Origin of the sequence: Streptomyces acidicola (assembly GCF_009377235.1) — a bacterium.
Taxonomy (GTDB): Bacteria; Actinomycetota; Actinomycetes; order Streptomycetales; family Streptomycetaceae; genus Streptomyces; species Streptomyces acidicola.
Window position 1 is genome coordinate 55,758 of the sequence record NZ_VMNX01000004.1, and the last position, 56,172, is coordinate 111,929.

The window sequence follows — 56,172 nt, forward strand, 5'->3', positions numbered from 1 at the left end:
GCCCCCGGAGACGGCGAGGCCCCCGGAGACGGCGAGGCTCCCGCAGGGGGCGAGGCCGTCGGGCGCTCACCGGTCGACCGCCCACGGTGATCAGGGTTCCCCGTCCGGGGCCGGCTTGGGACCATGCGCTCCAGCCGACCCGAATCAGGAGGCGTCTGTGACGAGCCTTGATGAGCTGCTGCGGCAGGCGTGAAGCACGCCGTCAAGCAGCCATCGCAGTGAAACCCGCTCGACCTCGTTACCCCCGTGAAGAGATCCTTGGGTATGGAGTTCCTCTGCTACCACCGCGACCGGACCGACTCCCTGCCGCTGCGCTACGAGCTGCTCGCAGAGCATTGGGCCTACATGGACCGGTACGCGAAGGAGATGATCGCCCGGGGGCCGACCCTCGCCGCCGACAGCGAGACACCCACCGGAAGCGTGCACATCGTCGACCTGCCCGATCCCGCCGCGGCCCGCACCTTCGCCTTCGACGAGCCGAACTATCAGGCCGGCGTCTACCGGGACGTGCTGCTGTGACGGTGGCGCAACATGCTGGGGCACACCATGTGGGACTTCCCCGGCGGCCGGACCGGCGGCAACCGGTACCTGATGCTCGGCCTAGGCGCGGGGCAGGCAGCGGACCTTGAGGTGCCGCCCGACCGGGACGAGCTGATCGCCTACGGGCCGCTGCTGTCCGACGACGGCGCCATCTGGCTGGGCACGGCGGCGTTGGTACGGGCGCCGGACCCGGACACGGCACGCGCCATCCTCACCCCGGACGGGTACGCCGAACTTGAGGTGCACAACTGGCAGTTCGGCGGGCGGCCGTCATGACCGAGGACGTCTGGCCGACGTCACCGTCGAAACCGGCGGGCTGAGGCGTGCCGTCAGACGGCGGTGCGACCGCCGTCGACGGGCAGGACCGCGCCCTGCACGAAGCTCGCCTCGTCGTCGGCCAGGTACACGATCGCCGCCGCGACCTCGGCGACGGATGCCGGCCGTCCGGCAGGCGCCTTGGCGGCCAGGCTCTGCAGGTCCTCCTCGGCCTGAGCGGTGGTCTCGGTCAGCGTGGGACCGACCTGTACGGCGTTGACCCGTACTCCCCGCGGGCCGTACTCGGCTGCCCACGCCTTCGTCAGCAGGTTCAGTGCCGCCTTGCTCGACCCGTACAGCGCCATGCCGGGGAACCCGAGCGCGGCCGCGATGGTGCTCACGTTCACGATCACTCCGCTGCCGCGGTCGGCCATCCCCGGGGCGAGTTCGGCCACCAGGTAGAACGGGGCCTTGACGTTGAGCGCGTACACCGCGTCGAAAAGGCTCTCCTCCGTGTCGTCCGTCGGTCCGAAGGGGTAGATCCCGGCGTTGTTGACCACAACGTCGACGCGGCCGCCGCCCAGTTCCAGGGCGTCATGGGCGAGCCGTCGTACTGCCTGGACATCACCCAGCTCGGCGCCCACGAAGTCCGCCTCCCCACCGCGCTCCCTGATCGCCCCTACGACGGCGTCACCGCGAGCGGCGTCGCGGCCGGCCACCAGCACACGCGCGCCGCGCCTGCCCAGGGCCTCTGCCACGGCCGCGCCGATGCCGCTGGTTGCCCCGGTCACGAGCGCGACCTTTCCCTGCATGGAGGCAGATGCAGATGCGGGTGCAGGTGAAGATGTCATGACCGGATCCTTTCGTTACTGACGAGATCGACATCTCGAAGCCCAGGCTCGGCCTTGCTGCGCGGTCCCCATGATGTGCTCGCCATGACGGGGTCGCCGTCGTCGCCGCTCCGGCACGGCGGCTCGTCGAGTGATTGATACCGAGTTGCACGGTGCTTTGTATCAGCGTGCTCCAGGCGCTCCTGCCAAGCAGCTCGTGCGGTCGGCCGAACGGAGCAGTAGCCCCCGCACCCGGTGCGACCAGAGTCGGCCCCGCGCCTCCCCCCGGCGTCGGCGTGAATGGGGAAGAGCGGCGCGGGTAGTCGGTCAAATATGACAAAGATGGGCCTTCCGGACAGAGTCCGAGTGTGTCTGTTCGATCTCGACGGCGTACTGACCGAGACCGCAGTCGTGCATGCCGCCGCGTGGAAGGAAGCCTTCGACGGCTTCCTGCGGCGGCGGGAGGGGCCCGACTTCCGTCCCTTCGACGCGACGGCCGACTATGAGCGGTACGTCGACGGGCGTCCCCGCGTCGACGGGGTGCGTGTTTTCCTGGCCTCCCGCGGAATCGAGCTGCCGGAGGGAAAGGATGACGATCCACCGGAGGCGGAAACGGTGCGCGGGCTCGGCAACCGCAAGAACGCGTTGTTTCTGGAGAAGATCCGCACGCAAGGTGTCGAGCCGTATCCGGGGTCGGTCCGCTATGTCGATGCCGTACGGGCAGCCGGGCTCGGCACGGCCGTCGTCTCCTCCAGCGCCAACTGCCGTGAAATCCTGATCTCCGCCGGCATGGAAGACCGTTTCGACGTGCGGATCGACGGCCGAGTCGCGGTTGAGCGCGGGCTCCCTGGCAAGCCGCACCCGGACACCTTCCTGGAAGCCGCGCACGACCTGGGGGCCGAACCCGGGGCTGCGGCCGTGTTCGAGGACGCCCTGGCCGGTATGGACGCAGGACGGTCCGGTGGCTTCGGGGCCGTGGTGGGCGTCGACCGCGTCGGCCAGGCGGACGCGCTGCGCCGGCACGGCGCCGACATCGTGGTGTCGGACCTCTCCGAGCTGTTGGGGAGCGGGACGTGATCAGCCACCCCGCCTACGCCGTCGAGCCATGGTGCCTGCGCGAGACCGAACTGAACCTCGACGTGCTGGCCCAGAGCGAATCCGTCTTCTCCCTGTCCAACGGACATGTCGGCTGGCGCGGCAACCTCGACGAGGGCGAGCCGCACGGCCTGCCAGGCAGCTACCTCAACGGCGTGTACGAGCAGCATCCGATGCCGTACGCGGAAGCGGGCTATGGATTCCCGGAATCCGACCAGACGGTGATCAACGTGACCAACGGCAAGGTCATCCGGCTGCTGGTCGACGACGAACCGTTCGACCTGCGCTACGGACAGTTGCGTTCCCATGAGCGCGTGCTCGACCTGCGCAGCGGACTGCTCCACCGCGTCTGCGAGTGGACATCGCCGGTCGGCAGGACGGTACGTGTGCACTCCACCCGGCTGGTCTCCTTCACCCATCGGGCCATCGCGGCCATCGCGTACGAAGTGGAGCCACTGGACGCCCGGACGAACGTGGTGGTCCAGTCGGAACTCGTCGCCAACGAGCAACTGCCCCCGCTCACCGGCGATCCCCGGACGGCCGCTGCCCTGGAGTCGCCCCTGCGGCCCGAGGAGCACTACGCGCACGACACGCGGTTGCGCCTGGTGCACCACACGGAACGCAGTCATCAGCGTGTCGCGGCCGCGGCCGACCATGTGGTGCGTGGCCCCGGATCCACCCAGACGTCCGGTGAGAGCGCGCACGACGTGGGCCGTGTCACCGTCACCGCTGTCCTGGACCCCGGCGAGACACTGCGCATCGAGAAGTTCGTCTCTTACGGCTGGTCGGCGGAGCGATCGCTGCCGGCGGTCCGGGACCAGGTCGAGGCCGCGCTCGCCGGTGCCCGCAGCACCGGCTGGCAGGGCCTGGTCGACCAGCAGCGAGAGTTTCTCGACGGCTTCTGGCGGTACGCCGACATCGAGGTCGAAGGCGATGCCGAGATCCAGCAAGCCGTCCGCTTCGCCGTCTTCCACGTCCTGCAGGCCGGTGCCCGGGCCGAGCACCGGGCGATCCCGGCCAAGGGCCTCACCGGCTCCGGATACGACGGACACGCCTTCTGGGACACCGAGACGTTCGTCCTGCCGGTACTCACGTACACCTCGCCGAACTGCGTCGCCGAGGCTCTGGGCTGGCGGCAGACCACCCTGCCGGCGGCGCGTGACCGCGCCCGCCAGCTCGGACTGCGGGGCGCGGCCTTCCCGTGGCGGACGATCGAGGGAGCGGAATGCTCCGGGTACTGGCCGGCCGGCACCGCGGCGTTCCACATCAACGCCGACATCGCCGCAGCCGTCGTGCGCTACGTCCGGGTCACCGGCGACGAGGACTTCGAACGGCGGACCGGTCTGGAACTCCTGGTGGAGACCGCCCGGCTGTGGCACTCCCTCGGCCACCAAGACTCCGGGGGCCGCTTCCACATCGACGGCGTCACCGGCCCCGACGAGTACAGCGCGCTCGCCAACGACAACGCCTACACCAACCTCATGGCCCGGGTGAATCTGCGGGCCGCCGCCGACGCGGCCGGGCGCCACGCGGCGCAGGCCGCAGAACTCGGCGTCGACGAGGCGGAGACCGCGGCCTGGCGTGAAGCGGCCAAGGCGATGTCCGTGCCCTACAACCGCGCCCTGGGAGTCCACGAGCAGTCGGCGGGCTACACCCGTCTCGACATGTGGGATTTCAAGGGCACGCCGCCCGAGCGGTACCCCCTGATGCTGCACTTCCCCTATTTCGACCTGTACAGGAAGCAGGTGGTCAAACAAGCGGACCTGGTCCTGGCGATGCTCCTGTGCGGTGATGCCTTCGAAGAGGACCAGAAGGCGCGGAACTTCTCCTACTACGAACCGCTGACCGTCCGGGACTCCTCGCTGTCGGCCTGCGTCCAGTGTGTTCTGGCCGCCGACGTGGGCCACCTGCGTCTGGCCTACGACTATCTGGGGGAGGCCGCGCTGATGGACCTGGAGGACCTGGAGAGGAACACCCGCGACGGCCTGCACATCGCCTCCCTCGCAGGGACCTGGTTCGGTCTGGTCGCAGGCTTCGGCGGCATGCGCGACCACGGGGACATCCCGTACTTCGCCCCCAGGCTTCCCGAACAGCTCAGCCGGCTGGCGTTCTCCCTGCGGTTCCGGCAACGCTGCCTGCGGATCGACGTCACCCGTTCACACGTCACCTACACGGTGGTGGAGGGCGAACCCGTACAGATCAGCCACGGCGGTGAACTGATCGACCTCTCCAAAGGAGCCCCGCAGACCCGTCCCGTCGAGTGGCCGACCGCTCTCCCCGAGCCCGCACAACCGCCGGGCAGGCAACCCGTACCACGCCACTGAGCCACCGTCGGCTCAGTTGAACCCTGTGATCCACGTGGCCCGGCACGCGCCACAATGTCATCATGCCCACGCTCTTCACCAAGATCATAAACGGCGAGCTGCCCGGCCGGTTCGTCTGGACCGATGACCGAGCGGTCGCCTTCCTGACCATCGCTCCGGTCACCACGGGGCACACCCTCGTGGTTCCGCGCGAAGAGGTCGACGACTGGACAACGATCGACCCCGACCTGATGGGCCACCTGATGACCGTCGGCGCCAGGATCGGCGCCGCGGTCCGGCGCGCCTTCGACGCGCCTCGCGCCGGTCTGGTGGTGGCCGGTTTTGAAGTCCCGCACTGTCACTTGCATGTCTTTCCGGCGTGGGGACTGGACGACTTCGACTTCCGCCGTGCGCACAGCGACGTGCCGGCATCGGAGCTGGACGAAGCCCGGGCGCGCCTCGTTGCCGCCCTTGAGTGAGACCGGGACCGCCCCGGCTCCGCCACACCGCAATGCGCCAAGCCGTCGCCGGCCGTTGCGTGCGTATCAACTCGACTTCGCGGGGCAGCCGTCGACGTGGTCGTCGACAACTCCCACTGCTTGAAGGTACGCGTAGACGATCGAGGTGCCCACGAAGGTGAAACCGCGGCGCTTGAGGTCCTTGCTGATGCGGTCGGAGAGGTCGGTGCTCGCGGGCGGCGGATCACCGGGCGTCGGGTGATGCACGACTGGTTTCCCCTCCACCCAGTTCCACAGGTAGGTGTCGAAGGAACCGAAGGCTTCCTTTGCCTGAAGGAAGGCGTGGGCGTTTCTCACGGCTGATGCGATCTTCAGGCGATTGCGGATGATTCCGTCGTTCGCCAGGAGTTCGTCGAGCTTTGGCTGGTCGTAGGACGCGATTTTCCTGGGATCGAACCCGTCGAGGGCGCGCCGGTAGTTCTCGCGCTTGCTCAGCACGGTCGACCAGGACAGCCCCGCCTGCGCGCTTTCCAGGAGCAGCATCTCGAACAGGTACTGATCGTCGTGCGCGGGACGACCCCACTCCCTGTCGTGGTACGCCGCCATCAGGTCGGAGCCCAGTGCCCAGGGGCAGCGGGGGTCACCCATGAGGCGACCCACCGGCGGGCCGATCGATGGCATCCTCGCCAACGGCCGGCAGATACCACTGGTGGGGCTCGATGAGTTCGTTGACGGCCGGGTCGGGGCCCCACGTGCCGGGGGCGTACGGATGTAGCGGAGGTGGGTTCTCCAGGAGAGGGGTCGAGGCCTGCCAGATGCGCTCGATGCCGTCCGCCGCGGTGAACAGCGCCTGGTCGCCCAGCAGGGCGTCGAGAATCAGCCGTTCGTAGCCTTCGAGGCCGTTGTCCTGGCAGAAGGATCGGGCGTAGCGGAAGGTCATCGATGCCGGTGTGAGCTGCATGGCGGGGCCGGGCTCTTTCGCGAGGAACCGGGCGGCGATCCAACCGGGGTCCCCGAAGTCGATCACCAGCTTGTTGCCCTGGTCCTCCTCCTGCCGGCGCAGATCGGTACGGAACATCCTCAGGGGCGGCTCGCGCAGGCCGAGGGTGATGACCTCGCGCTGCTGTGCGAGGTTCTTGCCGGAGCGCAGGTAGAACGGCACTCCCGCCCACCGCCAGTTGTCCACCTCCAGCCGCAGCGCGATGAACGTCTCGGTCGGCGAATCGGGGGCGACATCCGGTTCGCCACGGTAGCCCTCGTACTGGCCGCGTACGACGTGCCCGGGTTCGATGGGGCGCAGTGCCTCGAAGACCTTGGTCTTCTCGTCGCGCAGCGGCTGGGCGGCGAGCGAGACCGGTGGTTCCATCGCCACGATGCCGAGTACTTGGATCAGATGCGTGACGATCATGTCCCGGAAGGCTCCGGTGCCTTCGTAGAAGTGGCCGCGGCCTTCGAGACCGAGTGTCTCGGGCACGTCGATCTGCACATGGCTGATGTGGTCCCGGTTCCAGATGGGTTCGAGCAAGCCGTTGGCGAAGCGGAGGGCGAGGATGTTGTCCACCGACTCCTTGCCGAGGAAGTGATCGATGCGGAAGATCCGGGACTCGTCGAAGACGGTGTGGATCGTCTCGTTGAGCGCTTGTGCTGAAGCGAGATCGGTGCCGAAGGGTTTCTCCACGATCACTTTCGAGTTCTCCGCCAGGCCCGTGTCGCCGAGCATTCCGATGAAGGATGCGAACGCCGAGGGCGGAATGGCCAGATGGAACAGTCTGCGTGGCCGCCCGCCGAGGGAGTCCTCGGCCGACCGTACGGCCGCGAGCAACGGGCCGGGATCCTGGGCGTCCGCCGCGCCGAAGGACAGGGATTCCTCGAAGGTCTGCCACGCCGGCCCGGACGGCTCGCACCGCCCGAAGGTGGCGACCGCGTCCTGTGCGTGTTTGCGGAACGCGTCGTCGCTCAGCGAGGGCCGACTGCGGGACGAGCCCACGATGCGGTAGCCGTCCGGGAGGAGGCCTGCCCTGGCGAGGTGGAACAGCCCAGGGAGCAGCTTGCGCTTGGCGAGGTCACCGGTGGCGCCGAAGAGCACGATCACATGGTTGTCCGGGCGTGTCACGGCCGACTCCTCTTCTCCGCGTGTCCGCCGAACTCACTGCGCATGGCGGACAGCACCCTGTCGGCGAACTCCCCAAGGCCCCGGGACTGGAACCGGTCGGTGAGCGCCGTGCTGATCACAGCGGCGGGTACGCCTTCCTCGACTGCCGCCAGTACCGTCCATCGGCCTTCGCCGGAGTCCGAGACGCGCCCGGTGAACTCCTCCAGCTTCGGTGACCGGGCCAGTGCGTCGGCGGTGAGGTCGACGAGCCAGGAGCCCACGACCGAGCCGCGGCGCCATACTTCGGCGACCTCGCCGGCATCGATCTCGTACTGGTAGGCCTCCGGCTCGCGCAGCGGGGCGGTCTCCGCGTCGGCGGTGCGCTTGCGAAGCCCGGCGTCCGCGTGCTCGATGATGCTGAGTCCCTCGGCGATCGCGGCCATCATCCCGTACTCGACCCCGTTGTGGACCATCTTCACGAAGTGCCCGGCCCCACTCGGACCGCAGTGCAGATAGCCGTCCGGCGCTGTCCCGTCGGCGTGTCTGCTCGGTGTCGGCTCGGCGGATCCGGCGCCGGGCGCGATGGTCCGGAAGAGGGGATCGAGCCGGGCGACGGACTCGGGCTCGCCGCCGATCATGAGGCAGTAGCCGCGCTCAAGTCCCCAGACACCGCCCGAAGTTCCGCAGTCCAGATAGTGAATGCGGCGAGGGGCGAGCTGCGCCGCACGCGTGATGTCGTCGCGGTAGTAGGAGTTGCCACCGTCGATGATCGCGTCGTCCGGGGCGAGGAGGTCGGTCAGCTGGTCGAGGGTGGGCTGTACGACGGCGGCGGGCAGCATCAGCCAGACGACCCGTGGCCGCTCCAGCTTCGCCACCAGGTCACGGAGTGAGCCGGCGGCGACGGCGCCCTCGGACTCCAGCTCCCTCACCGAGCTTTCGTTGACGTCGTAGACGACACAGCGGTGGCCGTCGCGCATGAGCCGGCGCACGAGGTTCGCGCCCATCCGGCCGAGCCCGATCATGCCGAGCTGCATGGGAGTGTCGGTGGCCATGGCTGCTCTCCTGGGGGACGGGGCCCTGGGGTCTCAGGGCCCGGTGACGGATGGGGGCGTTGGTCGGGGAGGCGTGCGCGAGGTCCGGTTCGGCGCCGTGGGCAGATCGCTTCGTACGCGAACACGCTGTGCTCGCAGAGCGGGTCCGGGTCGCTTTCATGTCGTCGCCCTCAGTCGGCGGCCACCAGTTCGTGTGCCACCTCCGAAACGCGTTCGGGAGTGAATCCGAACTTGGTGAGCAGCTGTCTGAGGGGTGCGGAAGCGCCGAAGGTGTGCATACCGACGACGGCCCCGCCGCCACCGACATACCGGTCCCAGCCGAACGTGGACGCCTCTTCCACCGCGACCCTGGCCGTCACCGCCGGCGGCAGCACCTGATCCCGGTACTCCCGCGGCTGGCGGTCGAACAGCTCCCAGCACGGCATGCTCACCACCCGTGACGCGATCCCCTCGGCGGTGAGCTCGTCATGCGCGGACAAGGCCAGCGATACTTCGGAGCCGGTGGCGAGCAGGATCACGTCGGGCTCGCCCGCGGGCGCGTCCGCCAGCACGTAGGCGCCTCGTGCGACTCCGCCGGCCGGCGCGAGCCGGCTGCGGTCGAGGGTGGGAAGCGCCTGGCGTGAGAGGACCAGTGCTGCGGGCTCCCGGCGGAGGGCGGTGACCACCCGCCACGTTTCGACGACCTCGTTCGCGTCGGCGGGGCGGAAGACCAGCAACCCGGGCGTGGCGCGTAGCCCTGCGAGCTGCTCGACGGGCTGGTGAGTGGGTCCGTCCTCGCCGACTCCGATGGAGTCGTGGGTGAAGATGTGCACGGTGGGGATCTCCATCAACGCCGAGAGGCGTATGGCCGCCTTGGCGTAGTCGGAGAAGATCAGGAACCCCGACCAGTACGGGCGGAGCTTCGTCAGCGCCAGTCCGTTGGCGACGGCGGCAGCCGCATGCTCCCGGATGCCGAGGTGCAGATTGCGCCCGGACCGGTCACCGGGCTGGAAGTCGCCCGCTCCGCCGAACGTGAGCCGGGTCCTGGTCGACGGTGCCAGGTCGGCGGACCCGCCGAGGACCCAGGGCACCGCCTTGGCCACGGCCTCCAGCACCTGGCCCGACGAATCGCGGGTCGCCAGGCCTTTCGGATCGGCGGGGAAGACGGGCAGCGCAGCGTCCCAGCCGTCCGGGAGCTCCCGCCGCTGGATCCGCTCCACCTCATCGGCGAGATCGGGGTGTGCGCCGCGGTAGGCGTCGAACGTCTTCTCCCAGTCGGTGCGCAACTCGGCGCCCCGCGCACCGATGCCCCGGGCGAACCAGTCGGGCACACCGTCGGGTATGTGGAAGTCGGCGTCCGGCGGAATACCGAGGACGCGCTTGGTGGCCCTGACCCCCTCCGGCCCGAACGGCGCTCCATGCGCTTGCGGTGAGTCCTCCAGCGGCGAGCCGTAGCCGATGTGGCTGTGGACGAGAACCAGGGTGGGACGCTCGGTCTCGGCCCGGAAGGTGTGGAACGCGCGGCTGACCTGGTCGAGGTCGTTGGCATCGGCAACGGTGGTCACGTTCCAGCCGTAAGCCAGGAAACGGGCGGCGGGGTCCTCGGTGAAGGTGATGTCGGTGTGGCCCTCGATGGTGACCCGGTTGGAGTCGTAGATCCAGCACAGGTTGGACAGCTGCAGATGCCCGGCAAGGGAAGCCGCCTCGGAGGAGATGCCCTCCATCATGTCGCCATCGCCGGCGACCGCGTACACGTCGAAGTCGAAGAGTGTGAAGTCGGGACGGTTGAACCTCGCCGCCAGCCACTGGCCGGCGATCGCCATACCGACGGAGGTGGCGACCCCCTGGCCGAGCGGGCCGGTGGTCGTCTCGACGCCACTCGTCCACCGGTACTCGGGGTGGCCGGGGCAGTGCGAATCGAGCTGCCGGAAGGACTTGAGATCGTCGAGGGTCACCGCCGGACGGCCCAGCACCTCGTACGCGGGGTCGACCGAGCGGACACCGGTCAGGTGCAGCAGCGACCACAGCAGGGTGGAGGCGTGGCCCTCGGAGAGCACGAAACGGTCGCGGTTCGGCCAGATGGGATTGGCGGGATCGAAGCGCAGGAACCGCTGCCACAGCGTGTACGCCACGGGCGCCATGCCCATGGGAGTTCCAGGGTGCCCCGAATTCGCCTTCTGGACCGCGTCCATGCAGAGCCCGCGAATCGTGTTCACCGACAGTGTGTCCAGGTCGGTCATCGCTACGCCGCCCTCCGTGCTCTCGATGTATGTCTGCACCGTGTGCTCGCTGCGTCGAGGAGCCTGGCCGAGAAGAGTGAAATGGAGCCGCGACTATGTGATGAGGCAGGTCACCGTGTCGGAAAGAGCCGCCTCGGCAGGCAAGGTGTGGGGCGCTCGGCCGAGCGTGTCATCCCACTCACCCACACTCACCAGCCTAGGTTCGCCCGTAATCCCCCTCAACTCGGCGAGCCCCGGAGCTGCGTGGGCGCCCGGTGAGCCATGACCAGGGCCGGCACTGCTCCGAGGCCGCTCGTGCGGGCTTCACGATCAGTGCTTGGAGGCGTCGTACGACATCGATGTGGTCTGCTGTCCAGATCGTCCTGACCGCCGTCGCGGCTCCGTGTCCGTCCGCCGCGGTGAGGTCGCGGCACACTGCTTCGACGAGGCTGCCGGCTGCGAGGGGCTTGTCGAGTGGGTCGGGAACCGCGCCTTTCCCCTCAAGCGCTCGCGCAGTCTTCTCGTACCACTCCAGCAGCGGCTCGTCGGCGTGGAGGATTTCCGCGCCCGCCGCGGTGTGATCTTCCGCGGGCACACGATCGGCACCCTTCCAGAGCCAGAGGACGGAGTCTGCGGTGAGCTGGACCACCACGACCGCGTTGATCAGTGCGGTCACGCCTGCCAGGGGGACCTGCTTCGTCCCGCGCTCGGCGAGGAAGCCGCGGAAGGCGTCGTCGAGGCGGCTGGCCGCCGAGGCCGCCCGTTGACGGTCGTCGCGCGGAGCGGGAGCCGGCCGCACGAGCGCGTCCCCGCGGGTCAGGACGGAGTCGATCGCGCTGTGCAGATAGCGGGCGCTGCAGCTGAAGGCCTCGGCCAGTGCCTCACCCAGTGCCGAGCTCGCCCCACGTGGCCAGAACAGAGCCCCGACCAGGACGCTCACCGCACAGCCGATGGCCACGTCCTCGACGCGGACGAGACCGATTTCCCAGCCTCCCGGGCTGTTGAGGTTGTAAAGGATCAGCAGCGCCGTGGTGAAACCGGCTTGGCCGACGGTGAACGAAACGGCGTCGGGCGCCAGGCCGGCACAGGCCACGGCCACCGGGAGCAGCAGCCAGTAGACAGTGGTGTCGGTGCCGAGAGCGAAGATGAGCCCGCCACCGATCAGGAACCCGATGCTGGTTCCCAAGAGTCCACGCACGGCGTTCTGGCCAGTGTTCAACGCGGTGGAGCGCAGTACGGCCAGGGCGCCGAAGACAACCCAGAAGGAATGCTGCACGCCGGTCAGGTGCGCGACGAGCACGGCCAGGCCCAATGCGGCCGCTCCACGCACACTGTTGTGGAGCCACACCGCATGCCGCTCCGCATGTGCGCCGAGGTCTTCCCACGCAGAGGAGAGCGGGGACCTCGTTCCGTCGGGGTGGTGGCCCAGAAGTTGCTGCCACCAACTGCGCCGACGGGCGGCGACAACGAGTCCGATATGGCGCGCTATGGCGGAGACCGCGCAGGCCATCTCCTGTGCGCGAAAGCCCGGTTCGAGCGAGCCCGCGAACTCCGTCACCACGTCGTCGGACACCCCTCGCGGTACCCGGGTGAGGCGCTTCGGAAGCCCGGAGGTGACTGCGTGCTCCATGTGCTCCCGTGCCTGGAGCAGCCGCACCAGATCGGAGTCCAGCAGGCGGGGATCGACGGCAGCGGGCTCCTCCAGCAGCGCGGCGCCGTGTTCGAGCAGCGTCGCGGCTTGCGTTTTGACGTCACAGACCGCTAGTGCGATCGATTTCGGCTGCGGCCTCAGCGGCGTTCGCCGCAGGATCGCGTCAAGCCATACCACCTGGTCGATCAGGCGGATGAGGGCGCGCGCAGCCGTGGTGAGCCCGGTGGGCCGGTAGGACGTGCCGAAGAACGACGCACGCAACGCCTTCACCGCCGCCGTGGCGTCGTCGGCCGATGCGTCGAGGGTTGTTCCGCTCGCCGATGCGAAGTCGGTGCGCACGCAGCCGACTTCCGCATGGAGGCGCCGTGCCTGCAGCGCGCAGGCCCGAGCCGCCGACAGCCGCAAGGGTTCTCGAACCGGCGCGGGCCACAGGACGCTGATCGCCGGAAGTGATGCCGCGCCGGCCAGCAGCCAGCCCCCCAGCCGTTCAGGGATCGAGCCCACCGAGCCGGGCATGGTGACCGGCAGGATGAAGCTGACGAGCAGCGCAGTGGTCGCGCTGGCCAGCATGGAGCTGACGACGCCGGCGAACAGCACGCAGAATGCGATGACGAAGGTGGCGGCCGTAGCGGCCCAGATGGTCCGGGACGCCAGGGTTCCCAGACAGATCAGGACGACTCCGGCCAGCACCAGGCCGACCTGCGCCGAGAGCCGTGCGCGCATGGGACCGGAGAAGTCGACGAGCAGCAGGGTCGCGATTCCGCCGAACGCCGCGAAGAGAGTGAGCTCGGGGTTCCCGATGAGCTCCAGGGCGATGGCGACCACTGCGGGCACGACGATTCCTGCCCGGCCCGCTCGTCGCAGTGCCGAGCGTTCGCCGTCGTGATCGCGGAGCCGCTGGAAGACACGCATCTTCGCGGGCCTCCAACTTTCCGGGGGCACGCCTGCGGTACGGCTGTACGCCGGCGGCCTTGTTACGTGTCGGCGTTACGTGTCGGCTCGGACGATCGTGGCGAGAACGTCGTTGAACGCTTCGGTGGAGGTGGGGTGGGTGTAGACGGCGTCGCGGAGTTCGGCCGCCCTGATGCCGTATCGCATGGCCAGCGCGACGGTGTTGATCAGTTCCTGCGCGTCGACGCTGAGCAGGGCGGCGCCGAGGATCTCGTCGGTCTCGGCGTCGATCACGAACTTCATCACCCCGCGGGTGTCCTCGACGATGTACGCACGCGGCATGGCGACGATCTCGGCGACCGGCTGGCTGGCGATCTTCATCCGGTACCCGGCGGCCCGGGCCTGGGCCTCGGTGAGCCCGACAGTCGCCAGTGGCGGGGTGATGAACACGGTGTGGGGGATGGCGACCCGGTCGGCGGTGGAGCGCTTGCCCTCGCCGATGAGCTGGTCGAGGACGATACGGCTGTCGTCGAGGGAGATGTAGGTGAACTGCGGCCCGCCGTTGACGTCGCCGAGGGCGAAGATGTGCGGCTGGCTGGATCGCAGGTGCTCATCGACCTCGACCGCCCCGCGCTCAGTGGTGCGTACTCCGGCCGCCTCCAGCGCCAGGCCGCCGGTGGCCGGTGCGCGGCCGGTGGCGGCCAGGATCGCGTCGGCTTCCAGGGTGTGCTGTCGGCCGTCCTTCTCGTAGACGACGGTCGCGGAGGTCTCGCCGTCACGGACTTCCGTGACGTGCGCAGCGACGACGATCTCGATGCCTTCGTCCACCAGGATTCTCTCGGCGACGGCGGCAACGTCGTCGTCCACGAGGCCGAAGACTCTCGGGGCCGCTTCGAGCACGGTGATCCGGGATCCGAACTGCCCGTAGATCGAGGCGAATTCCAGGCCGAGGTACCCGCCTCCGACGATCGCCAGCCGTCCCGGCAGGATGGTCGTGTCGATCAGTTCGGTGCTGGTCACGGTGTACTGGCTGGCCCGCAGACCGGGGATGTCCAGGACGATCGGCTCGGACCCGGTATTGATCAGGATCGTCTCGGCGGTGACTGTCAGGCGGCCGTCGCCGGTCTCGATGTTCACGGTGTGCGGGTCCGCGAATGTGGCCGTACCGGTGATCACCGTGACGGTGTCCATGCCGTTCAGGTCGTCGTAGTTGCTGCCGCGGAACAGCTTGGTCAGCGCCTGGACCTCGCCGATGGAGCGCTCGTACCACTCCTGTGGCACGTCCTCCGGCCTGCGCTTGCGGGAATGGTGGACAAGGGCCTTGGTCGGCACACAGCCGACGTTCGGGCAGGTGCCCCCGTACATCCTCTCCGACCGTTCGACCAGCACGACGCGTTTGCCGAGCCGGCCCATCGTCGCGGCCACCGTCTTCCCGCCCTTGCCGAATCCGATCACGAGCAGATCGACATGAAGGTCTCGGTCCGTGGTGCCCATATTCGCTCCCACTTCGAAATAGCTGGTGAATGAACCAGATGAAAGGGATCACCAGACAAGCGATTCTCGTCGAACAGATGTTCACAAATGTTCATAGGTGTGGGTCTGCCACGTGCGTAGTCTCCACAGCACCACCAACACCGTGCCGTCGCAACTGGCCACCCGTATGCGAGCAGCGGAGGGACCGCTCCGTCCGGCCGGGGTGGCATTTTGCAGGAGACGAGGGGCGGGCCATCGCGCACTCTGGAGGTGAGAACGCGCAATCGCGGGCACAGTCTCTGCCCCGTCGAACAATGCCCGGGCGATCACTGTCGAACCGGAGGAGAACGCGTCATGACCGCACCGATAGCCGTGTTGTTCGATATCGACGAAACCCTGGTCCACACGGGAGACTCGGGAAGACGCAGTTGGGCCTGGGCATTCGACCGGTTGCACGGTGTAGCCGCCGATATCGGAAAGCACACATCATCCGGAGAAACGGATCCCCAGGTCGGCCGGGAAACATTTCGCGCCGTGCTCGGCCACGAACCCAGTCACGACGAGATGGCTCGCCTGTACGCCGCGTATCTGTGGCACCTGTCGGAGGACATCTGGACCTCTGAGGGGTACCGGGTCCTGGACGGCGTCGAAGAAACGCTGCAGCGGATTGCGGACGCCGGGGTCATCCTCGGGTTGCTGTCCGGTGCGATGGAGGGCGCGGCCAGGATCAAAATGGAGCCGGGCAAGCTCGGTCGCTACTTCGTTTTCGGTGCCTATGGCTCCGACTCCCCGGACAGGGCGGAGATCACCCGCCTGGCGATGGCCAAGGCCGCTCGTCTGCACGGCCGCGATCTGACCCGAGCCGAGGTCTATGTGGTCGGGGACACTCCTCGTGACATCCAGGCCGCGCACGCGGCACAGGCGACTGCGGTCGGAGTTGCCAGCGGGCACTACACCGTCGAGGAACTGCGTGCCGCCGAGGCCGATCACGTGCTCATGTCTCTGACCGACCCCTTCCCGGACATCTGACGCCCGGCAGCCGCGGCTTCAGACATCCAGGTGCCATCGGCGCAGCGCTGGGGCGAGGCGTCGCGCCCATCCGAATATGAAAGACGTAAGTAGCTGATGTCCGAAATCAATGACTTGCGATCCTATGTCGCCGCGCTTGAAGGGCTGGGAGACCTCCAGCGCATCTCGCGCCTGATCGACCCAAACCTGGAAGCGTCTGCCGTCACCCGACGGTCCACCGAGAACGGCCGGCCCGCCCCGTTCTTCGAGCACCTCAGCGGAGTCGCTGAAGGGTTCCGCATGATCGGAGCCCCGGGCGCCCTGTCGAACATTCCCGATCATCCCCTGGCGCGGATCTCCCTTTCTCTCGGCCTGCCGTACACGACGACCGCTGCCGAGCTCGTCGAACATCTGCGGGAGGCGGGCACGGAGGAACTGCTCCCGCCGCGGCGTGTGGCAGCCGACTCGGCGCCCTGCAAGCAGAACATCTTGTTGGGCGAAGCAGCTCGTCTCGACCGATTCCCCATCCCGTTCGTTCACCAGGACGACGGCGGTCCCTACGTCAATACGTGGGGTGTGATCGTCGCGCGGACACCGGACGGCCGGTGGACGAACTGGTCCATTTCCCGAATCATGAAGATCGACGACCGGCACATGACCGGACTGGTGCTGCCGAGTCAGCACCTCGGCATGATCTGGCGCGAATGGGAGGCCATCGGCGAACCGATGCCTTACGCCCTCGTCCAGGCAGGCGACCCGGGCGTTCCCGTCGTCGGCGGAATGACCGTCCCGACCGAGGTCGACGAGGGCGCGTACCTCGGAGCGGTACTGGGCAGGCCGGTGGACGTGGTGAAGTGCGAGACGAACGATCTGGAGGTGCCGGCCTCCGCCGAGGTCGTCATCGAAGGGCAGTTGTCCGCAACGCGAGATGCCGTGGAGGGGCCGTTCGCGGAGTTCCACGGCTGGGCACTGCCCGAGACGTCGCCGCAGCCGCTTTTCAGCATCGAGGCGATCACCTACCGGGACGACCCCATCTGGCCGCTGGCCGCCGCCGGGCGGCCTGTCGACGACTCGCACGTCGCACCGGGTGTCGGCATCTCCGCAGAGGTTGTCGCCGTCCTGCGGAAGTCGGGGCTGCCGATCACGACCGCCTGGCTGCCGCTCGGTGCCGCCTGCTTCTGGACGGTGATCACGGTTCCGCAGAACTGGCGCGACGTGATGCCGGGGATGGACACCGCGCGATTCGTGCACCGTATCGGTGAGGTACTGAACGGCACCCGGGCCGGCCGACTCTCCCCGGTCGTCTATGTGCTCGACGACGACGTGGATCCGTCGAACGACTCGGATCTGCTGTGGGCGCTGGCGACCAGGGTGCATCCGTCGCTCCGTCAGGAGCTGTGGCACGGGCCGATCATGCCGTGGTACCCGTGCTTCCTCGAGGAGGAACTGCACAACGGCTGGGGAGCCGTCGTCGTACACGACGCCCTGCTCCCGGCGGTGGGAAGCGGGCGCGTCCCACCGGCCACCTTCGACGGCGTCTTCCCGGACGACGTGCGAGCCAAGGTCCTCGCCGCCGAATCCGAGTCCGGCCGCTCGGGTGAATGAGGAACGACGAGAAGCCGCTGGCCGAGTGACCGAGGGGATTTGGCGATCACCTGGCGAGGTACCGATCAGCGAGCGTGTCGGACTGGAGCGGCCGACCCGATGAGTCAGGAAAGGGGATGCGGAAATCTTGACGCAGCGGAACGTGACAGTTGCAGTCACGGGAGCGGGCGGCACCGGTGTGGCCAAGGCCTTGCTTGCCGCACTTCAGAGGGACGACCGGGTGGGCCATGTCAATCTTCTGGTGTCGGCCAACGGGCGCAAACTGGTGGCTTTCGAATTTCAGACCGGCGAGGACGCGGGTTCGGTGGTACGGGCCCTGGGGGCGACGTCACCGAAAGTACGCTCCCTCGATCCGGCCGACATGTCCGGAGCGGTGACCAGCGGCAGCTACCCCAGCGACGCAATGATCATCTTGCCGTGTGCGGCCGGTGTCCTCGGACGCATCGCTCACGGCCAGACGGCGAGCCTCATCGAACGAGCCGCGGACGTGATGCTGAAGCAACGGCGCCACCTCGTCCTCTGTCTCCGGGAAACGCCGCTGAACCTCATCCACCTTCGCAACATGGTTGCCGTCACGGAGGCAGGAGCCACCGTGTACCCCATGATCCCCACGTACTACAACGTGCCGGAGACACTCGCGCAACTGCGCGACGAGTTCGTCGAACGCGTCTTGCAGTTCCTGGGCCTTCCCAGCACAGATCGCTACCAGTGGGACGGAAGCGAAACCACGGCGCGACGTGAGCGCACCGGAGAGCGTTGACGGACCCTGCGGCCCCTTTTCTCGAGGTGCTCCTCAATCGGCACTCGTCGACCAACTGCTCGTGGTGGCGACGAACTGGGCGACCAGCCCCGACTGACGCAGTTCCCGGTGGGCGGCGACGACCCGCGCCATGAGGACGGCCGCCGGCCCCGGCCGTTCGGCGGCCAACCGTTTCCCCGTCAGGCGCGGTAGGAGAAACTGGCCAGGACAGTGAGCAACTCGCTCGTCGGTCGACTCCCATGCCGAACCGGCGCCGACGGGAGGAGAGCCATGGGAAGACCCGCAGTTGGGGCGGCTTTACGCCGCTGTGCCGAATGCGGTGGATACGAGTACAGCGGTGCACCTGCCTGTACTGCCTGCCGCGAGCTGGTGGACAGCATCGTTGAAGATGAATGGTCGTCCTTTGTGTACCAGTGGGGCGCTCGCAGCCCTCAAGAAGCTGCGGTGCTTGGTGAGATGGTGGCGGCCGAACCCGACCGTCACGACTGGCGGGTGGTGGACGCCGCGCTCGACAGGCTGGCCTGCTCCGAGTGCGGTGACCGGCTCAGCCGCGGTCCTGTCGGCTGCTCGGCATGCGATCTATCGCACGGCTTCCGCTATGCCGCGATCGAGACGGATCGGCCGGGTGTCCCGCCGGGCAACGAACACGCCATCCGGGTCAACGTCTCGGTCGTGCGTCGGCCGCAGGTCACCTCCGAAAACGAGATCCTTGGGCGCCGCCTTGTGCTACCACACCTCCTGGTGGGTCTCCTGCCGACCATCGAAGAAGCCCAGCGGATGAGCGCCCTGATCAAGAGAAGCCCTCCGGCACAGAAGACCCGCCTCATTGAGCAGGCCATCGAGGAAACGCTCGGGCGCCGACGCGACAGAAGTCGCCCTTCCACATGAGATGACTTCTCGGTCGGGTGAACACATCGCCTACGAATCGGCGACCGGCCGGAGGCGTGCGGCCGCAGATGGTGCGCGGGTGTCCGCGGGGGAGGACCCTGGAGGTATGGAGAAGCCGGTGCAGGCGGTATGGAGGGGCTGGATCTCCTTCGGTCTGGTCAGCATGCCGGTGCGGCTGTTCCCGGCGACCCGGGAACACGGGGTCGAGATGCGCGAGGTTCATGCTGTGGATGGCTCCCGTATCAGACACCGGGGGGTGTGCGAAGCCGAGGGCCGGGAGGTCGACTGGGCGGAGGTCGTCAAGGGGTACCAGACATCCGGCGGGCGCACCGTCGTGCTGCGCGAGGAGGACCTCGCGCGGCTGCCCCTGCCCAGCAGGCAGGTGATCGACGTGATCGGGTTCGTGCCGGTCGACGGCCTGGATCCGATCCTGTTCTCCCGCGCCTACTACGTCGCCCCGGCGCAGGAGGTGGCCCGTCGGCCGTACACGCTGCTGGTGGCGGCACTGGCCCGGGCCGAGCGGGCTGCCCTGGCCAAGGTGACGCTGGGCGCCCGGGAGCGTCTGGCGGCAGTGTGGCCGCGGCGGGAGACGCTGGTGGTCCAGACGCTGCTGTGGCCGGAGGAAGTACGCGAACCTCATGGTCCGGCACAGGCTGTCCCGGTGACCGGGGAGGAACTGGAACTCGCCTCCCTGCTGCTGTCCCAGCTACCCGAACCCGACCTCGCCTCTGTGCACGACGAGTACACCGCCGCCCTCGAACAACTGGTGGCGGCGAAGCAGGCCGGGGAAGACCTCACCCAGCCCGTGGAGCCGAAGCCGGCCGAGGACCTGATCGCCACCCTGGAGGCAAGCCTGCGCGCGGCCGCCGACCGCGGTACCAATCGGTGAACCTGGTAGTCGACGATCGACTGGACGGCCTTGAAGCCCAACGGCAGCGGCAGTTCCTGGTACCAGTTGACCGTCGGCCCCGACCAGGACCGCAAGTCCCAGGCCGGTCCGGGTGATCCAGCTTGGCGTGGAAGCTGTCCCGGCAGGCAGAGACGAGGCCCGTGCCTTGGTGACGCCTGATGGGCCAACTCGTCATCGTCGCCCGGGCAGGCAGCACCTTCGCCGGTCCGCACTCTTCCGGGGCTCCGTGATGCCTCGGGCAGGCGCGGCCGTGGCAGGGGCTCGGGGCGGTGCGGGCTTACCGCGCGCCTGCTCGACCAGGCTCTGGGGGGGGCGTCCGACCGCGGCGTGAGGGCGCTGATCACGTTGACGCGCTGCCCGTCGGGGCGGCTGTGGGCGGGGCTGCCCGGGCCGGTGGACTGTTCCTGGGCGTAGGTTCCGGCGCCGGTCTCGACGCTGGGCTCGACGCGTTCGAATCCTTCGAGGCGGTACATTCCGCCGGCCGCATACGAGACAAGCGGGGCCCTGCCAGCCGGACTGGTCGATCCTTTATGACGCGCTCGCCACGAAGCGATCCGCTCGTATCGTCGGCCGTGATCCGCGGGACCCTATGCCAAGTCGACGGGGCGGGTACGTAGTTTGGCCGCGATGCGGGCCAGGGTCCGCTGGTCAGCGGCGGTCAGCGGGTCGAGCACCAGCTGACGCACCGCGCGCACATGCGTCGGCGCCGCGGCGACGACCACCTCGTAGCCGGTGACGGTCAGAGCGGCGATGGTGAAGCGGCCGTCCTCGGGATCGGGGAAGCGCTCCACCCATCCCCGCTGCTCGAAGCGCTTGACGACATTGGACAGGCGGGAGAGCGAGCCGTTCGCGAGGTACGCCAGTTCACTCATCCGCAGACGGCGCTCCGGGGTCTCGGAGATGTGACTGAGCGTCAGGTACTCGAAAAGCGTCAGGCCGGCCTCACGCTGCAGCGGCGACTCCAGTCGTCCCGGCAGCAGCAGAACAAGTGAGACCAGCCCGGTCCAGGCTTCCTTCTCGGCCGCGGTGAGCCACAGTGGTTCGTCCGCTGTGCCACCGCCGGTGTCCGGGGGTGAGGGGCTGGTCATGAGGACACCTTACCAAGCGGGATTGACTTCACGCGTGAAGTCCAACCGTGGTATTTTGACTTCACACATGAAGTCAATCGAGAGGAATTTCCATGTCTGCCGCCGCCACGAGCACACCGGAGTTCTTCGTCACCCCCGGCTACGGCGAGACACAACTGGTCGCCATGCACTACAGCCAGGCGGTGCGGACCGGGGACCGCGTCGAGACCTCGGGGCAGGGCGGATGGGACGACGACTGGAACTTCCCCGAGGCTCTGGAGGACGAGATCATCCAGGCGTTCGACAACGTCGAGCGGACTCTCGCGCCGGCCGGCGCCACGTGGCGCGACGTCATCGCCGTGAACTCGTACCACATCCCGAGTGCCGCGGACTCCATCGACGAGGATCACAACCGGGTCATGGTCGAGCAGTTCCGCCGACGTATGGGCGACCGCGCGCCCATCTGGACGGAGGTCGGGGTGTCGGCGCTCGGTGCCCCCGGGATGCGCGTCGAGATCCGCGTCACCGCCATCCTCGGCCACGGCGGCTGACCGGCGCCTCGCGGACCGTATCCACGCCAGACGTCGCATGAACCGGCCACGCACATGAACCGGCCATGCGGCAGTGCGGCTGCCCGTGGCATCGGGCGTGACCTATGCGAAACGGCCCAGGTCGCGGGTGCAGGCCTCATGCCAAAGCCGCGAATCAGCGGAGTCCGCCGCCCCCACGAAGGCGCTCACGGCGGCGGTTCGCTGGGCACGTTTCGGCGTGCCCAGCGCCTGGGCGATCCGGTCCGCGGCCACCGGGCGGCGGTGATCGGTTCGTGGGGGAGTGAGGCCCGGATCACGTCCGCGTCCCTCGCCTCCACGGCGGCCTGCGACCACCGCCCGGAGGGGAAGTCCGGAGCCGGAACGAGGCCCGTGTGCCATGCCCACCGGAAGGCGGCAACGGGGACGCGCGGGCGCTTCGCGATCTGGCCGTCGTCGTATGCGGTGAGTCGTGCCATGGGGGATCTTCCTCTCTCGTCGTCCGCCCGGATCGGGCGAAGACGACCGCGACGGAACAGGCACCTGAAAGGCCATCAAGAGCTCCGTTCGCCGGGACGACCTGACCACGGGCTCGCCCTCGCCCCGTACGCCGCATCCATATGCAGTTGTCAACAGCGGAGCGATCGCCCTCGGCCACCCGTTGCGGGCCGCCGCGGCCGGTTCGGGCTCCAAGCAGTGGACGAAGGCGGCGGCCAGGTGAACGTGACGATCACCGAGAGGCTCTGATGAGGAACCCTGGCGCCCGCCTTGCTGATCCACTTCGGCCGCCGAGCCGTGCTAGGGTTTCCGTAGTTGCAGTTGTGGTACCCATGAAACTATGTGCGCCTGACGGGAAACTCCTTCAGGCGCATTATTTGTTTTCCGGCATCTCCGGATGGGGCCTCTGCCTACAGAAGGAGAAGGTCATGGCACAGGGAACCGTGAAGTGGTTCAACGCCGAAAAGGGTTTCGGCTTCATCCAGCAGGACGGCGGCGGTCCCGACGTCTTCGCTCACTACTCGAACATCGCGACCCAGGGCTTCCGTGAGCTCCAGGAGGGCCAGCGGGTCTCCTTCGACGTCACGCAGGGCCAGAAGGGCCCGCAGGCGGAGAACATCGTCCCCGCCTGATCGCCGGACGCGTATCCGCTTACCGGGGTCCGCACCGTCATGGTGCGGACCCCGGTTTGTGCTGTTTCCAGGAAGGCAGATCACTGCATGTCCCGCATGTCCCGCAGGCCCCAGAAGCCGAACCGGCGCGCCTCGTCACCCTCGCCGTCCGCGTCGTCACGGCGTGAGTTCCGGCTGCCGGAAAGCACGACACCCGCACTCCCCGCCGTCGAGGACTTCGCCGGTCTGGACATGCCCGCGGGGCTGCTGAAGACGCTCACCGCGCAAGGCGTGACCACCCCTTTCCCTATCCAGGCCGCCACGCTGCCCAACTCGCTCGCCGGCCGTGATCTGCTGGGCCGGGGACGCACCGGCTCCGGCAAGACCCTCGCGTTCGGCCTGGCGCTCCTGGCCCGCACGGCCGGACTCCGCGCGGAGCCCAAGGCACCCCTCGCCCTCGTGCTGGTGCCCACCCGTGAACTCGCCCAGCAGGTCACGGACGCGCTGACCCCCTACGCGACGGCGGTGAACCTCCGACTGGCCACCGTGGTCGGCGGGCTGTCCATCACCAAGCAGGCCGGTGTGCTCCGGCGCGGCGCCGAGGTGGTTGTGGCGAGTCCCGGCAGGCTCAACGACCTCGTGGAACGCGGGGACTGCGTGCTCGACCAGGTACGCATCACGGTGCTGGACGAAGCCGACCAGATGACCGACATGGGCTTCCTGCCGCAGATCACCAAGCTGATCCAGCAAGTACGGCCCGACGGACAGCGCATGCTCTTCTCGGCCACCCTGGACGGCAACATCGACCGCCTGGTGCAGCGGTTCCTGACCGACCCCGTGGTGCACTCCGTGGACCCGTCCGCGGGAGCGGTGACCACCATGGAGCACCACGTGTTCCATGTCCTGGACGAGACCGACAAGAAGGCCGTCACCACGCGCATCGCGGCCCGTGACGGCCGGGTCATCCTCTTCCTCGACACCAAGAGATCCGCCGACCGGCTCGCCAAGCGGCTCCTGGCCGTCGGTGTCCGCGCGGCGGCACTGCACGGAGGCCGTTCCCAGCCACAGCGCAACCGCACCCTGGAACAGTTCAAGAACGGCCAGGTCACCGCATTGGTGGCGACGAACGTCGCGGCCCGGGGCATACACATCGACGACCTCGACCTCGTCGTGAACGTCGATCCGCCCATCGACCACAAGGACTACCTCCACCGGGGCGGCCGCACGGCCCGCGCCGGCGGCTCCGGCAGCGTGGTCACGCTGGTCCTGCCCACCCAGAAACGGGACGTCACCCGGCTCATGTCGGACGCGGGCATCCGCCCCCGTTCGGCCCGCATCACGTCGAGCGACGCGGAACTGGCCACCATCACCGGCGCCCGCGAGCCTTCCGGCGTTGCCGTCACCATCGAGGTCCCTCAGCCGGCGGCACCGACGGCGTCCCGGCCGGACGGGAAGACCGGTACCAAGCCCGGCAGGCGATCCGGCCGTCGACGCCAGAACGGCGCCGAGGCCAAAACAGCGACAGGTGCCGCCGCCACCAGGACGCAGCGCCGGGGCTCCGACCGCCGGGCCGCGGCCGAGGCGACAGCGCCTGGCGGCACCTCCGCAACCGGTGGACGCGGTTCTGCCCGCCGGACGGGATCCGGCGGGGCCACGGGCGGTGTCGTTGGCGCGGACGGCCGCAGTCCCGACCGCCGGGCCTCGGCCGGTGCGGCGACCGGCGCTGCCTCCGGCAAGGCTGCCCGTGGATCCGGCCGACGGGTAGCGGCCGGCGGAGCCACCGGTGGCGCTGCCGGGACCCGAGGCCGTAGTTCCGACCGCCGAGGCGGCCGCCGCACCTCGGCCACCTGAGCTGCATCAGGCAAAGTTGCCCCTGGTGACGACTTTTCGTAGGCGTTTGCCCTGGGCGTGCTTGTTCTGCCAGTTGATGTAGCGGCCGCCAGGAACTGCTGGTCGGGAGGGGAGGCGATCTCCACAATGTTCGCCTCCCCCCCAGGCCGCGACGCGCCGACACCGTTTCGTCGTCAGGTGCGGGGAGTGGTTGTACCCGGACGCGGCACTGTGCCGCACCAACATCGGCGCCGGGGCGGAGTCATGCGTCTACTCGCCGACGGCCGACGCGTCGCCCTGACTGGGGAGGACAACGACCGGACGCATGGGCCATCGCGGCCCGCGACCCGGAGGACGGCCCCTGCACAAACCATCCGGAGCTGGTGCTGTTTGCCCCCTGGGGCGAACAGCAGGATTGCGCTGCCTACGACCCGGCCGGCCGTGACCTCCGGCCATGTGTCGATCTCGTCGACACTCACGGGGTCGACGCCGTCCTCGCGGCCGTCGATGAGCTGACTGACGAGTCGACCGCCGGCGTCACCGTCTCCAGCGCTCACAAGGCCAAAGGTCGCGAATGGCCTGCAGTGAAGATCGCAGACGCCTTCCCGGAGCCGAAAGGCACCGAGCGGTTTCTTCGGACTTGGCCGGTACGCACAGCCACGCGAGGGCTGCGGCGGTCAGGTAGGCGAGCGCGCCGATGGCCATGCTGGTGCGCAGCCCGGTGTTGTAGTCGGTGGCTGTGGCGAGCAGGCTGCCGCCGAGCGCAACGCCGGTGGCGCTGCCGATCTGACGGGTGGTGTTGAACAGGGCTGAGGCGGCCCCTGAGTAACCGGGGGGTGCGGCACCCATCACGGTGGCAGTTGAGCCGGTGAGGGCGAAGGAGGTACCGAATCCCGCTGCCATCATCGGGACCACCAGCAGCGGGTAGGCGGGGTCGGCTCCCGCCGCAGCCCAGCCGGCCAGCCCCACAGCGGCCAGGAGCATGCCGGAGATCACCAGCGGACGATCGCCGGTGCGGCGGGTCAGCCGCCCGGACAGGACGGAGGCGAACATGGTCGTCGCCACCGCCGGGAACAGCGCCAGCCCGGTGCCGAGAGCGCTGTAGCCGCGTTGGTGCTGGAATTCCACGCTGGCGGTGAACAGCATGCCGTAGAAGGCGAAGTTGAACAGCAGGCCGATGACGGATCCGCCGCTCATCGCACGAGAGCGCAGCAGGCTCAGCGGAAGGACAGGGGACTGGGCCAGCCGCTCGCGCACCGCGAACGCCGCGGCGGCCAGCACGGCCAGGCCCACCCCGGCGAGAAACACCGGATCGGACCAGCCCCGCCGTCCGGCCTCGTTGAGCGCCGCGGTCAGCAGCGCCACCGCTGCCACGACTGCGCACTGCGCCGGCCAGTCCAGGGCCCGGGTGGTGCGCCGGGGGGAGCGCGCCACATGCCGCAGCGTCAGCACCACGCAGGTCACACCGACGGGAAGGTTGATGAGGAACACCCAGCGCCAACCCACCGTGGAGACGAGCAGCCCGCCCAGCAGCGGGCCGACGGAGGCCGCGATGCCCGCCATCGAACCCCACAGCCCGAAGGCCCGCGAGCGTGCGGTCGGCGCCGGGTAGGCCTGCTGGAGCAGGGCCAGGGAACCGGGCACGATCAGCGCTGCGCCGAGCCCCTCGACCAGCCGGGCCGCAACGAGGAAAGGAGCGTTCGGCGCGAGCGCGCACGCGGCCGAGGACGCAGTGAACACGGCTACGCCCGAGCAGAAGACCCGACGGTTGCCCAGCCGGTCGCCCAGCGCACCACCGGTCAGCAGAAACCCGGCGAAGACCAGGGTGTACCCGTCGGTGATCCACTGGATGCCGGTGAGCGAGGCCGACAGTTCCCGGCCGATCACCGGCACGGCGACGTTGATGACTGTCACATCGAGGATCACCATGAAATACCCGGCGCACACCGCCAGCAGTGGTGCCCAGGACTGTTGCTCGGATTCCGGGGCCGCCTCAGGAGACGGCATGGACTCACCGTCACCGGCCGACTCCGCGAACGCCACAGCCCCAACTCCATCCCGTTCACGGAGGAACTTTGATCAAAAGCTACTGAAAGGTACATATACTCCATGGGTCGTGCGACCTCTCGCCAAGAACACGATCAGGCTCTCCTGGCGAGTGCCGGGGTGCCGTCAGAATCAGGCAGGCCACACCCGAGCTGGACGAAACGCTCTGCGGGATGAGGCAGCGACGGCGCCGCCGAAGTCCAAGGTCGACTTGTACGCGGCGATCCGCCGTGATGCCCGGACAGATGTCGTACCTGGCCTTGATGCGTGAATACGGAGTCGGATTCCGCAGGGTCAAGGTCGCGTTGGAGTTTGTCTGGCTGGAGCCGCGGAAGAAGCCGCGGCCGCGCGGGACACGCCTTGACCCCTACAAGCCGTTGATCGATCAGGTGCTGCGCTTGGATGTGGATGCCCCGCGCAAGCAGTGTCACCGTCGTCAAGCGGATCTTCGATCGGCTCCTGGACGAGCACGGATTTCCTCGGGCTGCGGTCACGTACTTCCCCAGTCCGGAGGGTTCGGCGAGCCAGCAGCTGCGCAGTTCCTTTCAGTCGACGTCAGCACCTGCGGGCCGCGCAGTTCGGTCCGCTGGGGATCAGTCCGTCGGCCAGAGCGGGGAATCGGCGTGCCGGACCCGGTACCCGCCCGTCGTGACGATGGCGAAGGGGGCCGGCGCCATGCAGGAGTTCACCGAATCCATGTGCGCGTCAGCGCCGGTAGTCGTCCAATTCACTCCGCCGTCCCAGGAGAATCCCACCCGGTCGCGCGGCACCTTCCCGGGCTTGTCCTCGCCACCATCTTGGACACTGAACCCCAGCCGCTGTCCCACCCAGTCCGGGCCTCCGGTGCTCACCTCGGTGATGACGGCGGTCAGGGTGGCGCTGCCGGGTGCGGTCACCAGGCAGTCGACCGTGCCAGTGGCCGTGTAGGTGGTATCCCGCTCGGCCGAGTAGTGGGAGACCCTTACCGTGCCGTATGCGTCGGTCGGTAACCCGCTGGGCACGCCGGGGACCGGTCTGCTGTAGGGAGCGCCGTGTGCGTCAAAAGTGATCGAACGGATGTCGGCGTCCTTCAGATACGGCAGCCGGAACTCGGCTGCTCCGGTCACACGCGCGGGTAGCGGCGTTTCCGGCGACCTTCCGGACCGCCGCACCGATGACTCCCGTGGCGGCGACCACCAAGGCGATCACCGTGGCTGTGGATGCCGCCTTGCGGGTCGGGAAGAGAGAACGCGCAGGTCTCATGGAGCCTCCAGATTCGTGCCGTACAGGCGGAAGTCCTCCGCTCGTCGAGCCAATCCTCCGGGCCGCGTGGTCGCCGTGTCGTCGGTCCTGAGGCGCAACCACCCCTCTCGCGGTTGAGCCTGTCCTCCGTCTTCCGAGGCCAGAGCGTCGTGCTGCCCGGCGAATGAGATGGGCGACAGGAAGGAAGTGTGATGCTTCACCTCGGGGCGGAGCGCGTTCTTGCCGGACTTCTTGTCCGCGAAGATCTTCAGGCACCAGGCACCAGGCACTAGGCACCCGGCACCCGGCGGCGGTGAGTGCGTCGATCTGTCGTTCGAGCTTCTGCCACCGGTCGAGACCCGGGCGTATCCGATCTTGATTTTGGTGCGGGCGAGGGGGGCGGCCTGGCAGCTCAGCGAACAAATAATTGGTTGCCTGTTGGCGATGGTGGTGGATGCAATGTCCGGCATGATCACCCAGGTGCGCCCGCCACGGCGGGATGAGCTGAGATGAACGCCTACTACCGGGCCTTGCCACTCTGCGATCCGGGCAAACGGCAACCGAATCGTCGCTCGGGGGACGCCAGCGCATGAGTACGCCGCCATCGCCACCTGGAGCGGAGCGGACTGACGGATCATCCGTCCAGATCGGCGCTCTCGTTCCGCTGACTCGGCCTGGCTGGGTCGAGGCAGGCCGGCACTTGCTGGCCGGACTCGAACTGGCCGTTCGCGAAGTCAACGACGCCGGCGGGATCGTCGGAAGACCACTGGAGCTGGTGGTCCGAGACACCGCGGCTGATCCACAGAGGGCCGCGGCGGCCGTAGATGAACTGGCTCGCCTGGGCGTGGCTGCCTTGGCGGGGGAGTATCACAGCGTCGTCGCTCGCGCCGCTGCCGCCAGGGCCGACGCCCTCGGCCTGCCGTTCCTCTGCTCGTCAGCGGTTCTCGACGCCCTCACGGAACAGCCAACGGAATGGGTCGCGCGCCTCGCCCCGGCGCAGTCCCACGGCTGGCAGATCTACGCGGACTTCCTCCTCAGCGCGGGCCACAGTCGAATCGCCGTAGCGGCCGAGTCGAGTGTCTACTGGGCATCCGGGGCCCGCATTCTGCGGGACTACCTCGCTCCACGCGGCGGCACTGTCATCGAACTCGACATGCGAGCGCTCACTCCCACGGCCGTGTGCGACGAACTCGTCGGCAATCGCGCGACAGCCCTCCTTCTTCTGGTCGGCCACCCGGAGCCGGCAGCGTCGATCGTCAAGTCTGTCCGCCGCGACCAGCGCCTCGCCGAGATCATGATGGGTGCTCCGGCCGGGCAACCGGAGTTCGCCGAATGGGCGAGGTTGCTGGGCGACGACGGCGCCGCGATCCCGTTCTTGCGTTACCTGCCCGAGCGCCTCAGCCCACTCGGTGCACGAGTCGAGACGGCCCTCCGCGAGCGGCTGGGCGAAGCGCCATCCTTCGTCGCCTTCGAGGGTTACGACACGGTCGCCGCCCTCGCCGATGTGCTGCGTTCTCAGGGCGCGGACCGGGCGGGCACTGCCGAATCCTGGCCGCGCGTTGCAGTTGAAGGCACCCGCGGGCAGATCCAGTTCTCCCGCACGCCAGGCATCAGCGTTTGGCAATGGGCTTGGACGCCAATCCAAGTCGTTGATCGAGATCCGGCGGAACCCGATCGCTTTCGGATCCTCTACGCCGGCTGAGAGAGCCCGGGGTTCCGACTGCGCAGATCTGTCCGAACTTGAGGCTGTCCACCTGTCCATCTGTCCACCTGCCTACGTGCCAATACGGGCTCTCAGCTTCGCGGCCGGGGGCTCAGCACGACGGAGGCCGGGTGGTCCGCCAAATCCGGCTGTTCGACAACCCCGGAGGCGTCCCGGTCCGGCTTGAGCTGCTCAATGGCGACGATCACTCGGCGGCCGTGAACCTGCGCTGCCACCCGGTCGCGATCAGCTGAAGTTCCGCGCCCTTGAACAGCGGAACGGACGCATCAGCGCTGCCCGCTCGAAACGTCGATGGCACAGGACAGCGTCCTCGCGGGCGACGAGGCAGCGGCAAGTAAAAAGCTCGTTTCTGAACCCTGGAGCTTGGCTGCACCCTGGTTGTGTTCCCGGTCGGTCAGATGTGAACCGGTGAATTCGGCGGACCCCACCCCGCCAGGGCATTCACCAAATGTATAGCCGTGACTGATGGACTTGATGGATTCCCGTCCTGCCTACAACGGGGACAGGCAATGAGGCAAGCCGTTCAGGGGCTCGCAAACGGCGAGGAGGGACATGCTGATCGAGACGGTGTTCCGGAGCGATGATCTACCGGCGGCGGACCGGTTCGACTGCTGGCGCGAACGGGTTGGTCAGACCCATGCTCCGCTGGAGCTGCACAGTGACCACTGGTCCGATTTTCGGGTTTTTCAACGTGTGCTCGACCTCGGCGCCGTATCGGTGTGGCCGATCGCGTTTCAGCCGTTGTGTTTTCGGCGGACGCAGAAGCTGATCCGGCAGTCCGATCCCGAGGGGCTGCACCTTTCTCTGCCGTTGAGCGGCGCGCTGCGCGCCGTCCGGGGTGAGGAGGAGGCCGTGTACGGTCCGGACAGCCTGTGCGTCGTCGACACCTCGCGCCCCGTCGAGATTCATGGCGGCGACGACTTACTTCGGCATACGGGAGTTGGACTGGAGGTCCCGAAAGCGCTGCTGCAGCTGCCACGGAATCGGCTCGACCAGGTGACTGGTCTGCGGTTGTCAGCGCAGGAAGGGTTCGGGGCCTTGTTGGCGCAGCTGCTCCAGCAGCTGGCGCGAGGCACCGATTCCTACCAGCCTGCCGACGGGCCGCGGCTCGGGTCGGTGGTGGTCGACCTACTGTCTGCTCTGTTCGCTCACGCCCTCGAAGCGGACGACTCCCTTTCACCGGAGACTCGTCGGCAGACTCTCGTCCTACAGATTCGTGCCTTCGTGCGGGAGCGCCTTCACGACCCGGACCTGACCCCGCGCGCCATCGCGGCCGCGAACCACATCTCCCGCAGCTACCTGTACCGCCTCTTTGAGCATGAAGAGGAGTCGATCGCTGCCTGGATCCGTGGCCAGCGTTTGGAACATGCTCGCCGTGACCTCGCAGAACCCGCCATGCGCACCACCCCGATCCACGCCGTCGCCGCCCGCTGGGGCTTCCTTCAGGCCGCCGACTTCACGCGCGCCTTCCGTGCCGCTTTCGGTAGCTCGCCCAGGGACTACCGCCACCAAGCGCAGAGGGCCGCCGAGTAGACGCAATGCCAAGAAGGTGTGGACTCACTGCTGACGACACCCTCGCTGGTCGCCCGTCAGGCTGAGGACGACCTCAGATCCATTGTTGGCGCACCGATCCTGACGCCGAGTCGTGCCGCCATACCCAAAGAAGGGTGACCATGACGCACGCAAGGAAGCTTTCACGCAGAATGAAGAAGCTGCTCGCCAGTGGCGCAGCTCCCTCCCTGGCGGTAACCGCCCTGGTTGCCGGAACGCTGGCTGTGGCAACTCCGGCGCACGCCACGGCCTATGACTGTCAGCGGTACCTGTCTGATCGGGGCTACACGGTTACCGCTACCAGGGTGAATGCCTGTGCCAAGGGTTCAGGCGGCGAGCTCATCGACTATGTGGTCTGCTATGCGCGGCTTACTGAAAGCGGCGTCACGAAAAACCACGCCGAAAATGCTTGCGATCTAGCAGATAACTGAATCGGTACCTACCGGTTCCCGGAGTCGGCCATGGAGGTGCCGGCCGCCGCGGTGGAGTACCTGGTTGAGCAGGTGAAGGTGCCGTCGGAAGCACGCAGCGGCACATCGTGCGCCTCCAACAGCGCCAAGTTCGGCTCCCGGTCCTCGAACCTGATGACCGAGTGGCACCAGCGCTATCGCGGCCCGGGCGTGATGATCTGCTGGCACCTCGAGCGGAAGTCGGTGTTGGGCCCGCCGACTGTAGGGCAGCGGGCCTCGATGCCCGGTGAGCGTCACCGGCTGCGTCGCAGTGGGCTGACGCCAGGGGTGGTGGACAGCACCTGGACCAGTGCCAGAACGCTCAGGCCGAACATCAGGGTGCCCAGGGGGACATGGAGCGCCGACATGTGTGCGATACCGAGGACCACCTGCACCGAGGCGAGTACGAGGAACCCGCAGGCGTACAGGACGGGGCGGAGCGAGCCACCGCCCGGACGCCACGCCAGGATCGCAGCGAGCACGTACAGCATCGACGCGCCGTACATCACGCGTGCTCCGACGCTGTGCAGTACCTCGCCGTGGGAGGAGGACAGCAGCAGGCCGGCGGTGGCTGCCTGGAAGAAGAGGGCCAAGGTCTGCAAGGCGATCGCGATGTGCAGGTAGGTGAACCTGCCCGGTGCTGTCGTCGTCTGAACGGCCATGATGTGGTCCTCTCTTCTGCCTCGCGGCGGTGCTCGGTACTCTCTCGGCAGTCCGACGACGCAGGCCCGCGAAATGTGAGGCGAGGCGTCAACCTCACCGTCCGGTACGGAGTTTCGCCGTAGCTCGTAGGGCCGAAGCGGACCAGGGGAACCAGGGGGAGCCAGGGGGGCGGCCGCGGTCATGAGCACACTGTCACCGTCCGAGTCGACGCACGCTCAGTCCAAGACAGGACTGAGCGCGATCGTCGGCGAGCGTCGCCAACTGATCAATCTCGCCTACCGGCTGCTCGGTTCGCTGGCCGAGGCGGAGGACGCCGTGCAGGAGACCTACGCCCGCTGGTACGCGCTGTCGCGGCAGCAGCAGGAGGCCATCGAGTCTCCCGGCGCCTGGCTGACAACGGTGGTCGGCCGCATCTGCCTGGACGTGCTCGGCTCGGCGCGGGCCCGGCGCGAACGCTACGTTGGCACATGGCTACCCGAGCCGTTGCCCAACCGTGCGGAGTGGATCGGCGGGCGGGCCGGCGGCAGCGCCGAACCGGCCGATCCCGCCGACCAGATCACCCTCGACGAGTCGGTGAACATGGCCTTCCTCGTCGTCCTGGAGTCGATGACACCTGCCGAACGCGTGACGTTCATCCTGCATGACGTCTTCCGCTATCCCTTCACCGAGATCGCCGAAATCGTCGGCCGCACGCCCGCGGCCTGTCGGCAGCTGGCGTCCTCGGCCCGTCGGCGCATCCGCGCCACGCAGGCTCCCGCGGTTCCGGCGGCCGGGCAGGCCGGTCTGGTGCGGCGTTTCAAGGAGGCGTGGGAGGTCAAGGACATCGAGGCCCTGGTCCGCCTCCTCGATCCCGACGCCGTGATGGTCGCCGACGGCGGCGGCTTGGTGGGCACCGTCCTGTGCCCGGTCGAAGGCAGCCGGAACATCGCCCAGTACCTGATCCACATCGCCGACAAGGCCTCCGGACTGACGCTCTTGGAACGGACGGTCAACGGCCGGCCTGGCTTGATCGCCCAGCACACCGGCACTACCGTGACCGTGGCCGCCTTCGCGCTCGCCCACGACCGCATCACCCGCATCTGGGCGGTTCGCAACCCGGAGAAGCTCTGGGCGTGGACCGAGAGCGAACAGACCTGATCCGGCGCCGCATCCCGAACGACGACGCCGCGCAGTTCGACAGTCCCTCGCATCGGCGGCGGTGGGCAGGGCAGCGGGCGCACTGATCAGAACCGGGCCACGACTGCCGCGGCAGGGATGAAGTCGGCGACATCGAGAGCCTAACCGGGACTCGTCAGACGGGCCTCGTGATCACCTGGCGAGGACGGGCAGCCGCGCCGACGGTCCTCGTGCTCTGGATCGCGTTCACCTGGTCCATGCGACGCTGACCAGAGCCGGCCAGGGTCTGGTGTAAAAGTGGATCTTGGTCGCAGATGATCACGCCTTGAGGGGCGTGGGTGATCTGACGAATGGCCAGTGGTAGTGGCTGGAGCCCTTGTTGCTGAGGGAGAGCCGGCAACCCTTGCCCTGCACATCGACGACCGCGGGCCGCGCGCAGGGCACTCGCACCTGCTGGAGTTGCCGCTACCTCGCCAGGGTCCACGCCGCGCACAGGCCGCTGCTGACGGCATGACGTCATCTCTTGCGGAGTACGCGGAGTGTGGTGTCCCGAAGTGCCTCGACGAATGGATGGTCGCGCTTTGACGGCAGCCACGACAGTGCAATCGTCCAGGGCGGTACGTCCTCTACCTCGACGTAGGCGACCCCCAGCCGTGGGTAGAGAACCTGGGCCACGGACGGAGGAAGCTGGATGCCCTCTCCCATCGCGATCGCCAGCAGAGCGCTCTCGTAGTCGGCGACGGCATGATTGCTGTATCGGACAGGGGTGCCGTCGGGGAGGGGATCACACGCCCAGAAGTCCTGGAACACCTTCGGAACCCGTGGGGACCAGCCCAGATGCAATCTGTCGGACAGATCGGCCAAGGTGATCCTGCCGCGCTGGGCGAGTGGTTCTGAGGCGCACATCGCAGCGCACCGCGGCCCGCTGGCCAGTTTCAGGTACTGGATGCCATCGGGGACCGGCAGGGGCAGGAACGTCGCGTCCGCCGTCCCTTCGAGCAGGGAAGTTGCGGCGTCGAACGCGACACGCCGAATCTGTATGTCCACGCCGGGCATTCGCCGACGCAGTTCATCCAGAACCTCCGGTATCGGGTCAATCGACACGATCGCTTCGAACGAGCCGATCACCATACGGCCGACCCCGGTCTCCGCCGCACAGCGGGCCTGCTGGCGCAGTTCGTGGGCGGCGTCCACGACGTGCCGTATCTGATCCAGCAGAGCCTGCCCGGCAGGGGCGAGGGCGACGGTGCGGGTACCGCGGTCGATCAGCTTCACGCCGAGGTTGCGTTCCAGGGCGAAGATCTGGCGCGAGAGGGCGGGCTGGGAGATGAAGGCGCGGCGCGCGGCACGGCCGAAGTGCAACTCCTCGGCCAGGTGCAGAAACAATTGCAGTTGGTGGATGCTCGGCTGTTTGGTGTCCCCCGACATGGCCATGCTGGAAACCGTATCAATCCGACCTTATGGCCCATCAGGATCCTCTTTGGTGTCGGGTGAAGGCTGCGTAGGACTTCTCGGGTCGCACCGACACCACCATGGGCGTTCTGTGCAAACGCCGGGTCGGCGGCCGCCGCGCCTGGGACATGGCACTGGATGCACTCGGCGTTTCCCGGCGAGAGATGCGGCAGTGCGACGAACGCCTTCGGGTCGGCCGACCAGGCGCACGTCCTCTCGTCCGGCTCGGCACCGTCCTCCAGACGGAAGGGAGCCCTGACGGCGTTCACCTCCTCGCGGGTGCCGCCCAGGATGGCCGCCCCGGCCTGGTTGACCCACTGGATCGTCCCGTCGCCGCCCACCAGAGCCATGCCCGTCGGTACGCCGTCGAGCGCGGATTCCCATCTGTTGGCCCTCATCGCAGCTCCTTCGCGGTCGCCGGACGCATACGTCATTTGTCCCCACTGGGCAGACCGCGATCAGCGGACTCCTCGCGTCGTACGCCCGATGACCGGGCCAGGGCGCTTCTCTACGGTCGAAACCGTCGAGCGGACGGCGCTCGCGGTGCGTCGCCGCGGCGACGAGAGCGGCGAGGAGAGCGACGACGAGTGCGGCTGCGACGACGCGGTCCCGGCGGTTCATCGCCGTACCCGTATCCGTACCCCTCTTCACCTGGAGAAAGGTGGCCCTCATGGGCGCGATCACGATTCCAGCAGGGCGACCGGCCACCGCCCATCTCCTGGACGGCCGGGCCACCGCACGGACCATCCGGGCGGAACTCAAGGAACGGGTGGCCCGACTCGCCTCCCGGGGTGTGCGGCCCGGCCTCGGGACAGTGCTGGTCGGCAGCGACCCGGGCAGTGCGGCGTACGTGGCCGGTAAGCACCGGGACTGCGAGCAGATAGGCATCCGGTCGCTGCGTGTCGAGCTGCCGGAGTCCGCGACCCGGGCCGACGTGCTCGCCGCGGTCGCCGATCTGAACGGCGATCCGCAATGCACCGGGCTGATCGTCCAACTGCCGTTGCCCGTCGGGATCGACCGCGGAGTGGTCCTGGAGAGCATCGACCCCGCGAAGGACGCTGACGGGTTGCACCCGACGAACCTCGGTCGGCTCGTCATCGGCTCGCCCGGACCGCTGCCGTGCACACCGCGGGGCATCGTGGAGCTCCTTCGCCAGTACTGCGTTCCGCTGACCGGCGCCGACGTCGTGATCGTGGGCTGCGGGGTGACGGTCGGCCGTCCTCTCGCGCTGTTGCTGACCCGGCACACGGAGAGCGCGACGGTGACGATGTGCCACGAGGAGACGCGCGACATGTCCGCGCACATCCGACGTGCCGACATCGTCGTCGCCGCGGCCGGCGCCGCGGAACTGGTGCGTGCCGACGACGTCAGACCCGGTGCGATCGTCCTCGACGTCGGCATCACGCGTACCGAGGCAGGCATCGTCGGTGACGTGGCCGCCGACGTGGCGGGTACCGCCCATATGCTTGCTCCCATGCCCGGTGGGGTGGGGCCCATGACCCGGGCGATGCTCATGACCAATGTCGTCGAGGCCGCCGAGCGGTCCCTGCCTTCCTGCTGATCGTCCGCAGAACCGCCTGCCTGTGGGGGCGCCCCGGGAGCGTGTCCGGGGCGGCCGCGCGGGCGGTTGTCAGTCCGCGAAGACCACGGTCGTGCGCCCGTTGAGGAGCACACGGCTCTCCAGGTGGTGGCGTACGGCCCTCGCCAGCACGCGCCGCTCGATGTCACGTCCCTTGCGAACCAACTGCTGAGGCGTGTCCCGGTGCGTGACGGGCTCGACGTCCTGGGCGATGATCGGCCCCTCGTCGAGGTCGCCGGTCACGTAGTGCGCCGTGGCGCCGATCAGCTTCACCCCGCGCTCGTACGCCTGGTGGTAGGGCTTCGCGCCCTTGAATCCGGGCAGGAACGAGTGGTGGATGTTGATGCAGCGGCCCTCCAGCTTCGCGGAGAGCTCGTTGGACAGGATCTGCATGTACCGGGCGAGGACGACCAGGCCGACCTGGTACTCGTCGACGAGCGCGAGCAACTTGGCCTCCTGCTCGGGCTTGTTGTCCCTGGTGACCGGCAGGTGGTGGAAGGGGATGCCGGCGAGGTCGATGTGCTGGTACACCTCGCGCGGGTGGTTGGACACGATGCCCACCACCTCCATGGGAAGTTCGCCGGTGCGCCGGCGGTAGAGCAGATCCGCGAGGCAGTGGTCGAGTTTCGAGGCCATGATGAGAACCCGCATCCGTGCGTCGTCCCCGGTCACGGTCCATGAGGCGTCCAGCGGGGTGAGACTGGCGGACACGTTCTCCCGCACGACGGTCTCGTTCACTCCGGCCGGGACCGCGAAGGCGAGGCGGCAGAAGAAGCGGCCGGGAAGCGGGTCGTTGAAGTGGCTGGCTTCCTGGATGTTGCCGCCGATCCTGACGAGACCCGTGGTGACCCGGCTGACAATGCCGGGGCGGTCCTCGCAGGCGAATTTCAGGATGAACGTACGGGACATGGGATTGCCGTCCTTCTTCGGGGTGGTCACACCTGGTGCAGGTCCTTGCGGCGCCGGTCGGGCTTGTAGGCCGCGGGGGCGACGGTCGCCCGGATCGCCTTCGGCGGCCCGCCGGGCGTTCCCCAGTCGACGGTCACCTCGGTCCCCGGTTCGCCGTGCCGGACGTCGATGGTGCACAGAGACAGCATCTGCAGGTAGGAGTAGCTGTAGCCGCGGGAGGTGGCGACGCCGACGAGGTCGCCGTTGGCTGAGACCGTGTCCGCCCACATGAAGCCGCGCTGGTCGCGGGGCATGTTCACGAACGGGTAGCGCTCGCCTGGCCGGAACAGGGAGGCGAAGACGGCCACCACGTCGTCGCCGTTCCACACCAGGGTCCGCATGACGCGCCGGGGCGCGGCCCTCTCGGCCTCCAGCGCCTCACGTCCCGGGAAATCGTGATCGAACTTGATGTTGCGGGCCCAGCCGAGTTCGACGGGGCTCGGGTAGTAGTCGCTGATCTCGGCGCCGTCGTAGGAGCCGGCGATGTAGGCGGGCTGACCGAACCGGCTCCAGGCGTACCCCTCCGGGGGCGTGCGCATGCTGCTGACCGTGTAGCTCATATCGTCCCTCGCTGTGCGGGCCGGCCGAAAAGCGCGGCGAGCAACGACGCTAGGCCGGTGCCCTGCGCCTCCGTAACGACCGGATGACTCCGCTCAAAGGGCGCTTTGCCCGGCCGGGGACGCGACAAATGAGGTACGGCTATGTGGCTCGTCGATGCGGCGGCCACCTGGTCGATCAGATGGGTGCCGGCGTCGGAGCGGAGCCGCATGCGGCAGGGAAGGCGGAGAGGTCAGAGCTGTTCGTCGGGGAGGTGAGGCGCGGCGTTGACGACGGCGTGCACGACTCCGGCGACGAGTTGCCGGTTGAGGGGGGCGGCGTCGAAGCGGCGGTGCATGGGCCAGCCCTCGATCAGGGCATCGAGGGCTCGGGCCACTCCGGGAGTGAAGTGCAGGGCGAGGCTCTCCCGGCTGCGGGCTAGCCAGGAGCGGGTGGTTGCGGCTACCGCGGTGTTGTGGTTCGCGTAGGCGTACATCTCGAAGATGAGCGTCATGTCGCGGTCAGTGGCGTAGGCCGGCCCACAGATCAGCTCGACCACGGCTGCCTCGGCCTCGGCGGTCGACCCGGCGCTGTGCAGGGTGCGGCGGTAGAGCTGGGACATCGTGTCGGAGAGACGGGCGAACGCCAGCGCCAGCAGATCGTCCATGCCGTCGAAATAGTACGTCAGCGAGCCCAGAGGGACGTCGGCCTGTGCAGCGATCTTGCGATGGGTCGTCCTGTGAACGCCGCCCTCGGCGATGACATCGAGGGCCGCATCGAGAATCCGGTCCCTGCGTCCGGGGTCGTTCGGGATCTCGCGCCGTGTGCCGCTCACGCCCCCAATGTGTCACAGGGCGACTCCACCCGAGTGTGTACGCTTGTACAGACTTGTGTTCGGTCACCTACTGGAGGCATTCCCTGTGACTGTCACCCTCGGCCGGCGTCGGATCGCCGCGTTCGCCCTGTTCTTCCTGCCCGGCCTCGCCATGGCGTCCTGGGTGACGCGCACCCCCGACGTGCGCGACCTGCTCGGAGCCTCCACCGGACGCATGGGACTGGTCCTGTTCGGGCTCTCGGTCGGGTCCATGGCGGGCATCCTGTGCTCGGGGCCACTGGTGGCCCGCTGGGGCGCCCGGCCCGTCATCGCGGCCGGAACGCTGGCGACCGCCGCGGGGTCCGGCGTCATCGGTCTGGGGGCCGCGGCGGGCACGGATGCGGTGGTGGCACTCGGGCTCGGACTCATCGGCCTCGGGATGGGCGGCGGCGAGGTGGCCCTCAACGTCGAAGGAGCGGAGGTGGAACGGCTGCTCGGCCGTTCCGCCCTCCCCGCGATGCACGGCTTCTACAGTCTCGGCACGGTGGTCGGCGCGGTCGGCGGCATGATACTGACCGCCATCTCGTTCCCCGTCCTGTGGCATCTCGCCGTCGTCGCCGCAGTGGTACTGGCCGTACTGGTGCCGATGATCCGATACGTTCCTTCCGGGGTGGGCCGACGAACCGTCAGCGGCAGCGACACGCACACGCAGGCCTCCGCGCGCCCCGCGGTATGGCGGGAACCGAGACTGCTGCTCATCGGCGGCATCATCCTCGCCCTTGCCATGGCCGAGGGGACGGCGAACGACTGGCTGCCGCTGGTCATGGTCGACGGCCATGGCTTCGACCCCGCGCTCGGATCGGCCGTGTACGCGGCCTTCGCGGCCTCGATGACCGTAGGCCGCTTCGCGGGCGGCCGGTTCATCGACCGCTACGGACGCGCGGCCGCCCTGTGCGCCAGCGCGGTCATCGGCGCCGTCGGCATCGCACTCGTGATCCTGGTCGACAACCAGGCCGTCGCGGCGGCAGCCGCAGTCCTGTGGGGCATCGGCGCGTCCCTGGGCTTCCCCGTCGCGCTCTCCGCAGCCGGCGACTCCGGCGACAACTCCGCCGCAAGGGTTTCCCTCGCCGCCACCGTCGGCTACGTCGCCTTCCTCGTGGGACCGCCCTCACTCGGCCATCTCGGCGAGCAGTTCGGACTCCGCAACGCACTGTTCCTGGTCCTGATACTCGTGGTGGCCGCGTCCTTCGCCACGCCTGCCGCCCGCACAGCCAGCCCTGCACGCACCCCGTGAACGGAGTCGGCGAACGGACGGCACCATGCGAGAGGCGACGACCGGCCCAAGGGTGTGTTGCGAGATTGCGTGCGGCGACGGACGGGCCGTAGTACCCCTGGATAGTCCTGGATCCCTGTCTGTTCTCATCCGGAGTCGTCGATGGCCGTTCGCCGTGTCATGCCCATCATCCAGTCAGAGGCTGCGAAGGAGAGCCGGGAGTTCTATGGACTGCTGGGCTTTGAGGAAGTCATGAATCTCGGCTGGATCATGACGCTGGCCTCGCCGTCCAGTCCGGCGGCGCAGGTCAGCGTTATGACCAGCGACAGAACCGCCCCAGTCACCCCCGACATGAGCGTCGAAGTCGACGACGTGGAGGCGGCTTACGCGGTCATGCGGGACAGCGGAGCGGAGATCGTTCACCCCCTGCAGGACGAGGAATGGGGAGTACGGCGATTCTTCGTCCGCGACCCCAACGGCCGCGTGGTCAACGTTCTGAGCCACCGCTGATGCTTCCCGCGTCACGAGGACGTTTTGGCAAGCCGCGGCCACGAAGCTGCGCCGCGCCAACGACTGCCGCATCACCCTCTGGTTCCCCACCCCGCCGGCACCCTCGCCGAAGACAGCAGCGAAGCAACGGCCCTTGACCGGGCACCCGCTGACCCCGGACGACGACTTCCGCCTCATCCAGGCGCTCGACGGCGCCGGCATTGACGAAGGTGGCGGCGCCCGGCCGGAGGATGGGGAGTACGGCGGCCGGGCACCGTGTGCGCGGCGTCAGCGGACCCGGGCCGGGACCGCCTCCTTGGGTACCGCGCGGGAGGGGGCGCCCGAGGGGCCGAGCGCCCGGATGGTCCTGTCGTCCAGGCGGGTCGCCATGGCGCGGACATCGGTGCCGGTGACGTGGGACCAGTGGTGGATCATGCGGTCCATCAGCGGGCGCAGCTGTGAGCCCCGGGTGTAGAACGCCTCCGGCTGCTGCACGACGGGGAGGTTGAGTTCGATGGAGCGCAGCAGCGTGGACATGTCGGAGCCGAGTTCGAGGAACGACCTCGTGTCCTGGTGGGCGTTGAGCCGCACCCGGTCCCCGATGCGCCGGAGCCGCTCGGTCGGGGTGCTGGCGGTCGCCCGCAGGTCCCGTACGACGGGGCTCTCCCAGCTGATCGCCAGGTGCAGCCAGGACATGAAGGCCGCCGCGACGAATTCCTCGCGGGCGAGGTTGACCATGTCGGGGCCGCGCCGGTCGCGCAGCGAGTCACCGATCTGCGCCACGAGGTCGGTGATCTGGAAGTCGTCCGTGGGGTTCGGGCCCGAGGAGTTGCTGGAGTTCTGGATGCCCACCGACACCGCTTGCAGCAGCTGCTGGAAGAAGTGCGCGAACCGGGTGTTGGCGACCTCGGCACGGTGGTACGGATAGGTGCCCGGCCGGCCGGCCGGCCCGTGGTTGAGGTCGAGGCCGAGCAGCCGGTGGTAGGCGTTGCGGCGGATGGCGCCCTTGTCGGGGCGCAGGTCCCCGCCCGTGGCGAGCACCGAGAACGGCGCCTGCTCACGGAAGAAGAGCCGCTCCGTCTGGTCCAGCCACTGGACGGTCTCCGCCGAGGGGGTGTTGAAGATCTCGGTGCCGAGGAAACTCACCATGACCCGGCGGAAGATCTCCTCGATCCGGGTGTTCTCGACCATGTACGCGTAGGCGATGTGGTCGGTGTTCTCGGGTAGGCTGATGCCCGGACCGAAGCCGTTCAGCACTCTGCGGGCCGCGTCCTGTGACTCCCTGGCATGGTACGGATCACGGACGGGGAACGACTCGTTCTTCAACTGCCAGGTGGCCTCGACGAGATGGGAGAGATCGGCGGCGGACTGCTTGGCGAGGTATCTCGCCGCCTCTTCGAAGGACTTGGGCTGGTCGGCCGCCATCATGGCGGTAACGAGCTGCAGGAACACGAGCGGTCACCTCCTGGTGATGGGGTCGGATGTCAGGGCAGGACGGTCAGCCGTCGGTGCGGCACGGCTACCGACGGCCAAACGGAAACCTTGTATTCGAGACCGTCCGGGCCCTTGTAGATGATGTCGCCGGTGACAGGGAACGGGCCCGCGCCCGCGTTCTTGGGCACCGGGACCTCCATCCGGAGGTAGGAGCCGTCCAGCCTCGCCGGGTACTCGGGGTTCGGCTTGTTCGGGTCCCAGGTCAGCTGCCGACCGCCGACGAAGAGGTCGATCGAGGTCACCGAGTTCAGTCCGGACGGCTTCGGTGCGATGAGCCTGGTGTCGACGGTCGCCGTCGTCTCGTCGAAGGAGGTCAGGCCCCAGTGGGCCGAGGTGGTCGGGTGATGAAGCCTGACGGTACGTTTGTTGATCGCGTCCGTCGCTCCACGCATGGCCGCGTAGAACGCGTCGAACTGCGGGGTGTACTGCCGCTCGTCCTCGCCGAGTTCCTGCCGGGCCAGCCGTCGGGGCAGCTTGTTGAGCGCAGTGATGAGACCGTTGATCTGGGCGGGGGTCCAACCGGGGGCCGGGTCCGCCTGCGTCGCCGTGGTGGCGAGTTGCCGCCCCCGGCTCCGGGGCTCGGGTCCGGGGTCGCCGGATCCCTGGGTGTTCTTCGTCGTCATGGGTCAGCCTCTCCTGCCGAGCGCCGTCATCCAGTTCTCGAATTCCGTTCGTGTCCGGTCGCTGCCGGGGCCCTCCTGCGCCATCCGCAGACAGGACAGGGCGAGGATCCGCAGGGGCTCCGCGTCGGCCCAGTAGTCCGAGGTGTGGAGCGCCGGCCCGGCGCGCCCGGCCAGGGCGTCCAGCTCCCGCGGGGACACCCGGCCGGGGTCCATGAAGGAGGCGAGGGCACGGCCCCGGAAGGCCGTCGCAGCCCGGCGCAGACAGGCCCTGGCCAGCGGGGCGAGCACCGGTACGGACCGCTCCAGTACGTCCCTGCGGTGCCGGGGCACCTCGTCCAGCGGATAGGAGCGCAGCCACGCGAGCTCCATATCGTCCCAGGGCCCCGCCCCGTACCAGTCGCGGCACATCGCCGTGCCCAGCAGGACACGCAGATACGCGGGCGGATGCGGGTCGCCCGGCAGGATCGTGGTGACGTTCCGGGGCGGCCCGGCGATCACGTCGTGCAGGGCGGCGAGGGCGGCGTATCCGGTGTGGGCGAACGCGAAGGCGTCCGCGGCGATCTCCTGCGCCCAGCCCGCCCAATCGTCCGCCACCGCCGTGCCCGCGGCCGCGGCGGCCGCGTGGAGCGTCCTGGCCAACTCCCCGTTCCAGCCCAACTGGAAGGCGACCTGGTGGCCCGTCTCATGGATCAGGGCGGTCGGCCGCAGCAGGTTGTGCCGGGTGATCTTCACCGCGGCCACCGGGCTGATGGCCGCCGGGTCCCACAGCCGTACTCCGGCGCGCAGGATCGAGGCACCCATCCCCTTGTCCACATAGGTGAGAACACGCGGGACGGGCTGTCCCAGCGGGACGAGCACCGGTTCCATGCTGCGTACGGCGAGCAGGTCGCAGGCGCCGAGGAGCGCGGTGAGCCGCTGCCCCGTACGGGAGTTCACGGCGTCCCCGTAGAAGTCCGCGACGGTTTCCACCTGCTGGACCTCGTGGCGCAGCGCCACCACGGCCCTGCGGACGTCCTGCACCTGGTCCGCGGTACGGGCCGCGGCGAGCGCCATCGCCAGCGACCGGGCCCTGGGGCGCAACCGGTCGACGGCGCGCTGGAGTTCGGTGCGCAGCGCCAGACCGAGCCGGTGCTCCAGGGACTCCCACGCCGCGGGCGCGGCGAAGTTGTCCGGCCTGGCCAGGCCTTCCACGGCGGCGGTCCAGTGGGCGATCTGCCGGGCGGCCTGGGTGCGCAGGGCGGCGACATCGCGCTCTGCGGGCGGGCCGTACTCCTCGGCCTCGCCCTGCTCGGCGTGCTCGTAGTGCCAGCCGGGGCGCGGCGGTGGTGGCGGCCAGGTCTCCACGGGCTGGGCCCGAGGGGCGAGCCGCAGGACGTCAACCACGGTGGAACCCCGCCCTGACCTCCACCTTCGCGGCGGCATCCGCGGTCAGTGCGCGGATCGCGGAGGACAGCGCCGCCAGCGACGGCACGCGGCCCGACCGGACGGCCGTGATCATGCCGACGAGTTGGGTGCCGGGCAGCGTCACCACCAGGGTGACCCCGTTCTGCGGCGCTTGCAGCGTTCGGACGAATTCGCCCAGATGGCCCTGCAGATACTGGGCCAGCACATGCCCCGCCACTCGCTTCAGCCCTGTCGACAGCGCCTCTCGCACGCGCGGTGCGAGCGCCGAGACGAACTCCTCGCCCTCACTCGCGGGAGACAGCTGGGCCGACTGCTCGTACGCCTCCCGGAAGATCCGTACGCGGCGGCCGGCGCCGTCGAGCAGGGCGGTGACCACGCCGTCCGCGAGGTCGGTGGCGAGCGCGGCGAGGAACGGGCCGATCGCGGGCGGGCTGCCCGCGCCGTTCAGCAGGGCCTGGGCCCGCTCCTCGGCGAGGTACAGCGCGACGACGAGGCCCTCGCGGCCGCCGCGTGCGTCCACGGTCAGGTTTACCTGGGTGGGCCGTCCTCGCCCGGACGACGGCAGTGCCGCCACGGCGACGCCCGCGCCGGCGGCGTCACCCGCTCCGGCCGGGACCGCGTCGGGACCCCTGGGCACGCTGCCCGCGGGCCCCGTTGCGGGACGTGCCCCTGAGGTCCGGTGGCCGACCAGCTCGATCCCGAAGAGCCGGGTTCCGGGTGCCAGCGGGCGGCCCTTGACCGGGCGCGTACCGTCCTTGCCGAGGCCCGGGTGGCCGAGGAGTGTGCCGGCGGCCTGCCGGGTGAGCGGCAGCAGGGCCACGGGGCCCCGACCGCGCCCGTGCTTCTTCTCCGCGACCGCTATCTGCCGGGCCCACACCCCACCGCCCATCGCCTCGTAGAGGCTGACGACGATACGTACCGGGTAGGTACGGACCCGGAAGCGGTCCCGCAGCAGCGTGTCCAGACGCACGCCCTCGGCGGTGCGCAGCGCGGCCGCCTGCCGGGCCTCCAGGGTCACCTCGAAGGACCGGGAGAACCTCTTGTAGCGGAAGCGCCGGGGCTTTGTCCTGGGCAGGTGCAGCCAGGTGCCGTTGAGACCGCGAGCCTCCAGCTCCTCCAGGTCCTCGCGCAGCAGCGATGCCGGCACGTTGGCAGCGGCCGCGGCGTTGAAGGCGGAGCCCGCGGCGGCCTCCAGGCGTACCGGGTCCTCCAGTTCTTCCGCGGGGAGCCGGGCCAGCCTGCGGACGGTGTCCTCCACGGTGGCGGTGAGAGCGGTGGCGGCGGTGCGCCGCGGATCCTCCGCCTCGGCCTCCAGACTCAGCAGCTTCAAGCCCGTGTCGGCGATGGCGCGGGCCAGGATGTTGGCCTCCCGCGGTCGAACCCACTTTCCGATGAGCTGGGCGAGCAGGCCGGCGAGCATGTTCACCACCCGGTCCCGGCCGATGACGGAGATGCCCTTGCGTACCAGCGGCAGTGCCGCCATCACCAGCGGGATGAACTCCTCCAGCGCGGGCCGCGGATCACCTCCCTCGGACAGCTCGCTGAGCGCCTCGGTCAGCCGTTCTCTGGCCTCGTCCAGTGCCTCGGCCTCGGCTGCGGGCACGTCCTGCGCGTATGCCTCGGCCTCCGCCCGCTCCCCGGAGAGGACCGCGCCGGCTTCGGCGAGCCAGTCCTCGCTCTCCTGCTCGTCCCGGGCCAACAGCAGACCCGCGACGGTTCCGGCGGCTTCGAGGGCGAGTTCGGCCGCGGGCGACGGCGTCGTCGCCTCGGGGTCCTGGCCCAGGGCGTGCGCGGTCGGGGCGTGGGCGAGGCTCTCCGCCTGCTCGGCCTCGGTCTCCGGCGCCTCCCGCAGCAGCTTCTTGGCGAGCGTGGCCGCGACCGGCCGCAGGGGTGCGGGCAGCCTGCCGATGCCGATCTTCAGCACCCGCTGCAGCAACGGCCCGACGATCTTCTTCAGTTGCCCCAGGATCAGTCCGACCGGCATCACCTTGCCGACAGCCCGGACGCCCTTCTTGGCGAGGTTGACCGCGCCCTTCACCGCCTTCTTGGCGAACTTGGCGATCGCCCCGAAGAAATTCTCGAACGCAGGTGTTTCCCCCAGCGCGGTCGGCGGCACGGCCGACGCGAACAACTCCTCCAGCTCGGCTTCGGTCAACGACGGCGCGTCCGCGTTTCCGGCCGCCTCCGCCACGCTCTCCAGCATCGCCTCGGTCTGCCGGGCCAGCGGCTCCAGCCACTCACGGGCCGGTGCCTCCACGGCCCGCGGGTCGGGTCTGCCCACCGTCGTGGCCGCGTGCTGGGCGTGGAACGCGGCGGTTTCCTCAAGGAGTTCCGCCAGTGATTCCTCCAGTTCGTCCTCGTAGAGTTCGGCGAGCAGTTCCCGCACCGCCTCGCTCTCCGCGTCCACCGGGCCACGCCCGGTCTGACGGTCGGCCGCCCGGAACGGGCTGTCGAGAGCCGTCGGAGCGGGCGTGGCCTCCCACTCGGATTCGTACGGGCCCTCCGCTCGCTCCTCCGTGCGGAAAGGAGAGAGAAGACCGGAACCTGACGGCGTGAAACCACCGGGTTTCTCCGCCTCGGACATCCATGCATAGTGCTCGGTCTGCGACACGCTGCCCCCATGAAGAAAGACGTGCTGTCCCGCGCCCCGGGCGCGACTCCGGAGGCGGAACCGGGCAGAGGGAACGGCGACAGGAACAGAGCGGGAAAGTGACAGGAAGGACTGGAACGCGAACGGTGCGGATCGGTGCGAGATCGGTGCGGGAACGGCCGTCCGGCCGCGGCGGCCTACGTCCGCGTCAAGGCATACCTGTTCTGCGCGTGAAACATGACATCATCCCCCGTGATGATTGCGTCGCGGCCCGGCCGGCGACAGCCCCGTGGCTTCCTGAGCAGCAAACCCCGTCAGCTGCAGGAAGGCCTTCTCCGCCACCGTACTCAAGGCCTCGATGTTTGTGTCCATGTCAATTCAGTCGGTCCGCTTGTGAACGGGGAGTGGAGACAGTCGAAGGATGATCACTGGTGACCTGAAGGCACGCGCGGGGCGCAGGCAGCCTTGACGTGCGGTTGCCTACTCGTCCGGCACGCTGCGCGAGCAAGGGAGCGGCAGGGCATCGCGAGTGGATCGGCTGGCCGGATCTCTACGTGGACCGGATCTCTGCATGGACAACCGAGGCTGATGCCGCTCGCCGCCGGTGCTGGTGGTAGCGGTCTACTACCGGACGAACCTCACCACGCGACAGCTCGCGCCGTTGTTCGGGGTGTCGCCGGCGACGGTGTGCAGGGTCATCCAGCGGCTACGCCCCCTCCTCGCGCTCGAGCCGGCCTCACATCCCGTCGACGCCGCGGACCGGCTGTGGATCGTGGACGGCACGCTGGTCCCGGTCCGCGACCGCAAGGTCGGTGCCTCGAGCCGCAACTACCGGTTCTCCGCAGACGTGCAGGTCATCATCGATGCCGACACCTGCCTGGTCGTGGCCACCCCGCGCCCGGCACCGGGCAACAGGGCCGACGCCCATGTGTGGCGCAACTCCGGCCTGCCGGACCGGTGCCAGGGCGTCACCGTGCTCGGCGACGGCGCCTACATCAACACCGGCCTGGTCGTCCCTCACCGCAAACGACCCGGCCGGCCCCTGCCGGCCGGAGAAGAAGCCGACAACGCGGAGCACCGCCGGGTCCGCGCGCGGGTCGAGCATGCCATCGGTCGACTGAAGAACTACAAGATCCTCCGCGACGGCCGGCAGCACGGCGACGGCCTCCACCACGCGGTCCAAGCCGTCGCCCACCCTCGCCCTGGCCGCATGACCAGAACGGAGCCGACGCCGCCATTCACCTGCCGGTTCACGGCCTTGTGCAACACGCTTTAGGTTTACGGTGGTTTACCGCGATCTGCATGGATCACATGGACGTCCGATGTGAATGTGACTCAGGTCAGCAATCTTGGCGGTGGGGAAGGGCATGACGTTTTCGGGGGCCTGGCATTCCCGGACTCGGGGCGGTGAGGGCCAACTGGTCCCGTCCGGGCTCTCGAGCAAGCCGCTGCTCCGCATGGGTCGAAGCTGGGCAGCGGCCGGACGCGCGGGCTGCGGAGGAACTCCTCCAACGGGAGCCGGCTGGCCCGGTGCTGGCTGCGGTGAATCCGGACCGCGGTCAGCATCGTGTTGATCCGGCCCTTGCCCCTGACAGGCTCTGCCCCTCCCCGGCGCGGCACCACCCTCTGTCCGCTCAGGGTGCCACCGCGCGGCCCGTCTGAGGGGAGATCGCGCCGGCGCACAGGCCGTGGGCGGCCAGCCCTTGTGCGATGCGCGGGATCGCGGCGAGTGTGTTGGCGGCCCAGTCATGCATCAGGATGATCTGACCGTTGGTGAGTCGCCCGGCGGCCTGCACGATCGCGTCCGTACTGGCGCCGTTCCAGTCCTGCGAGTCCACGTCCCAGATGATCTCGGTTAGGCCGTACTTGGCCTCCACCGTCTTGACCGTCGAGTTGGTCTCGCCGTACGGCGGCCGCAACAGTTTCGGCGTGCCGCCGCCCGCGACCGCGATGGCCTGCTGGGTGCGGGAGATCTCCGAGTCGATCTGCGACTGGCCGAGCTGGGGCAGATGCGGGTGCGTGTAGCTGTGGTTGCCGACCCACATGCCGGCCGCGACCTGGGCCTTGACCTGGGCCGGGTAGGCGTCGGCGTACCGCCCCTCGTTGAACATGGTCGCCCGCAGCCCGTTCCGTTGCAGCGCGCCCAGCAGAGCGGGCGTGTTCCCGGACGGGCCGTCGTCGAAGGTGAGTCCGACGTATCCGTTGCAGGCGGCGGCCTGGGCCGGGGCCGTGTGGACGGTCAGGGTGCCGGTGGCGGCCAGCGCCAGCGCGGCCAGGGTCGTCGTCAGGGGGCGTGCGGTCCGAGGTGGTCCGGTGGTTCTCATGCCGCCACCGTGATGTTGGAGCTCCCGCTGCTCTGGTAACCCTCGGTCGCGAGGATCATGTAGTAGCTGAAGCTGCCGAGTGTCATTCCCGCGCGGGCCCAGGCGTCGAAGTGGTTGCCGGTGGTGATGGTGCCGCCCGTCCGCTTCGACTGCCGCACGCTCCAGTATTGGTTGAAGGTCTTGGTGCCTTCGACGGACGGCGCGTTGTACCGCGTCGTCTGGTAGATGTCGTACGTGCCGCCGTCGCTGGTGACGGTGCCCTTGTACGTGCCCGTCGGCCGGTAGGTGCCCCAGTTGTCGACGACGTAGTACTCGACAAGAGGGTTCGACGTCCACCCGTAGAGGCACAGGTAGCTGTTGCCGGACGGGTTGAAGGTGCCCGAGTACCTCACGGTCCTGCGTGAGCCGTTGCTCCAGCCCTTGCCGGCGACGAAGTTCCCTGTGTTTCTCCAGCTCGTGCTGTAGTTGCCGCCGGAGTCCAGGGTCATGGAGACCGTACCCTGCGAGTCGGTCCAGAACGAGTAGTAGAAGCCGTTGTTGGTGCCGGTCTGGTTCGTGGTGATGACGGTGGCGGCGCGGGCGGTACCGGGCAGGGCCAGCGTCGACGCGGCGCTCAGCAGCATGGCGCAGGCGGCCCTGCGGGACGTCGGGTGTGCGGGTACAGCGGTCATGTGCGGGTTCCTCCTCATCTGAGGCCGGGATATGGCCCGCAGTGTTGACCCGCCCGCGTCAAGCGTCAATAGTTTCGGTATCTGTTACGAAACATTTCGATGGCTTCAAGGGCGTAATAAATGTGTTCTGGCCATCCGGAGTGGGGAACTTTTCGGGAAGAATCCGGCGTCTGAGTTACGAATGTTTCGAATGCCGGACCGATCCTAAGTCATGGCTGCAGCAGGGTGCGCCGAAGCGGCAACTCGACGTGGGACCTGACCGGCAGGGCGACGAGCAGGAGGAACACGGGCCGCTCCCTCCGGTGCGTCTCGCAGCTCCCGGCCGTCCGCCGTGCCGTGCCGGGGCGTAGGCAGCGAGGGCGGCCCGGGGAATGACCCGGCGGCCCAGCTCGTCGCGTTCGGCAGTCCCTTTTCCGCCGTCGACCAACGCCCTCCACCATCCCCGCCTGTCAAAACGGCCGCGGAGGCTCCCCGGGTCATCCAGGGCGAGGCTTTGGCGCGTTGGGAAGGCGCTCCGCTGCACGCACTTTCCGCCTGAATCTGCCGGCCCGCGTCGGCGGCCTCCCACGCGACCGGAAACCGCAGGCGTTCGAACGGGACGCATTCGTGGCCGTCGTGGAATGCACGTCATCTCCCTGGCGTGGCGGACCGTTGTGCGGCGGAAGGAAAAAGTGCCTGGATAGAGGGCTCTGGCATTTGGCGAAGACGGTGCCGGGACGAGACCGAGCCGACGGGCGACGTGTCAGACACCCCATGGCGTTGAACGTCAAGCGGCGTGGGGTTGGGCGTGGTGTGATGATGCGGTCGCTTCGTCATAGCGGGTTGGTGTTTTGAGGCAGCAGTGGAGGATGCCGACCAGGCGGTTGCCGACTTGCCGCAGGGCGGGGTTGCAGTCGACGTCACGGGCTCGTCGCTTGTCGTAGGAGCGGCGGGGGGTGCTTGCAGTGAGGTTCCCCTCCTACTGCGTAGCCATCACGGAAGCGCGATGGCATTTTCAAGAAGTCCCACACCCGTCATCACCGCCGGTGGCCGGTCCCCTCTGCTCGCCCCGTGCTCGCCGGAACGCCCCGTGACGGGCCGGCAGAAGGCGGCACGGAGCATCAGAGAAGCTGGAGCCGGAGTACTGTCATCAGGGCTGCGACCTGTACTTTCCGGCACGGTCTGACACGGGGCGGCATCAGCTGATACCCGGATGATCTTTCCAGGAGCCGACGCGGGTTTCGGAGGCAGCAGCTATGAGCCAGTCCACTCACCTCGACATCGAGTGCGCGGCGCCCGACGGCGTGACCTTGCGCGGGACGCTGTACGTTCCCGACCGGCCCGGTCGGCACCCGGCGATCACCATGGCCCATGGGTACGATGCCGGCGTTGTTGATCAGCACGTCGATCACGCCCTCGTGCTCGGCGACATCTGCGGCTGCGGCGGCCACCGATGCGTCGTCGCTTACATCGATCTGCACGAACCGTGCTCCGAGCGCGCCCGCAGCCTCCGCGCCCCGCTCCGGATCACGGGCGCCGACGAGCACGGTGTGGCCGAGCTCGATCAGGCGACGGGCGGTCTCGCGGCCGAGACCCTTGTTGGCTCCGGTGATGAAGGTGATAGTCATACATCCATGGTTGGGCCAACTGCGGGAGTCGGCCACGGACCCCTTCGTCGGCAGGAGCAGCGGTACCACCATCGATCGCGCCATGGCCGGCCGGGATGCGGGAGCACGGGCGGCATGACCACACCACCCAGGCCGGGCGCGATCGCCCGCGCGGCACAGCTGCTGTGGCGCCAGCCGCGCCGCCGCACGGCGCGACGGGGCCCTGAGTGGTCTGGTGTGTTGTCGACTTTCTGCTGAGCTTGCCGAACCGCCCGACTGACATCACCCACACGGATGGCGTCCGCTCAGGCTGCGGCGGCCTCGTTCTCCTGCTGATCGGCCTTCACTCGGACGGAAGCCGTTCATGCAGACGCTCACGTTGGAGGCGACCGTGACGGATCAGAAACTGCGCGGCCGAGAAGATGCGCGCGGGCACCGATCTGTCCCTGTTTCGCGCCCACCTCGCCTGACCGCCTGGCAGAGGCGAAGCACTGGCCCGTCGCCCAGGATCAAGAGCCCATCCGCCAATACAGACGTGTCGCCGCCCCCGTGTCAATCGTGCAGTCGGGAGCGCCAGTTCGCGGATCGTGTTCTCCGCGACATCGACCCCCAGGCCTGTGCCTGCCGGAATGTCGATGATGCCGGCGTGGGCTCGGATGGGGGTGGCGGGGACCGCTTCGCGCAGGGAGTTGGGGTCGCGGTCGAACTCCAGGTGTCCCCGCACGCCCGTAGAGCGGGATCACTCCTGGAGCGTGCCCAGGTGTACACCGGGCTTCGCCATGCCGGTGTCCCGATCCGCTGTCCCTGTGTGACTGAACGGGATGTGCCGGGCCGGGCGGTGCCATGGCTGTGGCCACCACCCGGCCGGGAGCCTCAGGGCCGCGTCGCGAGTTCGGGGTGTTCGTGGTCGCAGGTGTCGTCGATGCCGTAGGTGTCCCAGGCGGGGAACGGATCGACCGGCGGAAGAATCTCGCCGTTCGCCAGCAGGCAGTTGGTGAGCGCGGCCTGGAGAGCCTCGGTCTTGAGGTGAGTTCCGATGAAGACCAGCTCCTGGCCTGCCGGGCTGTCGGTGTCGCGGGCGGCGAAGGGCTCGAAGCGGGCGACGGAGCCGGCCTGCGACCACAGCCCCGTCACTTGCGGGCGGCCGGCCAGAGCGAAGAATCCCTTGGAGCGCAGGACCTGCCCGTAGGCGCCGCTGTCCATCTCCTCGGTGACGAACCGCCACAACCGCCCGGGATGGAAGGGCAGTTCGGAACGGAAGACGGTGGAGGAGATGCCGTACTCCTCGGTCTCCGGGGTGTGGTCGCCGTTGAGTTCCATGACCCAGCCGGGGGCCTGCTGGGCACGCTCCAGGTCGAACAGCCGGGTGCCGAGTACGTCCTTGAACTCCACGCGTCCGTGGACGGCGGGCACGATCCGGGCCACCGGGTTGAGGCGGATGAGCGTCGCCAGCAACCGTTCGGCGGTGGCGTCGTCGACCAGGTCGAGTTTGTTGAGCACGATGACGTCGGCGAACTCGATCTGGTCCATCAGCAGGTCGCTGACGGTACGTTCGTCGTTCTCGTACTGGTCGAGGCCGCGCTCGACGAGTTCGTCGCCACTGGTCAGTTCGGGCAGGAAGTTGGCGGCGTCGACGACCGTGACCATGGTGTCGAGACGGGCCAGATCGCCGAGGGTCGCTCCGTCGTCGCGGGTGAAGGAGAAGGTGGCCGCGACGGGCATGGGCTCGGAAATGCCGCTGGACTCGACGAGGAGGTAATCGAACCGCCCCTCTCGGGCCAGCCGGCCCACCTCCACCAGCAGGTCGTCGCGCAGGGTGCAGCAGATGCACCCGTTGGTCATCTCGACCAGGCGCTCCTCGGTACGCGACAGTGCCGCCTCACCGCCGCGCACGAGCGCCGCGTCGATGTTGACCTCGCTCATGTCGTTGACGATGACCGCGACGCGCCGCCCCTCACGGTTGCCGAGCACGTGATTGAGCAGCGTGGTCTTCCCCGCGCCGAGGAAGCCGGACAGAACCGTCACCGGCAGCCGGTCGTGTGCCATCCCCGTCCCCCTCAGCTCTCGGGGCGCAGCAGCCCGCGCTCGTAGGCCCTGACCAGGTGCTGCGGTACGAGGTGACGTACACCGTCGACCGTGACCGGCATCAGAGCCGGTGCGACAGCCTTCCACTGCGCGCGGCGGTGACGGGTGTTGCTGCGGGACATCTTCCGCTTGGGGACGGCCATGGCTCTCCTCATCGGGTAGGCGAGGAAGAAGCTACATGAAAATGAATCCCATTACTAACTGTGGGGAGTTTCGGGTGCCCCGACAGCGGTGCGTTCGGAGTCGACGGTGGGGCTCACGTGGTGGTCGGGCAGTCGGTGAAGCCGCGCTCCCGTTCCAGAGGCGGAACTCCTGCTCGTACCAGGAGCCGTGACGGCGTACGCCCACGGCTGCGGCGCGGACCAGTTCGGCGGTGTCCGTGGACTCGGGCACACACCGAAGTCACGGCCTGCACTTCCTCGCCCTGACGGACGGAAGGGGCCGGCTGATCTGGATATCCGCCGCCCGGCCCGGCCGCACCCACGACGTCACCGCCGCCCGCCACGACCACATCCTGGCCCACCTGCGCGCCGCCGGCCTCGGCCCCCTCGCGGACCTCGGCTTCCGCGGCCTGGACAACGACGTACGTAACCCCGTGATCGTCACCGGATTCACAGCCACCCGCGCCCACAAACTCACACCCGGCCAGAAAGACACCAACCGCGTACTCGCCACCGAACGCGCGCGAGTCGAACGCGGCTTCGCCCACCTCAAGAACCGCGAGGGGCGGCGGCCGTGGTGACCGCCGCCCGTCACGGCCGGACCGTCAGGAGTCCTCGATGGTGATGAAGGGGTCCCACTGGAAGTACCCCTTCAACTGCCGATGCCGGTCCAGGATCTGGAAGTAGAAGTGGTACACGACGCTGCCGGCACTTTTCACCGTTGTGCGCCAGTAGTGGTCCTCGTACTTCTGCGTCACGAAGTCCGGACTGCCCTCGCTTCCCTCCTTCGGTAGCGGATAGACGCCGTCGACCACCTCGATCTCCGGCGTCCTGATCAGCGTGTGGTCGCGGTCGCTGCTCACGTACCGGTACAGCAGCGCCTTGTAGTCGCTGCCCAGCGACAGCGTCGTCTCCCGCCACCGGATGGTGTCCCCGGGCTCGGCCCGCAGGTTCAGCTCCGCGCCCGATGTACCGATGATGTGGTCGTGCCGCGTCGTCATGTAGATGAGGCTCTGGTCGACGTAGGTCGGCGCGTCCGGGTTCCTCGACGCGTTGGGATTCTGCTCGACGATCGTGGCCGCGTCGAACGCGATCATTACGTTCAGATCTGCCATTTCTTTCCCCCTTCGATCACGAGAGCTTCGGTTACGAGGCCCTCGGCACCTTGTATGTCATCGCGCGCGGGTAGTCGTGTCGGTTCAGGCGGACGCGGACCAGGAGTGGTCCGGCGTTGAGCGGGTCGTGCGGGTTGGTAAGGCGTGACAGCAGGCCGTCCAGCTCCGAGGGGTGCGCGATGCTCACCCCGTTCGCCGGGGTGTCCTCGTCGGCGAAGACCTCCGCGAGGCGGTCGTACTGCCAGGGGTGGAGGACGTTGTAGAAGTCCGGGTCGGCGGAGTTCTGCCCTGCGTAGTAGGCCGGGTGCACCAGCATCTGCTCGATGCCGTAGAGGTGCCCGTTGTCCATGACGAACACCACCGAGCGCAGCCCGAGTCGGGTGTGGGTGGAGATCTCCTGGCAGGTCTCCTGGAAGGCGCCGTCGCCGACGAACACCATCGGGCGGGCGTCCTCGCGTTCGGGGGCGAGTGCGGCGCCGGTGGCCGCGCCGACCGACCAGCCGATGGACAGCCAGCTGATCTGGGACAGGAAGCCGCCCGCGGACAGGGACAGGTTCATCGAGCCGATGAGGGAGAACGCGGCGTCGGAGACGACCGTCCAGTTCTCCTCGGTCTCCTGGCCCAGGAAGTGGTTGAGTCGGTCGAACACGCTGTCGTACGTGAGCCGTTCGGCGTGCCCGGACCGCGCGCCGCCGACACTCAGCGAGGCGCGGTATTGCGCGAGGCCGGCGGGGCGGTCGGCCGGCGCTCCCCGGTGGCTGTAGGACTCGGCGTAGTAGTCGGCGGACAGGCCCCCGGAGCCGTAGGCCTTCACCAGTGCGTCCTGGAGTGCGGGCAGCAGGTGGGCGAGCTGGACGTCGGGGAAGTAGGAGGTGCCGACGCTGACGCCGCCGTGCGCCGCCATCACCCAGTCCGTGCCGACGCTCTGCTCGCCGCCGAGGTTCTTCGACGTGGACCAGGCCCCGAGCCCGATCCGGCAGGTGGCCCACTCCTTGAAGACGTCGTACACGTCCGGGTGACTGGCCTTGCCGTTGTAGACGCCGTGGAACTGTGGCAGGTCCTCGTCCACAACGGCCTTGGCGCCGACGGTCGTGCAGAACGGCACGCCGGTGGCCTCCACCAGATCGGTGAGCTCCTCGCCGAGCCGGTACCGGTCGACCTCCTCGCCGGCCCACACGATCGGGCGGGGCATGCCGTACGGGCCGGGGTGCTCCTCGATCAGGGCGAGGATCGCGTGCACGGCGTCTTCCAGCATGGCCTGGTTGCGCGCGCTGAACGGCCGTTCGCGGCGGACGATCGGCTCCGTCGGCTCGGGGCAGGGCTCGTCCCACAGGTCTTCCATGACCTCCAGGTAGACCGGCCTGCGCTCGGAGATGCACGCGGTGAGCGCGGCGTCGATCTGGGCAGGCGCCAGGCCCGGGTGGGAGATGACCTGTGCGTCCACGGTGACCTGTCGGTAGACGTCCAGGTTGCTCTCCGCGCGGGGGCTCATGTGTGAGGTGAGCAGGCCGACGGCGCGGAAGTTCTGCCACTGTTCGTACGGCGGGCAGGCGTTGACGGCGATGAGCGGGACCTGCTCGACGTACGCGCCGCCGCAGGAGTTGAGCAGATTGAACGCGCCGACGCTGTACGTCACCGCCGCCGCGCCCACGCCGTGGATGCGGGCGTAGGCGTCGGCGGCCTGGCCCGCGCCGCCCTCGGTCGGAGTACCGACCC

At 68.7% G+C, this 56,172-nt stretch carries 48 protein-coding genes and 6 pseudogenes (1 of these 54 cut by a window edge); 24 read left to right on the plus strand and 30 right to left on the minus strand.

From position 1 onward, the window contains the following. Window positions 1–264 precede the first annotated feature (264 nt). Window positions 265–816, plus strand: a pseudogene (locus tag FPZ41_RS02945) (YciI family protein). Between the two features lie 53 nt (window positions 817–869). On the opposite strand, the gene FPZ41_RS02950 reads toward FPZ41_RS02945, so the two are convergent. Beyond that, the gene (locus FPZ41_RS02950; RefSeq protein ID WP_152858797.1) at window positions 870–1,607 is read right to left on the minus strand and encodes an SDR family NAD(P)-dependent oxidoreductase; all 738 of its coding nucleotides are present in this window, start codon (window positions 1,605–1,607) and stop codon (window positions 870–872) included. Between the two features lie 351 nt (window positions 1,608–1,958). Here FPZ41_RS02950 and FPZ41_RS02955 point away from each other — a divergent pair, with 351 nt between their 5' ends. The 3 genes from FPZ41_RS02955 (at window position 1,959) to FPZ41_RS02965 (ending at window position 5,502) form a co-directional block, all read left to right on the plus strand. Then, window positions 1,959–2,702 (plus strand): HAD family hydrolase, encoded by a 744-nt coding sequence (locus FPZ41_RS02955; RefSeq protein ID WP_152858800.1) that lies wholly within the window; start codon window positions 1,959–1,961, stop codon window positions 2,700–2,702. Further along, the gene (locus FPZ41_RS02960; protein ID WP_322619759.1) at window positions 2,699–5,044 is read left to right on the plus strand and encodes a glycoside hydrolase family 65 protein; all 2,346 of its coding nucleotides are present in this window, start codon (window positions 2,699–2,701) and stop codon (window positions 5,042–5,044) included. Before FPZ41_RS02955 ends, FPZ41_RS02960 begins: the two co-directional genes overlap by 4 nt. A 62-nt stretch (window positions 5,045–5,106) precedes the next feature. Further along, window positions 5,107–5,502, plus strand: coding sequence for an HIT family protein (locus FPZ41_RS02965; protein ID WP_152858803.1), 396 nt, complete (start codon window positions 5,107–5,109; stop codon window positions 5,500–5,502). Between the two features lie 66 nt (window positions 5,503–5,568). On the opposite strand, the gene FPZ41_RS02970 is transcribed toward FPZ41_RS02965, so the two are convergent. From FPZ41_RS02970 to FPZ41_RS02995, 6 genes are all read right to left on the minus strand, one after another. Continuing rightward, window positions 5,569–6,129 carry a DNA-3-methyladenine glycosylase I gene (locus FPZ41_RS02970; protein WP_152858805.1) on the minus strand — a complete coding sequence of 187 codons (561 nt, stop codon included), beginning with the start codon at window positions 6,127–6,129 and terminating at the stop codon, window positions 5,569–5,571. Beyond that, window positions 6,122–7,594: a glucose-6-phosphate dehydrogenase gene (gene zwf / locus FPZ41_RS02975; protein WP_322619760.1), complete on the minus strand. Its 1,473-nt coding sequence runs from the start codon at window positions 7,592–7,594 to the stop codon at window positions 6,122–6,124. The genes FPZ41_RS02970 and zwf overlap by 8 nt, the downstream gene beginning before the upstream one ends. Beyond that, the gene (gene gnd / locus FPZ41_RS02980; protein ID WP_152858810.1) at window positions 7,591–8,625 is read right to left on the minus strand and encodes a phosphogluconate dehydrogenase (NAD(+)-dependent, decarboxylating); all 1,035 of its coding nucleotides are present in this window, start codon (window positions 8,623–8,625) and stop codon (window positions 7,591–7,593) included. Before gnd ends, zwf begins: the two co-directional genes overlap by 4 nt. A 170-nt stretch (window positions 8,626–8,795) precedes the next feature. Continuing rightward, entirely contained in the window at window positions 8,796–10,883 is a 2,088-nt protein-coding gene (gene tkt, locus FPZ41_RS02985) for a transketolase (protein ID WP_322619761.1), read from the minus strand. Between the two features lie 157 nt (window positions 10,884–11,040). After that, entirely contained in the window at window positions 11,041–13,386 is a 2,346-nt protein-coding gene (locus tag FPZ41_RS02990) for an FUSC family protein (protein ID WP_152858812.1), read from the minus strand. Window positions 13,387–13,461: 75 nt separating this feature from the next. Then, a complete protein-coding gene (locus FPZ41_RS02995; RefSeq protein ID WP_152858815.1) occupies window positions 13,462–14,859 on the minus strand; it encodes an FAD-dependent oxidoreductase in 1,398 nt (465 codons plus the stop codon). A gap of 333 nt (window positions 14,860–15,192) precedes the next feature. Between FPZ41_RS02995 and FPZ41_RS03000 the strand changes: the two genes are divergently transcribed. The 3 genes from FPZ41_RS03000 (at window position 15,193) to FPZ41_RS03010 (ending at window position 18,211) form a co-directional block, all read left to right on the plus strand. Further along, on the plus strand, window positions 15,193–15,867 hold the full coding sequence (locus FPZ41_RS03000) for an HAD family hydrolase (protein WP_152858817.1): 675 nt from the start codon (window positions 15,193–15,195) through the stop codon (window positions 15,865–15,867). Window positions 15,868–15,981: 114 nt separating this feature from the next. Then, complete coding sequence (locus FPZ41_RS03005) at window positions 15,982–17,451, plus strand: UbiD family decarboxylase (RefSeq protein ID WP_228022385.1); 1,470 nt, start codon at window positions 15,982–15,984, stop codon at window positions 17,449–17,451. Window positions 17,452–17,578: 127 nt separating this feature from the next. Next, window positions 17,579–18,211, plus strand: coding sequence for a UbiX family flavin prenyltransferase (locus FPZ41_RS03010; RefSeq protein WP_152858821.1), 633 nt, complete (start codon window positions 17,579–17,581; stop codon window positions 18,209–18,211). A gap of 33 nt (window positions 18,212–18,244) precedes the next feature. On the opposite strand, the gene FPZ41_RS49340 is transcribed toward FPZ41_RS03010, so the two are convergent. Next, entirely contained in the window at window positions 18,245–18,379 is a 135-nt protein-coding gene (locus FPZ41_RS49340) for a hypothetical protein (protein ID WP_265584190.1), read from the minus strand. Between the two features lie 201 nt (window positions 18,380–18,580). Between FPZ41_RS49340 and FPZ41_RS03015 the strand changes: the two genes are divergently transcribed. Both FPZ41_RS03015 and ku read left to right on the plus strand, forming a co-directional pair. After that, a complete protein-coding gene (locus FPZ41_RS03015; protein WP_228022386.1) occupies window positions 18,581–19,099 on the plus strand; it encodes a hypothetical protein in 519 nt (172 codons plus the stop codon). 106 nt (window positions 19,100–19,205) lie between these two features. Beyond that, window positions 19,206–19,988 carry a non-homologous end joining protein Ku gene (ku, locus tag FPZ41_RS03020; protein ID WP_194235966.1) on the plus strand — a complete coding sequence of 261 codons (783 nt, stop codon included), beginning with the start codon at window positions 19,206–19,208 and terminating at the stop codon, window positions 19,986–19,988. A 608-nt stretch (window positions 19,989–20,596) separates the two neighbouring features. On the opposite strand, the gene FPZ41_RS03025 is transcribed toward ku, so the two are convergent. After that, window positions 20,597–21,097, minus strand: a complete 501-nt coding sequence (locus FPZ41_RS03025) for a MarR family winged helix-turn-helix transcriptional regulator (protein ID WP_152858827.1) — start codon at window positions 21,095–21,097, stop codon at window positions 20,597–20,599. Between the two features lie 92 nt (window positions 21,098–21,189). On the opposite strand from FPZ41_RS03025, the gene FPZ41_RS03030 reads away from it, so the two are divergent. Next, on the plus strand, window positions 21,190–21,627 hold the full coding sequence (locus FPZ41_RS03030) for a Rid family hydrolase (protein WP_152858830.1): 438 nt from the start codon (window positions 21,190–21,192) through the stop codon (window positions 21,625–21,627). 185 nt (window positions 21,628–21,812) lie between these two features. Here the strand turns inward: FPZ41_RS03030 and FPZ41_RS03035 are convergent, their stop codons facing one another. Next, window positions 21,813–22,082 (minus strand): hypothetical protein, encoded by a 270-nt coding sequence (locus FPZ41_RS03035; RefSeq protein ID WP_152858832.1) that lies wholly within the window; start codon window positions 22,080–22,082, stop codon window positions 21,813–21,815. A gap of 447 nt (window positions 22,083–22,529) precedes the next feature. Here FPZ41_RS03035 and FPZ41_RS03040 point away from each other — a divergent pair, with 447 nt between their 5' ends. The 3 genes and pseudogenes from FPZ41_RS03040 to FPZ41_RS47840 all read left to right on the plus strand — a co-directional run. Then, a complete protein-coding gene (locus FPZ41_RS03040) occupies window positions 22,530–22,733 on the plus strand; it encodes a cold-shock protein (RefSeq protein ID WP_023544341.1) in 204 nt (67 codons plus the stop codon). Between the two features lie 96 nt (window positions 22,734–22,829). Continuing rightward, window positions 22,830–24,563 carry a DEAD/DEAH box helicase gene (locus tag FPZ41_RS03045; RefSeq protein WP_152858834.1) on the plus strand — a complete coding sequence of 578 codons (1,734 nt, stop codon included), beginning with the start codon at window positions 22,830–22,832 and terminating at the stop codon, window positions 24,561–24,563. 193 nt (window positions 24,564–24,756) lie between these two features. Further along, window positions 24,757–25,171: pseudogene (locus FPZ41_RS47840) on the plus strand (DNA helicase); the annotation flags it as partial. On the opposite strand, the gene FPZ41_RS03050 reads toward FPZ41_RS47840, so the two are convergent. The 3 genes from FPZ41_RS03050 to FPZ41_RS47845 form a co-directional block, all read right to left on the minus strand. Beyond that, window positions 25,080–26,549 carry an MFS transporter gene (locus tag FPZ41_RS03050; RefSeq protein ID WP_152858910.1) on the minus strand — a complete coding sequence of 490 codons (1,470 nt, stop codon included), beginning with the start codon at window positions 26,547–26,549 and terminating at the stop codon, window positions 25,080–25,082. The pseudogene FPZ41_RS47840 and the gene FPZ41_RS03050 overlap by 92 nt on opposite strands. A 632-nt stretch (window positions 26,550–27,181) precedes the next feature. Continuing rightward, window positions 27,182–27,694 carry a hypothetical protein gene (locus FPZ41_RS03060; protein WP_322619762.1) on the minus strand — a complete coding sequence of 171 codons (513 nt, stop codon included), beginning with the start codon at window positions 27,692–27,694 and terminating at the stop codon, window positions 27,182–27,184. A gap of 132 nt (window positions 27,695–27,826) precedes the next feature. Beyond that, window positions 27,827–28,279 (minus strand): recombinase family protein, encoded by a 453-nt coding sequence (locus FPZ41_RS47845; RefSeq protein WP_228022387.1) that lies wholly within the window; start codon window positions 28,277–28,279, stop codon window positions 27,827–27,829. Between the two features lie 119 nt (window positions 28,280–28,398). Here FPZ41_RS47845 and FPZ41_RS03070 point away from each other — a divergent pair, with 119 nt between their 5' ends. From FPZ41_RS03070 to FPZ41_RS50140, 5 genes and pseudogenes are all read left to right on the plus strand, one after another. Next, a complete protein-coding gene (locus tag FPZ41_RS03070) occupies window positions 28,399–29,511 on the plus strand; it encodes an ABC transporter substrate-binding protein (protein ID WP_152858836.1) in 1,113 nt (370 codons plus the stop codon). Between the two features lie 131 nt (window positions 29,512–29,642). Next, window positions 29,643–29,765 (plus strand): hypothetical protein, encoded by a 123-nt coding sequence (locus FPZ41_RS49345; protein WP_265584191.1) that lies wholly within the window; start codon window positions 29,643–29,645, stop codon window positions 29,763–29,765. 319 nt (window positions 29,766–30,084) lie between these two features. Then, window positions 30,085–31,065 (plus strand): AraC-like ligand-binding domain-containing protein, encoded by a 981-nt coding sequence (locus FPZ41_RS03080; RefSeq protein ID WP_152858838.1) that lies wholly within the window; start codon window positions 30,085–30,087, stop codon window positions 31,063–31,065. A gap of 170 nt (window positions 31,066–31,235) precedes the next feature. After that, complete coding sequence (locus FPZ41_RS03085) at window positions 31,236–31,514, plus strand: hypothetical protein (RefSeq protein WP_152858841.1); 279 nt, start codon at window positions 31,236–31,238, stop codon at window positions 31,512–31,514. Window positions 31,515–31,544: 30 nt separating this feature from the next. Then, window positions 31,545–31,727 (plus strand): annotated as a pseudogene (locus FPZ41_RS50140) (Tn3 family transposase); the annotation flags it as partial. 59 nt (window positions 31,728–31,786) lie between these two features. Here FPZ41_RS50140 and FPZ41_RS03095 read toward each other — a convergent pair. After that, on the minus strand, window positions 31,787–32,194 hold the full coding sequence (locus FPZ41_RS03095) for a hypothetical protein (protein ID WP_152858843.1): 408 nt from the start codon (window positions 32,192–32,194) through the stop codon (window positions 31,787–31,789). Window positions 32,195–32,375: 181 nt separating this feature from the next. On the opposite strand from FPZ41_RS03095, the gene sigJ reads away from it, so the two are divergent. After that, a complete protein-coding gene (gene sigJ / locus FPZ41_RS03100; protein ID WP_152858845.1) occupies window positions 32,376–33,332 on the plus strand; it encodes an RNA polymerase sigma factor SigJ in 957 nt (318 codons plus the stop codon). A gap of 495 nt (window positions 33,333–33,827) precedes the next feature. On the opposite strand, the gene FPZ41_RS03105 is transcribed toward sigJ, so the two are convergent. Continuing rightward, window positions 33,828–34,745 carry a LysR family transcriptional regulator gene (locus tag FPZ41_RS03105; protein ID WP_152858847.1) on the minus strand — a complete coding sequence of 306 codons (918 nt, stop codon included), beginning with the start codon at window positions 34,743–34,745 and terminating at the stop codon, window positions 33,828–33,830. A 263-nt stretch (window positions 34,746–35,008) separates the two neighbouring features. Further along, window positions 35,009–35,197: pseudogene (locus tag FPZ41_RS50145) on the minus strand (PAS domain-containing protein); the annotation flags it as partial. A gap of 236 nt (window positions 35,198–35,433) precedes the next feature. Between FPZ41_RS50145 and FPZ41_RS03115 the strand changes: the two are divergent. Next, window positions 35,434–36,324, plus strand: coding sequence for a bifunctional methylenetetrahydrofolate dehydrogenase/methenyltetrahydrofolate cyclohydrolase (locus tag FPZ41_RS03115; RefSeq protein ID WP_152858851.1), 891 nt, complete (start codon window positions 35,434–35,436; stop codon window positions 36,322–36,324). A 69-nt stretch (window positions 36,325–36,393) separates the two neighbouring features. Here the strand turns inward: FPZ41_RS03115 and purU are convergent, their stop codons facing one another. The 3 genes from purU to FPZ41_RS03130 form a co-directional block, all read right to left on the minus strand. Beyond that, window positions 36,394–37,251 carry a formyltetrahydrofolate deformylase gene (purU, locus tag FPZ41_RS03120; protein ID WP_152858912.1) on the minus strand — a complete coding sequence of 286 codons (858 nt, stop codon included), beginning with the start codon at window positions 37,249–37,251 and terminating at the stop codon, window positions 36,394–36,396. A 26-nt stretch (window positions 37,252–37,277) separates the two neighbouring features. After that, window positions 37,278–37,829 carry a hypothetical protein gene (locus FPZ41_RS03125; protein ID WP_194235967.1) on the minus strand — a complete coding sequence of 184 codons (552 nt, stop codon included), beginning with the start codon at window positions 37,827–37,829 and terminating at the stop codon, window positions 37,278–37,280. Window positions 37,830–38,080: 251 nt separating this feature from the next. Next, a complete protein-coding gene (locus FPZ41_RS03130; protein WP_322619763.1) occupies window positions 38,081–38,662 on the minus strand; it encodes a TetR/AcrR family transcriptional regulator in 582 nt (193 codons plus the stop codon). 85 nt (window positions 38,663–38,747) lie between these two features. Between FPZ41_RS03130 and FPZ41_RS03135 the strand changes: the two genes are divergently transcribed. Both FPZ41_RS03135 and FPZ41_RS03140 read left to right on the plus strand, forming a co-directional pair. Beyond that, window positions 38,748–39,935 (plus strand): MFS transporter, encoded by a 1,188-nt coding sequence (locus tag FPZ41_RS03135; RefSeq protein ID WP_322619764.1) that lies wholly within the window; start codon window positions 38,748–38,750, stop codon window positions 39,933–39,935. Between the two features lie 141 nt (window positions 39,936–40,076). Next, window positions 40,077–40,424, plus strand: a complete 348-nt coding sequence (locus FPZ41_RS03140; protein WP_152858855.1) for a VOC family protein — start codon at window positions 40,077–40,079, stop codon at window positions 40,422–40,424. Between the two features lie 267 nt (window positions 40,425–40,691). On the opposite strand, the gene FPZ41_RS03145 is transcribed toward FPZ41_RS03140, so the two are convergent. The 4 genes from FPZ41_RS03145 to FPZ41_RS03160 are packed head-to-tail and all read right to left on the minus strand — an operon-like array spanning window position 40,692 to window position 46,508. Further along, complete coding sequence (locus FPZ41_RS03145) at window positions 40,692–41,855, minus strand: hypothetical protein (protein WP_152858858.1); 1,164 nt, start codon at window positions 41,853–41,855, stop codon at window positions 40,692–40,694. A gap of 32 nt (window positions 41,856–41,887) precedes the next feature. Further along, complete coding sequence (locus FPZ41_RS03150; protein ID WP_152858860.1) at window positions 41,888–42,520, minus strand: hypothetical protein; 633 nt, start codon at window positions 42,518–42,520, stop codon at window positions 41,888–41,890. Between the two features lie 3 nt (window positions 42,521–42,523). After that, window positions 42,524–43,903, minus strand: coding sequence for a hypothetical protein (locus FPZ41_RS03155; RefSeq protein ID WP_322619765.1), 1,380 nt, complete (start codon window positions 43,901–43,903; stop codon window positions 42,524–42,526). Then, window positions 43,896–46,508 (minus strand): hypothetical protein, encoded by a 2,613-nt coding sequence (locus FPZ41_RS03160; RefSeq protein WP_152858864.1) that lies wholly within the window; start codon window positions 46,506–46,508, stop codon window positions 43,896–43,898. Before FPZ41_RS03160 ends, FPZ41_RS03155 begins: the two co-directional genes overlap by 8 nt. Before the next feature lie 567 nt (window positions 46,509–47,075). Here FPZ41_RS03160 and FPZ41_RS03165 point away from each other — a divergent pair. Further along, window positions 47,076–47,790, plus strand: a pseudogene (locus FPZ41_RS03165) (transposase family protein); the annotation flags it as partial. A 358-nt stretch (window positions 47,791–48,148) separates the two neighbouring features. Here the strand turns inward: FPZ41_RS03165 and FPZ41_RS03170 are convergent. The 5 genes and pseudogenes from FPZ41_RS03170 to rpmF form a co-directional block, all read right to left on the minus strand. Continuing rightward, window positions 48,149–48,838 carry a polysaccharide deacetylase family protein gene (locus FPZ41_RS03170; RefSeq protein WP_152858866.1) on the minus strand — a complete coding sequence of 230 codons (690 nt, stop codon included), beginning with the start codon at window positions 48,836–48,838 and terminating at the stop codon, window positions 48,149–48,151. Beyond that, complete coding sequence (locus FPZ41_RS03175) at window positions 48,835–49,509, minus strand: glycoside hydrolase family 11 protein (protein ID WP_228022388.1); 675 nt, start codon at window positions 49,507–49,509, stop codon at window positions 48,835–48,837. Before FPZ41_RS03175 ends, FPZ41_RS03170 begins: the two co-directional genes overlap by 4 nt. Window positions 49,510–50,864: 1,355 nt before the next feature. Further along, a pseudogene (locus tag FPZ41_RS03190) lies at window positions 50,865–51,116 on the minus strand (SDR family NAD(P)-dependent oxidoreductase); the annotation flags it as partial. An 852-nt stretch (window positions 51,117–51,968) separates the two neighbouring features. After that, window positions 51,969–53,141, minus strand: coding sequence for a GTP-binding protein (locus FPZ41_RS03195; protein ID WP_152858870.1), 1,173 nt, complete (start codon window positions 53,139–53,141; stop codon window positions 51,969–51,971). Window positions 53,142–53,152: 11 nt separating this feature from the next. Beyond that, window positions 53,153–53,323 carry a 50S ribosomal protein L32 gene (gene rpmF / locus FPZ41_RS03200; RefSeq protein ID WP_152858872.1) on the minus strand — a complete coding sequence of 57 codons (171 nt, stop codon included), beginning with the start codon at window positions 53,321–53,323 and terminating at the stop codon, window positions 53,153–53,155. Between the two features lie 230 nt (window positions 53,324–53,553). On the opposite strand from rpmF, the gene FPZ41_RS03205 reads away from it, so the two are divergent. Beyond that, entirely contained in the window at window positions 53,554–53,922 is a 369-nt protein-coding gene (locus FPZ41_RS03205; protein WP_322619766.1) for a transposase family protein, read from the plus strand. 24 nt (window positions 53,923–53,946) lie between these two features. On the opposite strand, the gene FPZ41_RS03210 is transcribed toward FPZ41_RS03205, so the two are convergent. Beyond that, the gene (locus FPZ41_RS03210; protein ID WP_131558028.1) at window positions 53,947–54,456 is read right to left on the minus strand and encodes an inclusion body family protein; all 510 of its coding nucleotides are present in this window, start codon (window positions 54,454–54,456) and stop codon (window positions 53,947–53,949) included. 31 nt (window positions 54,457–54,487) lie between these two features. Continuing rightward, window positions 54,488–56,172, minus strand: the 3' portion of a protein-coding gene (locus FPZ41_RS03215; protein ID WP_322619767.1) for a thiamine pyrophosphate-binding protein. 145 nt of this gene lie beyond the right edge of the window; 1,685 of the gene's 1,830 nt are visible here — the last part of the coding sequence; its start codon lies beyond the right edge, outside the window — the gene reads right to left on this strand; the stop codon is at window positions 54,488–54,490.

Bases quoted from the DNA above. Each gene is read 5' to 3' on its own strand.
- FPZ41_RS02950 (WP_152858797.1), bottom strand. From the start codon at position 1,607: ATGCAGGGAAAGGTCGCGCTCGTGACCGGGGCAACCAGCGGCATCGGC.
- FPZ41_RS02955 (WP_152858800.1), top strand. From the start codon at position 1,959: ATGACAAAGATGGGCCTTCCGGACAGAGTCCGAGTGTGTCTGTTCGAT.
- FPZ41_RS02965 (WP_152858803.1), top strand. From the start codon at position 5,107: ATGCCCACGCTCTTCACCAAGATCATAAACGGCGAGCTGCCCGGCCGG.
- FPZ41_RS02970 (WP_152858805.1), bottom strand. From the start codon at position 6,129: ATGGGTGACCCCCGCTGCCCCTGGGCACTGGGCTCCGACCTGATGGCG.
- gnd (WP_152858810.1), bottom strand. From the start codon at position 8,625: ATGGCCACCGACACTCCCATGCAGCTCGGCATGATCGGGCTCGGCCGG.
- FPZ41_RS02990 (WP_152858812.1), bottom strand. From the start codon at position 13,386: ATGCGTGTCTTCCAGCGGCTCCGCGATCACGACGGCGAACGCTCGGCA.
- FPZ41_RS02995 (WP_152858815.1), bottom strand. From the start codon at position 14,859: ATGGGCACCACGGACCGAGACCTTCATGTCGATCTGCTCGTGATCGGA.
- FPZ41_RS03000 (WP_152858817.1), top strand. From the start codon at position 15,193: ATGACCGCACCGATAGCCGTGTTGTTCGATATCGACGAAACCCTGGTC.
- ku (WP_194235966.1), top strand. From the start codon at position 19,206: ATGGAGAAGCCGGTGCAGGCGGTATGGAGGGGCTGGATCTCCTTCGGT.
- FPZ41_RS03025 (WP_152858827.1), bottom strand. From the start codon at position 21,097: ATGACCAGCCCCTCACCCCCGGACACCGGCGGTGGCACAGCGGACGAA.
- FPZ41_RS03030 (WP_152858830.1), top strand. From the start codon at position 21,190: ATGTCTGCCGCCGCCACGAGCACACCGGAGTTCTTCGTCACCCCCGGC.
- FPZ41_RS03035 (WP_152858832.1), bottom strand. From the start codon at position 22,082: ATGGCACGACTCACCGCATACGACGACGGCCAGATCGCGAAGCGCCCG.
- FPZ41_RS03040 (WP_023544341.1), top strand. From the start codon at position 22,530: ATGGCACAGGGAACCGTGAAGTGGTTCAACGCCGAAAAGGGTTTCGGC.
- FPZ41_RS03045 (WP_152858834.1), top strand. From the start codon at position 22,830: ATGTCCCGCAGGCCCCAGAAGCCGAACCGGCGCGCCTCGTCACCCTCG.
- FPZ41_RS03050 (WP_152858910.1), bottom strand. From the start codon at position 26,549: ATGCCGTCTCCTGAGGCGGCCCCGGAATCCGAGCAACAGTCCTGGGCA.
- FPZ41_RS47845 (WP_228022387.1), bottom strand. From the start codon at position 28,279: ATGCCGGACATTGCATCCACCACCATCGCCAACAGGCAACCAATTATT.
- FPZ41_RS03070 (WP_152858836.1), top strand. From the start codon at position 28,399: ATGAGTACGCCGCCATCGCCACCTGGAGCGGAGCGGACTGACGGATCA.
- FPZ41_RS03080 (WP_152858838.1), top strand. From the start codon at position 30,085: ATGCTGATCGAGACGGTGTTCCGGAGCGATGATCTACCGGCGGCGGAC.
- FPZ41_RS03085 (WP_152858841.1), top strand. From the start codon at position 31,236: ATGAAGAAGCTGCTCGCCAGTGGCGCAGCTCCCTCCCTGGCGGTAACC.
- FPZ41_RS03095 (WP_152858843.1), bottom strand. From the start codon at position 32,194: ATGGCCGTTCAGACGACGACAGCACCGGGCAGGTTCACCTACCTGCAC.
- sigJ (WP_152858845.1), top strand. From the start codon at position 32,376: ATGAGCACACTGTCACCGTCCGAGTCGACGCACGCTCAGTCCAAGACA.
- FPZ41_RS03105 (WP_152858847.1), bottom strand. From the start codon at position 34,745: ATGGCCATGTCGGGGGACACCAAACAGCCGAGCATCCACCAACTGCAA.
- FPZ41_RS03115 (WP_152858851.1), top strand. From the start codon at position 35,434: ATGGGCGCGATCACGATTCCAGCAGGGCGACCGGCCACCGCCCATCTC.
- purU (WP_152858912.1), bottom strand. From the start codon at position 37,251: ATGTCCCGTACGTTCATCCTGAAATTCGCCTGCGAGGACCGCCCCGGC.
- FPZ41_RS03125 (WP_194235967.1), bottom strand. From the start codon at position 37,829: ATGCGCACGCCCCCGGAGGGGTACGCCTGGAGCCGGTTCGGTCAGCCC.
- FPZ41_RS03140 (WP_152858855.1), top strand. From the start codon at position 40,077: ATGGCCGTTCGCCGTGTCATGCCCATCATCCAGTCAGAGGCTGCGAAG.
- FPZ41_RS03150 (WP_152858860.1), bottom strand. From the start codon at position 42,520: ATGACGACGAAGAACACCCAGGGATCCGGCGACCCCGGACCCGAGCCC.
- FPZ41_RS03160 (WP_152858864.1), bottom strand. From the start codon at position 46,508: ATGTCCGAGGCGGAGAAACCCGGTGGTTTCACGCCGTCAGGTTCCGGT.
- FPZ41_RS03170 (WP_152858866.1), bottom strand. From the start codon at position 48,838: ATGAGAACCACCGGACCACCTCGGACCGCACGCCCCCTGACGACGACC.
- FPZ41_RS03175 (WP_228022388.1), bottom strand. From the start codon at position 49,509: ATGACCGCTGTACCCGCACACCCGACGTCCCGCAGGGCCGCCTGCGCC.
- FPZ41_RS03195 (WP_152858870.1), bottom strand. From the start codon at position 53,141: ATGGCACACGACCGGCTGCCGGTGACGGTTCTGTCCGGCTTCCTCGGC.
- rpmF (WP_152858872.1), bottom strand. From the start codon at position 53,323: ATGGCCGTCCCCAAGCGGAAGATGTCCCGCAGCAACACCCGTCACCGC.
- FPZ41_RS03210 (WP_131558028.1), bottom strand. From the start codon at position 54,456: ATGGCAGATCTGAACGTAATGATCGCGTTCGACGCGGCCACGATCGTC.